Consider the following 57,671-nt stretch of genomic DNA (forward strand, 5'->3'; position numbering starts at 1 on the left):
CATTCAAAAATTTTATCAAGGCCCAATGGCTCAGTTGGTTAGAGCGCCGCCCTGTCACGGCGGAGGTCGAGGGTTCAAGTCCCTCTTGGGTCGTTATGGGATCTTAGCTCAGCTGGGAGAGCATCTGCCTTACAAGCAGGGGGTCACAGGTTCGAGCCCTGTAGGTCCCATTTAGTCGAAAGACTACAAATGCCGGCGTGGCGGAACTGGCAGACGCGCAGGACTTAAAATCCTGTTGTGGCGACACAGTACCGGTTCGATTCCGGTCGCCGGCATTTAACTATTTTTAGTTATAATTTGATATGTGTGTGTAGCTCAGCTGGATAGAGCACTTGGCTACGGACCAAGGTGTCGGGAGTTCGAATCTTCTCACGCACGTACTTAGAGAGACCTTAGGGTCTCTTTTTTTGCTTGTTATTTAAATAAAAATATAATATACTATTTTATGACATATGTTAGGTGTTATAAATATTGGAAGGAATGTAATATATGAATTCATATAATAATATTGATATAAATAGGTTGTATTCATCTAAAGAAATGGCGCGCTTAGTATGTAAAGAGTGCGAAGGATGTGGTCAGTGTTGTGAACAAATGGGAGATACGGTTAAAATTGATCCTTATGATTTTTTTGTGTTATCTTTTTATTTGAATCAAAGTTTTGATGAATTATTCGATAAGAAAATTCAAGTTCATAGAGAGGAAAATGGTTTAATACTTCCTCATATTAAACAAGATAATCAGAATAAATGCGTGTTCATGGACAATGATAGAAGATGTTCAATTCACCAATATAGACCAGGCATATGCAGGCTATTTCCTTTAGGACGCAATTATGAAAATGGAACTTTTAAATATTTTGTAGTAGATGGTGCATGCAATAAAGGCAACAGAAGCAAAATTAGAATTTCTCAATGGTTAGGTATTGACAATATTAATCAATACGAGAGGTTTGTTTCTGATTGGCATTATTTTGTAAAAGAGATTGCAATAATATATAATTATGCATTGACTAATGGTTCTAAAAGCGATTTAGATTTATATTTGTTAAAAGTTTTTTATAGAATGCCATATAATGTAAGTGATATAAATGGTTTTTATGAAGAGTTTTATAAAAGAATGAATCATGTAAATGATTCATTAGAACCAATAAAAAAAATGGCTCCAATTAATGATTTAATAGATGAATGTTATAAGTAAATTCTACTGCAGTTTAAAAAATGATGGTGCATTAAAAATATAATGTTTAATTGTTATAGCGTTTAATACTTTATCTTAAAAGAAATTTTGCTGTATTGGGATAAATTGTTATATTAGAGAGTCATGGATACTATTGGGATTTTAATAAGTTTATTTTTGGAGGTTAAAAATGAAAAAAGATGAAATGTTTATTGTATGTTTAGATTTAGAGGGTGTTTTGGTACCTGAAATTTGGGTAGAGTTTGCCAAAGAGACAGGAATTAATGAATTGAAGAGGACAACAAGAGATGAACCGGATTATGATAAATTAATGAAGTATCGTTTGAATGTATTAAAAGAGAATTCTATGGGGTTAAAAGAAATACAAGATACCATCAGTAGAATTAATCCTATGGATGGAGCGAAAAATTTTTTGGATGAACTAAGAAGTTTTGCACAAGTGATAATAGTCAGCGACACATTTTATCAGTTTGCACAGCCTCTTATGAAAAAATTGGGCTATCCTACTATTTTTTGTAACAATTTAATTGTTGGAGACAATAATCAGATTGATGATTATCAAATGAGGGTTGAAAATACAAAGTATACGACAGTTAAGGCTTTACAGGCGGCAGGATTCCAAACAATTGCAAGCGGTGATAGTTATAATGATTTGCCAATGATTAAAGCAAGTAAGGCTGGATTTTTGTTTAGAAGCCCAGAGGAAATAAGACAAGCATATCCTGATATTAAAGCACTTGAAACTTATGAGGAATTACTTGAGGAAATAAAAAAAACTATGAATAATAAATAAAGTATATCTGATAAAAGGGCTAGAACAAAAGTAGAAAATATAGACGAAAACAAAGAAATTAAAAAAGTCTAGAACAAATATATAAAAAAGGCCAGAACAAATATATAAAATAAAGGCTAGAACAAATATATAAAAAAGTCTAGAACAAATATATAAAAAAAGGCTAGAACAAATATATAAAAAAGTCTAGAACAAATATATAAAATAAAGGCCAGAAAAAAAGCGTGATAAGCGATAAAACAAAAGGATAAAATTAACTAACATAAAGGTAAAAAAAGAGAGCTGTAGGTTATAATTTGAGAGTATATGAGATTTACATATAAATTGCAATTATAATACAGCTCTTTTTATTATTAAATTGGTGCGTAACTTATGCTTATTTTAATGTCTTGGGCATAGTTACCAAAATTTTTACCAAAGATGGTTAGTCCACCGATGTTTTCGGCGTCATCATCGACAGAAAATCTGAATTTCATATTACTGGTATTATCTAAATTAAAATCATTGATAGTAACGTCTGAAATCTTTAACCCATCAATATATGTTCCGAATTGGTTAATTACTATTAGTTTTAGCAATCCATATTGGTTCCAATTAGGAAACCACCAATCAGGTGTAAAAATTCCTTGAACATCTCCAAAGTCACCGGGAGATGTCCATTTTCCAATATGTTTTTCATTAAGAGAAAAACTGATATCAGATGGCCAATTATTGTTAACGCCTGGGGCTTCTGAACTTAATTCTGCTGAAATCATTATTTGTGTTATTTTTTGTCCTACAGGTATAAAGTTTGGTATATCATATTCTACAAATCCTTTTGTAAACCATAGTATATCGGCTTCATATCTTTCTGGATGAGAAAAATAACGGGTATCGTCAACCTCGCCAATAATAGCCTTTGAAGATGCTAAACCACAAGTTGGAAATACTTTATAATCTGAGTAATGACCAACTTTTAGTTCAGTGTTGTAAACATTTACATTTTCCTTTTCACTATCAATATCAATAAGAATTTTATCAACATGTACTGAACAAATTTTTTGATTACCATGTCCTAAGGATTCGTTAGAAATGGTAACTAGTCCACATGCTTCTAATTTTTTCATATGATTAGTGAGGGCACCATTTGTAATGTTAAGCTTTGATGCTAATTCGTTCATGTTCATACCTTTGTTAGTAAGCAGTTGCTTTATTATTTCAATACGAACATCTGAACCTAATGCTTTGAACAAATCTAATCCATCATCAAGGGATTCAATGTGAAGCATTTAAAATTCCTCCATTTATTGATATATTTGCGTAAAAAGATAGAACAAGCACGATATAGTTACGCTCGATATAGTGCTGTAATTAAAAACAAACTAAAATAAAATTATATTTTTTAAAAAAACTAAATATGAAAAACATCTTAAATTAGTATATAGTTAAATTTAATATTAGTCAATGAGAAAAAAATAAGTATTTTATATTTGCGTAAAATATTTTTTGGAAAAATAAATGATTTTTTGCTTTTGCTTTTATTTGAAAGTTTATGGATGAATATGTTTAAAATTAGTTTTTTCTAGATTAAAAGTGCACAATTATAGCGTTTAAATTTTTGATAGTATTCACAAAATCTTAAATTAATTCAAAAATAATTAAAATAAATATTGACTATTGTATTTTGATGGCCTACTATAATGTTAGGAAATGAAAAAAAGTTCCGTAAACTTTATGTAATTATAGGAGGGAGATTACAATGAATAAAAAGTTTCTAAGCACATTACTATGTACAACAATGGTGGCTAGTTCACTTTTCGGTTGTGGTACAAATACTGCGTCTAATAAGGCAAGTGCAAAAGACAAAAAGGAGGAGCCAGTAGTAACTAGTTTTGGTGATAAAAAAGGTACGAAGTTAGAGTTATGGACTTTCGTTGGACAGCATGCTGATTTTTATGGAAAGATGGTTGAAAAATGGAATGAAAAAAATCCAGATCGTACAATTAATATGAAAACAACAACTTATCCATTTTCAGATATGCATACAAAATTAACGATGACATTACAGTCTAAGAAAGGTGCACCTGATATATGTGATGTTGAAGCTGGTCAGTATCCAAATGTTGTTAAGGGTCAGGATGAATGGCTTTATCCATTAGATGAAGCGATTAAACCATATAAAGATACGATGGTTGAGTCTAGACTCGATATGTACAAGGGCCAAAATGGAAAACAGTATGGTGCGCCATTCCATATCGGTGCAACTGTAATGTATTACAATATGGAACAACTTGAAAAATATGGAATCACTCAGGCCGATGTTGATTCGGTTAAAACATGGGATGATTATGAAAAACTCGGAAAGAGATATGTTGAAGCTAGAGGTGAGAAAGGAAAATTCTTTACATCAGTCGATACAGCAGGAACAGATTGGCTTACAATTGCAATGGCGGAGTATGGCGAAGACTGGACAGGTGGAAACAAAAAGAATGCTAAACCAAATGTAAAATTAAAATCAGTAAATAAAATGTTGGAATATCAACAGAAATTGTTAAAAGAAAAAGTTGCTCAGGTTTCAACAGACGGTCAAGTTGACACGGATGGTGGTATTGCAGATATAGGAAATAATACAATTGTTTCATTCCCTAAAGCATTATGGTTTATGAGTCGTTTTAAAGATAAATTAGGTGCTGATTCGGGAAAAGATCAAACAGGAAAGTGGTATATTGCAAAATGTCCTGTTTTTGAAGAAGGTCAGAAATGTTCTGTTGGTATCGGTGGTACAGGTACAGTTGTTACAAAACAATCTAAGGCAAAAAAATTAGCAGCTGATTTCATTTGTTTTGCAAAAATGTCTGAAGATGGCGAAAAAATGATTTGGAATGATCTTGGATTTGATGTTTGTAACACAGCACTTTGGGATGAATGTAATACAGATCAGGATAATTTTTACAATAAATATTTCCGCAATAAACCTTATGAGGTGTTAAAACAGATAAAAGATGATATTGGTAAAGTATCTATAACAAAAAACACACCAGCAATTAATGATCAGATAAATTCTACTACATTAAATGATGTTTTAGAAAAAGGAAAAAATGTCAAAGAGGCACTTGAAGAGGCACAATCAACAATTGAATCTGATTCTGAGTAATTTGTGGATAGCAGCTTGTATCGCGTTTTATAGACGGTAGCTAATAAGATAGTTTATAGACGCAACTTATATGTTAAAAAAATCAAATTTTGAAGTGGAAAATGCCTAGGGTAGTTTACTTAGGCACTTCTACTTTAAAAAATGAGTATAGGCTATTAAGAAACACTTAGTTTGAGTTTTTTTCGAGAGAATTTATAGGATATTCGATATTTTATAGATTATAGTGGATTTATAGGATATTCGATATTTTACAGATTATCGTGGATTTTTAGGAGGTAGCATAGATGGTTGAGCATGCATCTTCGTATTCAAAAGACGGAGAAGATAAAATGAAAAAAGATAATATTTTTAAAAGATTTTTATATTCGCAAAAAACCGCTCCATATGTTTTTGTTTTACCATTTTTATTAAGTTTTTGTGTATTTTGGATTTATCCATTTAGCTCGACTATTGTGATGAGCTTTCAAGATATTCAACCAATGGGAAGCAAATGGATTGGATTGGGCAATTATAAAAAATTATTGGCAGATAAGGTATTTTTACAAGCGGTAGGAAATAGTGTTATGTATATGTTATTAACATTAGTTTTATTGATACCATTTCCACTATTGTTTGCATCGTTATTAGATAGTCGATTGGTAAAGGCTAAGGGCATATGGAAGGCACTTTTGTATATTCCTTCATTAACTTCTGTAGTAATTTCAGGTACTTTATTTAGAATGATGTTTTCCGAACGTGATGGAAGTCAGTTTAATCTTATTTTGAATTTCTTTGGACATGACAAAATTCAATGGTTGAAAATGTATCCAACAGCATATTTTGCATTATTATTAATTGCATGTTGGAGGTGGACAGGCGTAAATATGCTTTATTTTTTATCTGGTTTAAAAAGTATAGATACAGGTCTTTATGAATCAGCTGAAATTGATGGCGCAACAGGTTGGCAAAAATTTATTTATGTAACAATTCCAATGCTTCGCCCAACATTAATTTATGTTTTAACAATTTCGATTTATGCTGGATTGGCAATGTTCCTAGAAAGCTTTATGTTATGGGGAAATGGTTCACCTTATAATATTGGTACAACAATCGTTGGTTATTTATATAGACGTGGTATTGAAAAAAATCAGATGGGTTATGCTTCTGCAGTAGGCTTAGTTCTTTTAATTATTGCATTGGTAATTAATATGATTCAACTTATTTTAAGTGGAACATTCAAGAAGGAGGAAAGTTAAGATGGATAATACAATGACAAAAATAAAACCAAATAAAAGTAGTAAAATTGGTGGAAAAACTCGTAGCATCTTAACGGTTCTCTCAACTGGATTTTTTGCAATTCTTTCTATTCTAGTTGCGATGCCTTTGGTTATTGGCTTTACAGCATCGATGAGACCAGGATCAGAAATGATGGCACAAGGTTTACATTTGAATCTAAATTTTAAAGAATGGATGTTAGATAATTATGTGTATCTATTGAGTGGAAATGAAGATTCAATCAAGTTTTTTAATTGGTTTAAAAACAGTTTATTTTTAACTCTTATTTCAGTAATCGGAACTTTGATTTTATGTTATTTTATAGCATATGGTCTTTCAATGTATGATTTTAAATTAAAAAACACATTGTTTTTCATAGTAATTGCAACTATGATGGTTCCTTTCGAAATATTAATGTTACCTCTCTATCAGGAAATTATTAATTTTGGATTGATTGATACAACATGGGGTGTAGTTTTACCAGGACTTTGTGGTGCATCGACGATTTTCTTTTTTAAACAGTATATGAGTTCATTACCAAAGGAATTGTTAGATGCAGGACGAATCGATGGTGCTACAGAATATGGTATTTGTTTAAGAATAATGTTGCCAATAACAAAGCCAGCTTTTGCAGCGATGGCAATTTTGACATCTATGGGATCTTGGAACAATTTGTTATGGCCAATGTTAATTTACAAAGATGCATCAAAATTTACATTACCAATTGGCTTAAATACCCTACTTACACCATATGGTAATAATTACGATGTTTTAATTGCAGGCTCAATGTTTTCATTAATTCCAGTATTTATTATTTTTATAATTTTCCAAAAATATTTCGTGGAAGGTATGACAGCTGGTGCCGTTAAGGGTTAAAATAAAGAAAAATAATACAACATAGAATAACATTAAAAAACACAAATAAATTTTTAGGAGATGTAAGATGGACAAAGGTTTTAAATATAATGAACCGTGGATTCTTCAAAGAGCAGATCCATTTATTGTTAGACATGATGATGGAATATATTATTTTACGGCATCTGTTCCGGCATACGATGGTATTTGCCTGAGAAAGTCTACGACTTTAGAGGGATTGAAAGACGCAAAAGAAGTAGAAATTTGGCATAAACATAACGAGGGCCCAATGAGCATACACATTTGGGCTCCGGAAATGCATTACATTGAGGGAAAATGGTATATCTATTTTGCAGGAGGTGACAAGGATGATATATGGAATATAAGACCTTATGTGCTAGAATGCCAAGGTGATGATCCTATAAACGATTCTTGGAAGGAACTTGGCAAAATGCAAAGTGCAGATGAGGATGAATTTTCGTTTAAAGCATTTTCTTTAGATGCAACGGTTTTTAAAAATAATGGTAAATGGTACTACGTTTGGGCGGAAAAAGTTGGTGTAGGTAAACAAATTTCTAATCTTTATATTGCAGAGATGGAAAAACCTAATAAGTTAAAAACTGTACAAGTTTTATTGTCTACACCAGATTACGACTGGGAACGAGGCGATTTCTGGGTTGATGAAGGTCCAGCTGTAATAAAAAAAGGAAATAATATTTTTCTAACTTTTTCTGCGAGTGATACAGGTCCATCATATTGTATTGGTATGCTTAAAACAACAGTTGATGCGGATTTATTAGATCCACAGTCCTGGGTAAAAAGTAGATATCCTGTGGTTGAAACAGATGAAAAGAGAAATATTTATGGACCGGGCCATAATTCATTTACTGTTGATGAGGATGGAAATGATATTATGGTATATCATGCAAGGACAGAAAGTAAAATTGTAGGAGATCCGTTATACAATCCTAACAGACACACTCAATTGATGAAAATTAATTGGAGCAAAGACGGAATGCCCATTTTTTCGTTTATTTAGGTAAGAAATTTGTATGTATAAGGTAATAATTTGTGGTTATGGAGGAAGCTAAATGGCAAAATTAGTAATTAATGATTCTAAGGAATTAGGTAGAATCGAACCTGAAATATATGGTCATTTTTCAGAACATTTAGGCAGATGTATTTATGAAGGACTATTTGTTGGGGAAAATTCTGATATTCCAAATGTTAATGGAATGAGACAAGATGTAGTTAATGCATTAAAAGAAATTCAAATTCCAGTTTTAAGATGGCCTGGCGGCTGTTTCGCTGATGAGTATCATTGGAAGGATGGTATTGGTGAAAAGAGCAAAAGAAAGAAAATGATTAATACTCATTGGGGCGGTGTTGTTGAAGACAATAGTTTTGGAACACATGAGTTTTTTGAGTTATGTAAACAGTTAGGTTGTAAAACCTATATAAATGGTAATCTAGGAAGTGGCACAGTTCAAGAAATGTCAGAATGGGTTGAATATATGACATTTGATGGTGTTTCACCAATGGCTGAGTTACGAGAAAAAAATGGACATAAAAAGCCATGGAAAGTTGATTATTTTGGCGTTGGAAATGAAAATTGGGGTTGTGGAGGTAACATGACACCAGAATTCTATGCAAATATGTATAGAAGATATCAAACTTATGTTAGAGATTATGATTCAAAAAAACCAATAAAAAAAGTATGTTGTGGTGCTAATGTTGATGATTATTACTGGACTAAAGGTGTAATGGAGACATGTTATGATCATACACCTGAACATTTACATGGATTTATGGATTTTATTTCCCTCCATTATTATGTTCATCCTGAAGGATGGGAAATAAAAGGAAGTGCTACAGATTTTACAGAAGAAGTATGGTATAAAACTTTGAAAAAAGCCTTATTTATGGATACTCTTATTAAAAGACATAGTGATATTATTGATCAATATGATCCAGAAAAGAAGATCGGATTAAGTGTTGATGAATGGGGAACATGGTTTACTTGTGAACCAGGAACGAATCCTGGATTTTTGTATCAACAAAATACAGTTAGAGATGCTTTGGTTGTAGGAATTACGTTAAATATTTTTAACAAGCATTGTGATAGAGTAAAGATGGCTTGTATAGCTCAGATGGTTAACGTTCTTCAAGCTGTTATTTTGACAGAAGGAGAGAAGATGATTAAGACTCCAACATATCATGTTTTCCATATGTATAGACATCATCAAGGAGCAACACTATTAGATAGTGAATTATCTGGTGTAAATGAAGTAGGTGAAGGTGAATGGAAAGTTCCAGATATAACTGAATCTGTTTCTAAAAAAGATGGTATTATTACAATTACTTTAAATAATTTATCTGCAACAGAAAAAAGAGATTTAGAAATTTTATTTGCAACAGATAAGAATTATGAAGTAGTTGAAGCTAATATTGTGACTAATAAAGATATGCACGCATATAATACATTTGAAAACCCTGAAGTAGTTAAAGAGGAAGAATTCAATTTATATGAAATTGATAAAAATAAAATGACTGTTTCTCTTCCTGCTTGTAGTGTAGTTGAAATCAGGGTTAAATAAAATTTAGAATTAATTTTTTCCTATCATATATATTTTATCCAAGTTAATATTTATTACTCTGTATTGTAAAAAAATTGCACCATATAATAGCATTTTATTTAATGTTGTTGTATGGTGCAATTATATATAGAAACAATTTGGGGAATTACTTGAAATATATAGTGATTTAATGGTAAAATTTTAGTAGTTTTAGATAAAAGGAGAATAGGGGAATGAATAAAAATTTTTCATATGAAAGTAAATTTTCTCAAATTTTAATGAAAATTGTCGATTTTTTTTACGCAAGTATTTTATGGGTTGTTTTTTCAATACCAATTGTAACAATAGGAGCCTCTACAAAGGCATTGTTTCACGTTACTAGAAATGTATTAAACGGAGAAGGAGGATATGTTTCAAAGGTATTTTGGAGTGGATTTATTGAAAATATAAAAAGTTCATTATTAATGTGTATTATTCAGGAACTTTTATTAATTGTATTATCATTTGATAGTTATGTTTTGGCAAATTTAGCTAAGTCAAATTCAACTTTTGCCGTTTTATATTATATTAATTATTTTATGATTTTATATGTAATCGTTTGGATGATATACACAGCAGCTTATAATAATAGATTTAAAGAAAACACAAAAACAATGTTAAAAAATTCTGCAATTTTAGCAGTAGGATATTTACCATATTCAATAATGATAATTGTTGTATTTTTAGCAGCAGTTTTATTGTTTTATTATGTTAAAATAAGTATTTTTTTCTTGCCAGCTATTAATTCATTTTTTGTAGATAGTTTAATGGAAAAAATATATAGAAAGCATATGTCTGAGGAGGATTTGAAAAAAATCCAAAGGGACGAAGAAAAAAAATATAATCGTTAATATATAAAGCAGTATTTATTTTTTGATGCGGATATTTTTTGATATATAATATCGCAAGAAATAATGTACTGCTTTTTTGCACCGATAAAAATAGTAAATAATTTTATTAATAGAGTTGACAATGTGGCTTAGATAAAAGTATGATAGTAAAGGTGCAGTAAAGAAATTCGTGACAAAGAATATTAAGAAATAAGGAAGGAGTAGTAGATGCCCGATAGGTTTTCACGAGAACAGAGAAATCTTAGGCCGCACCCTAAAGAGTTTTTACCTAAAGAATATTATGGACAACGAGAGACTAATATAAAGTATATTAATGATGATTATAACAAATCTTATAAATTTTCTGGAAAAACAAATTTTATGCAACGAGATGGACTTGATAGTATGAATAGTATACTGAGAGACAGTGAAGTAAATTACATTTTTAGTATGAATGAAAATTTTGTACATGATAAGACATGTCCCGAAGTTTTAAAATTTAAAAAGTTTGAATTGCGTTATGTGAATGAGTATCCGTGTCATTTGCCACAATGTGCTAGATGTGCACAAAAAGCGTATATCAGGAATGGTGCAAGTGATATAAATAAATTTAATCTTTATATGACGTTTTTCGACACAATAAATATAACGGATTCGCTAATTAGACATATGTATATAGACTGTGGGATGAAGACTACACTTATTGAAGACGAGAATGCAATTCAAATATATTACAAAAATGATGTTTGGCGAATAATTTTGTTGAATAATCAGGGAAACATTAGGTTACTACATAATAATTATAGAGTAGAGAATGGCAGACGAATATTTTGCGCAGGTTTTCACATACAAAGTGAATATTGTAAAGAGACGAATGTACAGTTTGCATTAAGTGTCATAGAAAATTATTCTTGGGTAAAGCATGTAAGTAAAACAAGAGCAAGCTTTTTAGATTATAGGCCAATAAGAACAATTAGATATAGAAAAAAGGAGAATTTTTTTAACATGAATATGTGGAATGATGATAAGAAAAATATAAATAATGAAGAAATTTCAGAAAATGAATTTTTAAATGCGGACTTTGAGACAAATGATGATGAGAAAAAATCAAATGAAACTAGAAAAATTCCTGATTATGGTTTTGTAAAAGATGAAAGACCAGATCATGGTGATATGTATGGTTACTATGTTCCTAGAAAGAAAAATAATTATAAAAATAATTATGGATATTCTAACAGATATAATCAAAATAATGGAGGATATCAAAATAACGGTGGATATCAGAATAATGGCGGATACCAAAATAAAGGCGGATACCAGAATAACGGAGGATATCAAAATAATAGATATCAATTAAGAAATAATAGAGGATATTCAAATTCGGGCTATAATAATAACGGCTATAATAATTCTAATTACGGAAACTCAAATAATTCTGGCTATAATAATAGGGGATATAGTAGCAATTATTATAGAACAACTAATTCTTTTAATCCTAATTATGGATATAATAACACAAATAGATATTCACAAGAAAAAAGAACATATAATACAAATGATTTTGTAGGTAAAGAATTTGGAAAGAAATATGATAATGGCTATGGAATGCCTGAGTCAAATAGATATAGCGGAAGAAGCTTACGCGATAATAGAAGATATAATACTGGATTTGACAGAAGAAATGACTATACTAATCAGTCATTTACAAATAATGTAGATGATTTTGAAAAAGAATATACAAGAGAGGAACTTGATGCAATTGAATCAGTAAAATCAATGAAATTTTCTTTAGAGGTAAAGGACTTCAATTTAGTATACAAAGCGGGATATCCAACACATGGTAAAAAATGTGTTTATATTTGGGTTACTAAAGAGGGTAATTTTCAGTGGCAAATTGGAGAATATGATTTTTATAATAGACAATTTAGCATTTCATATCCAGGTGAGGATAATTTTGTGACAGATGAGAAAAAAGTTGTCGCTTGGCAGGTTTTATGGAATGGCAATATTATTGTTGATAAGAATGAAGAAAAAGAGGAAGAAGAAAAATAAAAAATGAAAAATGCCAAAGGAGATAGAATATTCCCATTCAAAAAGGGTGAAAAAATAAAAGGAGATATTCAAGGATTAGAAAATTATACATATTTTGAGATGAATAAGATATCGAGTAATGTTAATCTTTATGAAGAAGAATTTGCTAAAGCAAAGGATTTAATTAAAGAAGGATACGTTTCGATAAAAAAGGCTAATTTTGACTATTATTCTATTTGGGGCAAAAAACTAGTAGGACGGGTAACAGTTAGTATTTTTAAAGAACCTTTTACGGGAGAGGTTAGCGTAGATTTCGATAATGAGAAGATATTAACTATTTTTTATAAAGGACAGGCAAAAACTAGATCATATGACTCTTCAAATAGATACGGAAGTAAAGATATGCAAAAAGAAGAGATTGCCGCGCTTATTTTGATTGATGAATATTTAAAAAATAATAATCCAGGTGATGCGACTGATATTACAGCAAGTAAATTGATGGAAAATGTACGTAAAACTACAAGATTAATTCCGGAAAGAGTTGAAGATAATCAGCAATCATTTAGTTCGACAATTATTGATTTTATTCCTAAAATTGAATTAGAATATGGAACTAACAAATTTCCTGAGGTGTCTTTCAAAATTTGCATAAATAATAAAAAAAAGTATGTAATAAAAAATTTATTTTCACTATATAAAGAAATAGAAAAAAATGGAACGTATGCATTCGGAAAAAATTTTATTGTCGATTTTAAGTATGCACGCTTTACCCAAAAGGCATTACTTGTAAATAAGTTAATAAAAAAGTATGTTAAAGAAAATGATATTTTTAATGTAGATGGTTATCTTCAATCAAAAATCAGTTTAGCTAAGATAGAGCTAAGAGGTTCATATCTGGATGATTTTTTTGAGATATTTAATGGTGATAAAATTGAATTCAAGGAAAAATCATACGGATATGAAGATATTTTTGATAACGTTGAAAGAAGAAGCTATGATGTTGTAGTTCTTGAAGATTATGAGATGGAGGTTAAATTATTAATTGAGCCTGTTTTCTCTCAAAAAAGTGGACAAACTTCTGAAACTATGTCTTTCGAAGGCGTATCTGTAAAAGCTAAAGTTCCTAAATTGTTACAGGGAATAGATTATGCATACTATATTTATGATGGAAGATTTAGAAGAATTACAATTGAAAATTCAAAGAAAATATCTCCACTTGTAGATGTTTCAAGAGGAAATAGCGAAATTTCATTTAATGTAGGTAGACGTAATTTATCAGAATTTTTTAGAACTATTTTACCTACAATGGGTGTAAAGTATGAAATATCTGATGAGGTGGATGAATTAATCAATAATTATATGCCACCAGAAGCAATATTTAAGTTTTATGTTGATTCTGTAGATGGAAATATTGTATGTGATGCAAAAGTTTTTTATGGAGATCGAAGTTTTGATTTAGCTGATGCGAATAAGGATGATTTTAAATATGAAATTATTCGTGAAGTTAAAAAAGAAAAATATATAAACGATGAAGTGTTGAGAGTTTTCTCAGGTTTTAATGAAGAAACTAATCAGTATGATTGCTTTAATGATGAGGATAAAATCTATTCGTTTATGGAAAGTGGAATGAACTTTTTACTTACATTAGGTGAAGTTCATGTTACTGATAATTTACGTGCAATAAAGTTAAAACGTAGGGTTTCTTTGATGATGGGAGTGTCTGTTAAGGCTGACTTACTTAATATTGAGATTATTTCTGACGATGTAAGATATGATGAGCTATTAGATATCTTAAGTAGTTATAGACAAAAAAAGAAGTATTTTCGACTTAAAAATGGAAGCTATATTGACTTAAAAGATGATAATATCAAAGCATTAGATGAACTAATTGATACACTATCAATTTCTGATGAACAATTAAAAGAAAAAGCAATTAATGTTCCAATTTATCGTGCGTTATATTTAGATAGAGTTCTAGAGGAAAATGAAGGAATTTATACTAAGCGCGATCAAACATATAAAAAATTAATTAAAGAGTTTAAAGCTATAAAAGAATCTGATTTTGATTTACCTAATTCTTTGAATAAAATAATGAGAAATTATCAAAAGGTTGGGTATAAATGGCTTAGAACGATTGATTATTATGGCTTTGGTGGTATATTAGCTGATGATATGGGATTGGGAAAAACTATACAGGCAATATCTGTTTTATTGGCAGCTAAAGAAGAAAATAAAGAAGGATGTTCAATAGTTATTGCGCCTTCATCTTTGATTTATAATTGGAAAGAAGAAATAAATCATTTTGCACCTAGCCTTTTAGTAGAAATAATTACAGGAAATAAAATACAAAGAGAAGAGTTACTAGAAAAATGTTATAAAGAATGTGATGTTATAATTACATCGTATGATATTTTAAAAAGAGATATTGTTTTTTATCAGGATAAATCATTTAATTATCAATTTATCGATGAAGCGCAATATATTAAAAATCATACAACGGAAACAGCAAAGGCAGTAAAAGTTATTAATTCCAAAACACGTTATGCCTTAACTGGAACACCAATTGAAAATAGATTGAGTGAGTTGTGGAGTATTTTTGATTATTTGATGCCTGGTTTTTTGTACGACTATGATAAATTTAGAAATGACATAGAATATAGTATTACAAAGGATAATGATGAAGATTCATCGAATCGTTTAAGAAGGATGGTTAGTCCATTTATTCTGAGACGACTAAAGAAACAAGTTTTGAAAGATTTGCCTGAAAAAATTGAAGAAATAAGTTATACGTCATTTGAAAAGCAACAAAGACAAGTATATGATGGTCAGCTAGTTAAAATAAAAAATATGCTAGAAGGTGCTGATAATAATGCATATAACAAGAATAAAATAGCACTTTTGGCTGAACTTACCATAATGAGAGAAATTTGTTGTGATCCGAAGTTGGTTTTTGACGATTACAAAGGAGAGTCTGCTAAGAAGATTGCGTGTATGGAATTAGTAAATAATGCAATAGAAGGCGGACATAGATGTTTGATTTTTTCGCAGTTTACTTCGATGTTAGCTTTAATAGAAGAAGAATTGAATAAACAAAAAATTGAGTATTATAAAATTACAGGTAAGACACCAAAAGATAAAAGAATTGAATATGTTAAAGAATTTAATTCGAATCAAGTTCCTGTTTTCTTGATATCCTTGACAGCAGGTGGAACAGGTTTAAATTTAACCGGAGCGGATGTTGTTATTCATTATGATCCATGGTGGAATTTAGCTGTTCAAAATCAAGCAACAGATAGAGCATATAGAATAGGACAAAAGAAGGCTGTAACTGTTTATAAGTTAATTGTAAAAGGTTCCATAGAAGAAAAAATATTAAAACTTCAGGAAAAAAAGAAGGATCTATCAGATTCAATTTTATCTGGAGAAAATGGTACATTAGGTTCTCTTAGTAAAGACGAATTATTAGAGTTATTGAGGGATAGCTAGAGTATAATTTTTGGATATGTGAGGATGAGTTATGGCATCTAAAAACAAAAATAAAACTACAACTGAAACAATAACTAATTTTTTAGAAGCACATGATGGCAGAAGTGAAAAATATAGTGAACGAATTCCGTTTACAGCTTCTGTCGTTGTTGTACTTGTTATTGCTGTGTCTATGTTTATTTTCTGTAATATTCGAGTTGGAAACAGTAATGAATACAAAACGCTAGGTAATCTATCATCTAAAAAAGTATTATATTTATCTTCATATGACTACTCTTATGTAACTGTACCTGAACAGTTAAAAGGAATTAATAGTGTGTTTGAAAAGTATCAAATAAGAGTAGATTACGAATTTATGAATACAAAAAAATTCCCAAGTGATAAAACAATCGAAAATTTTTATATAGATTTTAAAGAAAAGATGAAAACAGTGGGTAAGTACGATGCTGTGCTTGCTGTTGACGATCCGGCTCTAAATTTTGTACTAGAGTATAGAGAAGATTTTTTTGAAAATGTACCAATTGTTTTTTTCGGAATAAATAATAAAACAACTGGTTTAAAAGCGGCTCATGATGATTTGATAACAGGTACTCTTGAGGAAACTTATGTTAGAGATACTGTAGGTTGTGCACTTTTAATTCATCCAAATAGAAAACGCATAGTGGCAATTTCCGATAACACTAGTACAGGACAAGGGGAATTGAGGGAATTTTACAATGCTTCTGAAGAATATAAAAATAAACAATTCGTGGATATTAATATATCACAGTGTAAAAAAGATGAAATAAAAAATAAATTAAATAATCTGACAAAAAATGATATTGTTATATTTTTAAATATGCAAATGGATGCAGAAGGAAATACGTATACCTTAAAAGAGGCGATGAAGTTTATTGCAAAAAATTCTAATAACGCTCCGGTTTATTCATCTTCTGTAATTGGTGTAAATACAGGTATTATTGGTGGGAAAAGTACAGATTTTAATTTGACAAGTAAAGATGCTGCAAAACGTGTGGTAAGATTGCTTAAGGGAAAAAATATAAAAAATATGGCAGTTGAATATGACATTGGTGAAACATTTTGGTTTGATGATGTGCAATTAAGACATTTCGGAATTAAGTATAGTAGTTTACCGGCAAAAAGAAAAATTTATAATTATAATAAGAGCTATTTTGAAATTAATAAGGAAACTATTATAGCAATAGAAATGTTTTTAGGTGCGGTTTGTATAGTTTTTATACTAATAACAATAGATAATAGACGAAAAAATGGATTAATTTTGCAATTAGAGTGTGCATATGAGGATTTGATAAAAAAAGATGAACAAATATCTTACATGGTAGATCATGATGAATTGACGAAGTTGTATAATAGGCGTGCCATGGAAAATGACATGAATAGAATAATCGAGGAGAAACATAATTTTACTATTATACATTTAGATCTAGATGATTTTAAATTTATAAATGATACGTACGGACATGCATGTGGAGATAAAGTACTTAGTGAAATTGGATCAAGATTTAAAAGTGTCGGTTTTAAATATAATTTTAGGACATATAGAATAGGTGGTGATGAATTTTTAATTATTATAAAGGATAAATTTGTTCAACAAAATACAATAATAATGGACGAAATTTTGAATGTAAAAAATGAGAAGATACATTTTAAAAATAAAGATATTTATGTTTCATTTAGTATGGGCATGGCATATCACAATGGAGAAAAAGAATCAGTTACAAATGTTATAATTAAGGCTGATTTGGCAATGTATGAAGCTAAGAATTATGGAAAAAATAATCTAGTGATATATTCAGAAAATTTAAAAGTTAATGAGACAAGAAAGCAATTGATTAAGCAGACAGTTAAGGAAGCGTGTAAAAAAAATGAAATATATATTGATTATCAGCCACAGTTTTCACTGAAAGAAAAGACAATTAACGCTTTTGAAGCATTAGTAAGATTGAATTCTAATTTATATCGTCCATCAGAATTTATCCCAATAATAGAAGAAAGTGATATTATAATTTCTCTTGGTCGGAGAGTATTAGAAAAAGTTATAGAAGAAATTTCGACATGTATTAAAGAAGGCATAGAAATGTTTCCTGTATCAATCAAATTTTCAATAAAGCAATTAAATGATGACACGTTTTTTGAGTATTTAGAATCATTGTTACGAAAATATAACGTTCCAACTAGTTTGATTGTAATTGAAATAACTGAAAATTTATTGATAAAGAACTCTAAATTGACAAAAAAATTTTTTGATAAAGTAACAGAGTTGAAAATATCTGTTGTTTTAGATGAATTTGGCGTTGGTTATGCTTCTATAAATTATTTATCAATATTACCAATAAAACGTATAAAAATTGATAAAAGTATATTAAATGAGCAATCAACAGAAAAAGTCAGTTTTTTAAAAAATATAATAAAACTTATTCATTCATTGAATTTGTATGTAATTGTTGAAGGAATAGAAACACCAGAAGAATATGAAAAAGTTATTGAATTTAACTGTGATTACGCGCAAGGATACTATTTGGCAAGACCAGCAAATATTAAGAAAATTATAGAGTTGCTAGAAAAAAATAGTAAAAATAATTAATAGACTATTAAATTTTTTATATGTATAAATAAAACAAAAAAATATTTCGATATTCAAATTAGAGTGAATGTTTGTAAAAATAGGTTAAATCAATTTAAGATTGTTTTTATAGAAGAGATTGATTTGGAAAAAGTTTTATAGACAGTGTTTATATTTTGTATTAGTTCAAGGAGGATTTTACATGAAAACATTTGTTGGAAGTGGTAGTGGTGCTACAAGTAAAGCTTTGCAAGAAGCTACATCTGGCCTACAAACACCAAAAATGATAATGTTTATTGCACCATATGAGCAATTGGCTGATACTGCTAAGCTTATAAAAGAAAAGTATCCGAATGCGATGTCATTTGGAACGTGTGGTTCAAGTCTGGCAAATGGCGCAGTATCAGATAATGCGACTGTAGTTGTCGGCTTTTTTGAGGATGCAGTTATAAAATGTGGTTTAATTCAGGAACTTTCTACGTGCCCATTAGCATATATAAGAAAAGTTCAAGAGAATCTTTCGGCGGTGTCACCAGGCAATGAAGATACGGTAGTGCTTGAGTTTTGTACAAACAATGAAGAAAAACTTGTTTCTACATTGTACACTTGTGTTGCTAAAAGAAATGTACCATTAGTCGGAGGAACTGTCTTTGGAGTACCAGCTGGAAAGACTTCGTATGTTGCATATGAAGGAAAAGTTTATTCAAATTCATGTGCGTATGCTGTAATAAAGAATACTACAGGAAAAATTAGAACATATAAAGAGAATATATATGAAAAAAATGATATAATTTCTCACTTTGCTACTAAAGTTGATACAGAAACTAGAACATTGATTGAGTTAGATGGTAGACCAGCAGCAGATGTTTATAGTGAAGCGTTAGATATTCCAAAGAACAAAATTATTGATAATGTTTTGAAAAATCCAATGGGACGTGTTGTAGAAGATAAAGTATATATTTCTTCAATGTTTGAACTTAAAGGGAATGGAGCACTAGTAAATTATAAACAGATTAATAAGAATGATTGTATCTATTTTTTGAAACTAGGTGATTATGATGAGATTGAAAAACAGCAGAGAGAAGAAATAAAGCAAGATGCTAAAAAGATTTCCTTTGTTTTTTCTATTGATTGTATATACAGATATATTTTGTATCAAAATGAAAACTATTTACAAACATATGCCAAAAATATGTCTATGCTAGGACCACATGTGGGAGTTATTGGTGGTGGAGAACAATATATTAATCAGCATTGTAATCAGACATTGGTATGTGCTGTATTTGAATAAAAAATAAGGAGGAAATTGGCAATGTTTGGATTCGGAAAGAAGAAAGATGAAAATGTAATAGAAGAACCTGAATTTTCTGCGGATAATAAAAAAACTATAGAAGACAGTTTGGCAGCTTTTTCTTTTATTAGTAAAGCTGTTATAGAAAAAAAAGATAGTTTGGCAGATGAAGAAGCTAATACAATAAAAGAGTTAGATAAAGTAAAAAAATCATATACACAGGCAATTGAAAATAATGATAAGATTAGTTCATCTATTGATAATATAGGACAAGAATTCTTAAAAGTTGGAGATTCATCTGATGAATTTAATACAGTTATGAAAGAAGTAATTGATATTTCTTCAGGTGCGATAAGTGATGTCCATAATTTGATTACAAGTTCAGAAAAGATGGAAGAGCAATTCAAAGAGATTGCCAAAATTTATGAGGAGTTCCAGACTGGATTTGAAGAGATTCAAGAAGCAACTCAAAGTATTATAGGTGTCGCAAACCAAACAAACTTGTTAGCATTAAATGCGTCTATTGAAGCTGCAAGAGCAGGCGAACATGGTAAAGGCTTTGCTGTCGTTGCAGATGAGGTTACTAAATTATCAATAGATATAAAAGAGCTAGTAGGTAATATAAATAAGAGTATGGATGGACTACAACATAGTTCAGAGTTATTAGCAAGCTCTATAGATGCAGCTAAAATTGCCCTTGAGGATTCTAAGAACCAAACAGATAGCACAGAGAAAGTATTTAATGATATAACAAATTCTGTTGCTAGAGTAGAGGGAGTTGGTAATGATATTAAGGCTGTAGTTGATAGCTGCGATAGTTTAGTTAGAAATATTCAAGATGATATGTCATCTTATGAAGAACAGTATAGTTACGTTTTAGATAATCTTGAAGATTTAAAGAGTATGTTGACTAAGAAGGGATTTTTATACGAAGATATTTCTAATATAATGGTTCAGGCTGATCCTCTTATTAGTAAAATTAAAAAGGCATCAGATATTTAAAAAAATAATAAAAGAGATATAAAAGCTGATAAACAGAGTGGAGATGTTTACTTTTATATTATAAAAAATGTCAAGGTGTTTTTCTGAAAAGAATTAACCTTGACATTTTGCGTTATAGGATATTTTTTCGTAGTCCTTTAGGGTAATGATTTTTCATGACTTTACCGGCCATCTTTCCCCATCCGAGAGAATACCCATTTACTGTGATTAAATACCATCCTTTTTCTTTGCTACAAGGAAAAGTTTCACCAGCAATAAATTTCTTGGCTTGATCATAGCTTATATCTACAGATTTTTTGACCATATCGTTTGATAAATATAGTGCAAGTGCATGTGATGGCTCAAATCTGTTTTTAAGTAAAGTTCCTAAATGCAAGCCACGACGTAACAAGCGAACTCCGCTGAGTGATGGTAGACCATTTGGAACAAGATATAATTGATCTTTAAATAACTCTAATTTACCATCTAGAGGTAATTCAGAAATAGTGTCATTGAAAAATTCATAATATAAATCTAGTTCTTTTGGTTTTTTGTTTTTGTTTTTTGAAGAAAAAATATTTCTTTTTTCGATTTTATTATTAGTCTGTTCAAGAACAGCTACAAAATGTCCTTCGCCTTTTAATAAATGAGGCCAAAGGCGAATAGTTTTTTTGAGTTCCTCCTTGTAAAAATCATAATCTAGTTCACTGTTAATAGTGTCTTTGAAGTCAGAATTATTGGTAGAGTCAACTATTTTTTTGTAGTAATCAAGGTTGCCGTCAGACATACCGTTATATTTGACGACGTCAACAATTTTAAAATCACTATGTCTTTTTAAGAAACGATAAATTGAACCTTCATTTTCTTCTGGAGCAAAAGTACAAGTAGAAAAAACGATTCTTCCACCAGGGGCTAACATCTTTGAAGCACAATCTAGAATCATATCTTGGCGTTGGCTACAAATTTCAACATTTTCAGTGGACCATTCATCAGTAGCATTTAAATTTTTCTTAAACATTCCCTCGCCAGAGCAAGGTGCGTCAACCATAATTTTATCGAAGAAACCAGGAAAAATTTTGGTGAGATTATCTGGGGGTTCGTTAGTAACTACTGCGTTTGAAATTCCCATTCGCTCAATGTTTTCAGATAAAATTTTACAACGTTTTGAGTTGATTTCATTTGATACAAGTAAACCTTGGTGATTCATAGTTGATGCAATTTGTGTACTTTTACCACCAGGAGCAGCACATAAATCCAATATATATTCGCCCGGTTTAGCATCAAGATATGCAGCAGGTGCCATAGCACTTGGCTCTTGAATATAGTAAACACCGGCTTCATGGTAAGGGCTTTTGCCAGGACGATTATCGTTCTCATAAAAATATCCATTGTTAACCCAATCAATAGGCGAAAACTGAATATTGTCAATATTTTTATCCTTGAAGGTATCGTAATTGGCTTTAAGTAAATTAAAGCGCAAACCGTGTTTTCTTTCTATTTCATAACTAGCAAGGAAATCATTATATTCCGCTGCTGAAAGTATTAATTTAATTCGATCTAAAAAAAGGTTAGGTAACATACAATTCTCCTAAATATATTTTTATATGAAAAAAGTTAAATAAAACCTTAAAGAGTATATCATATTTTTGTAGATTTTGCATTATTGAAAAGCGTATCTTTAAATGATATAATTTTGAAGATATTGAGAATTATTACTATTTATGGAGATATAAATGATTATAAAAAAGAGTAAACAAAGAGATGCAATTTATAATTTTTTAAAATTACGTGTAGATCATCCAACAGCAGAAATTGTATATCAGAATGTAAAGCAGGAATTTCCTAAGTTAAGTTTAGGTACGGTATATAGAAATTTAATGTTACTTACTGAATTGGGACAAATTCAGAGATTACAAGTAGGCGATGGAGTTGATCATTTTGATCCCAATGTTAAGCAACATAGCCATTTTGTTTGTGAAAAATGTGGATGTGTCAGCGATTTGCCATATAATGAAGAGGTAGAAAAAATAGATTCGAAAATGGATAGTATTTTTAGTGGTAGGATAAAAGGACACAGTCTTGTATTTTATGGTGAGTGTGAAGATTGTCTGAAAACTGAATAAAAAAATAAAAACCTTATAGCAAGCTTTTAAATTGAAATGTTACAAAAGAGTTGCTACAAGGTTTTTTTATTTATTTTTATTTATTTTTTAGTAATTAAATTATTATTTAAGTCAGACATATATTGTTCAAAAGCATTTCTAAGTTGAGGGTGAGTGAATAGGAAATGTATCGCAGGGAATTTGCTCTTTGATACGAGAACCCATTTACCACCTTGGCGTGAAATGAGAATGCTTTGCTGACGAGTTGTATCATTTGATTTAATGATATAATTTGGAACTTTATCAGCAAAACGTCTTGTCAATTCTAAGTGCTCTAAATATTCAAGATAAGAGTATGTAATTGTATCTTCATAGAACGCCTTAGAAAGAGATAAAGCAGGTGGATTTGCCTCAAATTCATCTTTCGATAAAATAGGAAATTCATCTATTAAGTATGAATGTTTGCAAGAATTCAATGCACATTCTTTACATATTTTGGTTGTTTTTATAATTTTTTCTCTATCTTCTAGCTTGATAGAATGTCGTTCAAGAATTCGCTCTAGCAAATTGTCTGATATTGTGTGTATAGGTAAAGTAGGTAAAATTTCATGTCTAGTACCTTTTTCCTTAGAGTTTTGAAGCATAAAATCAAAAAATTCATCATATCTGTTTTCTTTATAGATTTCCATTAAAGGTAAAGCTTCATTAAAAATAACATTCATCCTTTTTTTGTAAAAATTTAATTCATTTCTCATACGAGTAATGTAGAAATGAGCTACGTCACCTTTGGAAGTTGATGTTTCGCCAATAAAACTGATGTCTCGTGAATAAAATTCAAAATGGTTAAAAATTCCAGGACTAATATTATCAATATAATATGATTTGATTTGTCCAGTTAAATAGAATGGAATCCAAGTGCGCATTCCTTCAAGGATGTTTTCAATTGGTAAATTAATATTGTGAATAATATTAATTTGTACATTTCTTATAAGAAGTAAAGCAAAACAACTTATAAAAAGTTGTAAATATTCTTTATTATGAAAATAAGATGAAAGTGAAGAATCAGCATAAAAATATACTGGTTCGTTAATAGTATTAGAAAGCATATACTTAAATAAATCAGAAGTAAACTGCTCAGTTGATTTATTTGTGTAATATGACTTAGTCATAGGAAGTTGAGAAGACTCGGAGTGAATATGACTAGACATAAGTTTATATGCTTGTGTAAATTCATCAAGATTAAATTCATCAATCAAAGTAACAAATTCACTAATTATGTTATTATAATCTATTCGGTGAGAATGATTAACTTGATTTGAACACATCCATTTACTAATGATCTTAACAAAATCTTCTTCTTTTGTGATATCGATTACAGATTTTTGAATAACGTTAGAAAGTTGAAGTTTGTCAGAATCACGTCTGTAAGTGTTAAAAAGATAGTGACCCACATTTTCTGAGAATAGCTTAACATCAGCAGGGTGACGTTGTGCAGTTCTGATTCGTGAGATATAAGAAGGATCAAAATTCAAATATTTTGCAATTGATGAAATATTGATATTCATTGTTGATAAAATCATGCTAAATTTTTCTGAAAAAATTTCATAATCTATATTATTGTTAGAAAGTGTATCCACAAACGAAGACTCAATTTCATCTAGTGATCCAAGTTGTATTCCTTTTTCGGTGGCAATTGATTTTATACCAGTTGCTAATTTTTGAATTGTATCACTGTTTAAATTTGGAACTCGTAAACCATTTTTGTAACGGCTAATAACAGCTGCTGAAAGGTTTGTGGCAATAGAAAGTTCCTTTGCTGTACAATTTAATTTCTTTATATATATTTTTAGTTGTTCTTTAAATTCCATTTGCTGCCCCTTTTATGTAATCTTGTTGTACATTTTAACTATATTAACAATAGTATATTTGTAATGTTTTACTAAAATGATACTGTAAAGTAAAAATGCACATACAATAATAGTATAAAGTAATATCTAATATAATGCAATAGAATTAAAATTTAAATTTCCGTTTTTGACAATGACAAGAATGGTAAATCTATTGCATAAGTTTTATAAAAGTTATATTATAATTTGGTAAGTGATACTAAAGATTTTAGTTGATGTACAATTAAGGGGAGAGTATTGTATATAGAGTAAAGAAACCAAGTCGTCTAATGCAGCTAGATGATTTGGTTTCTTTTTTTTATTAATTTTTTGGGAAATAAAATTAAAATTTTAATACGCATTTCACAAAAAAATTTCCATTATTTTATAAAAAAATATTGTTTTATTAAAGCATTTAATAAAATAATAACAATATTTAAAATTCACAAAAACATACTTATTTTTTCGTGAAATTTTAGTATTGAAACGGGATTGAAAAATAAAGTAGAATAAAGTTGCGAAATATTACGAAAACAATTTTGCGGTTAAGGGGGAAAACTATGAAAAAGAGAAAGGTATTAACAGAATTATTGACAGGAGCATTAACTATAACGATGTTTGTTACGTCATTGTCTCCAGTCTATGCAAAAAATGATAGTGATTTTGTAAATCAAATTAAGGCAACTAATTTAAGGGAAGCAGATATTTCTCAAAGTGTACTTAATAAAATTTCTACTAACGTTAAGTCTTTAGTGCAAGTAGATGTAGATGGAAAATTTTATACGCTTAATTTATACCAAAATAATTTATATGAAGCGCAAATATATGTGGCTAAGGGAAATCATGTTTTGAATGTATACCTTGATGGAAAATTAGTAAAAAAAGATGTTGATTTAAAAGTTGTCAGTCAAGACGAAAAAATTATTGTTCGTTTAGAAAATGGTGAATTGAAATTATCTGATAGGGATGAAATCATTCATAAAGAAAGTATTGTTGGTAATTTTTATGGAATAGAATTTTTGAAGGAAAAAGAAAAGCTTGATACTAGATATGATATAGAAGCATGGAATCCAAGTGCTGACAATGCTGAGTTAGATTATGTTGGAGGCGGTATTTATAAGAAAACATTTTATTTTAAAAAATTAGATAAAGACGTTACTCTTTCAGATGGTGGATATAAGGTAGCACAAGATAAAAAATGGGATGTTTCTTATGGAGATAATGGACAAAATATTGGCTTGACTATTCCAAAAGGAGTTGATCATATTACTGTTCTTGTAGATACTTTAAATGGAAAAGTTTATGATTCTATAAGATGTGGTGATTTTGAATTACAACAAAATGAAAAAAATTTGAAAAAAAATTCCTTAGAAACAAATGTAGCAATAATTGGTTCGGTCAGGGAAGGTAATGAAAAAGATTGGGATATTTCTCAGGATGGATATGAGTTTCGACAAATATCAGATGATTTATATGTTTATAATAAGGTTTTAAAGAAGGGGCATTATGAATATAAAGCTGTATTTGATAAACAAAATTGGTATGAAAAAGAAAACCAAAATAAAAGTTTTGACATAAAATCAGAAAAAGAAAATGTTATAATTTTATATAATTGTAAAACGGGATTATTATATGACTCAGTAAATAATGAAAAAGAAGTTGCAGATTTATTAAAGATGGATACTTCGAAAGCAGAAACAAAAGTAATTCAAAATGCAAATGGAACTTATAATTTTATTTATCCTCAAGCAGAAGGAAAAAAAGTTAGTCTTTTTTACGGCGAAAAGAAACAAGATAATAAGTTATCGTTTAAAGAGGAAAAATTAAGTTATAAAGGTGGCAATAAGTATGTAACAAGTGATATTTTCTTTGGAGATAAAAAAGCAGAAATAGTGTATTATTACACCGTTGATGGAGAGAAAGTACTTCCAAAGGATGGAAAAACGGTAGTAGTTGATAATGAAGAATACGCTGAATTAGATAAAGAAGAGTTCGAGGGAAGAGATGTGTTTGTTCCGGGAACATTTCCAGGAAGAAATTGGGATCCTGCATCAAATCAGATGACTTATAAAGGAAATGGAATATATGAATTTACATTTAAAAATGTTCCACCAGCAAATTATCAATATAAAATTTCCGTTGATGGAAGCTGGAATGAAAATTATGGAGCAGATGGAATTAAGGATGGGGCAAATGTTGAAGTTCAACTTACTAGAACTCAAAATGTGAAGGTAATATACAACGATTTTAGTCATAAAATGGTTACAGATGTTGAATATATTTTTGCGGATATTTCATTATCGGGGAAAAATATATCTGAGGGAATAAAATTCAAAGATAATAAATTGACAGGAATTTATTCAGCAAAGATAAAATTACCAGCAGGAGTATATAATGATATAACTGCAACCTATAAAGGTGAAAAGTTTGTTTATTCTCAGTTTGAATTGCCACAAGAAAAAGAAGTTACATTTTATTTTGATCCAGCAACTCAGATTTATTATAATGATGCGTCTGGAGAAGAATTAGATACAAAAGATATTTACTATAACTCAAAAGACAAAAAATATAAAAGCGTCTTTGGTGCAGTTGCAACAAATGAAAAAGTTAAATTTTCAATAGATACAGGTAAGGATGCTAAAGAGGTTAAACTAGTTATTAAAGGCACAGAAAATAAAACGATTTCACTTAATAAAGAAAAAAATACTGATTCTAATAAATTAACATGGAGCGTAGTAGAATCATTTGATAAAATTGGAGAAAACTCATATTATTTTGTGATTTCTAATGGTTCATCAGTTAAGGTTTATGGGGATGATGACGGATATTATGGAACAGGAATAGTATCAGATTTATCACAAATAAAACCATATGATTTAGTTGTTTATAAAGATGGTTTCAAGACACCTAATTGGATGAAGAATGGAACAATTTATCAGATTTTTCCAGATAGATTCTACAATGGAGATAAATCAAATGATAAAGCACAAAAATTTGGAAGAGGAGCAAGCGGATATGAATTTGTAAGAGATTGGACACTTTTGCCAGAAAATCCAGAACAAAAGGAATTATTACCTAAAGAACAGTATGAGAAACATCATGCGTTATGGGGTGATGGTTTATGGAATAATGAAATATATGGTGGTGATTTGAAAGGAATTACAAAAAAGATTGACTATTTAAAGGGCTTAGGGGTTAGTGTGATTTATATTAATCCAGTATTTTCATCAATTTCAAGTCATAGATATGATACGAGTGATTACAAAAAAATTGATCCAATTTTAGGAACACAAGGTGATTTTGATGAATTAGTAAAAGTCGCAAAACGAAACAATATGCATATTGTTCTTGATGGAGTGTTTAACCATGTTTCTGATGATTCTGTTTATTTTGACAGATATTATAAATATTTGCACAAGGGAACCAAAAAGGTTGGTGCTTACCCATATTGGGCACATGTATATGATTTGATGCATGAAAAAAATATAAACAAGGAAACAGCTCAAAAAGAAACTGAAGAATTCTTTACGAAAAATTACAATATAACTGATTTTTCTTATACAAAATGGTTTGAAGTTTATGAAGATAAAACTTTAAAAGATGATAATGGAAATGACGTAAAAGACAGTATTGGAGATCGCAAAGACAAAGCTGTTTATGGATATGAAGGCTGGTGGGGATATGATAGCATGCCAGTAATCAAATCAACTAACGGTTCAGAATATCAAACTGGAAATTGGAGTAAGGAAATAATTGGTAATAGCAAGAAAGATTCAGTTACACAATATTGGTTAGAAAAAGGTTCCAATGGATGGCGACTTGATGTTGCAAATGAAATCTCTGATGAAACCTGGATTAATTTCAGAAAATCAGTTAAAGCTTTAAGTGAGGATAATGTTATAATAGGTGAAATATGGACAGATTCAACAAAGTATCTTTTAGGAAACATGTACGATTCAGTTATGAATTATTGTTTTAGAGATGCCGTAATTGCTTTTGCAAAAGGAAAAAGTTCAGAAAAAACCGTAAAAGATCTTGAAAAATTAAGAGAACGTTATCCTAAAGAGGCCTTTTATGCAATGATGAATTTAGTTGGTTCGCATGATACAGCAAGAATTCTTTCTGTGCTAGATGGTGTAGAAGATGATAGAAATCAAAAAGAAGAGGATAAAGCTTTTCCATCATATGAGACAACTTCTTCACTTGCTAAACAAAGACAATATTTAGTTTCGTTTATTCAATTTACCTATGCTGGTGCACCAACAATTTATTATGGAGATGAAATTGGAATGGTCGGAGCAGATGATCCAGATGATAGACGAGCATTTGAATGGGGAAAGGGCAATAAGGAACTTGTTACCTGGTATGCTAAATTATCGCAGATTAGAAAATCGTATAAAGCATTAAGAACAGGAGAACTTGTGCCATTTAAAACAAACGATAATATTATGTCATACGTACGAAAAGATGAAAATGATCAAATGATAGTATTTGCTAATAACAGTGAAATAACACAAAAAGTGACAATCAATATTAAGGAATTAGGTTTTAAAGATATAAATAAATTGTACGATGTTATTGATTCTAAGTTTATAAAAGTTGATAAAGATACAATAACGGTCGAAGTTAAAGCATTAAACGGTGTTATTTTAGCAACTAATAAAAAAGAAATAAAAATAGATCAAAAAGCACTTAAATCTGCGTATGATGAATCTTCTTCTGATGCTAAAGAAACAAAGCAGGAAGAAAAAGAAAGAAAGCAAAGAGAAAAGGAAGAAAGAACAAGAAAGCAACAGGAGGAAAAAGCGAGAAAGCAAAGAGAAAAGGAAGAAAGAACAAAAAAGCAACAGGAGGAAAAAGCAAGAAAACAAAGAGAAAAGGAAGAAAGAACAAGAAAGCAACAGGAGGAAAAAGCGAGAAAGCAAAGAGAAAAAGAAAGAAAACAAAAAGAAAACATACGAAAACATTAAAAATAATAGAAAATAAAATTCTGTTTAAAAAGTGATTAAATTCCCCTTAAGTAGGTAAGTTAAATAACTAGATCTAACTAAGGGGAATTTTTTGGGTTTAATTATTACCTATTAAATGTTACAATGGTCTAATAAAAAACATAACGATTTTACAGAAAGGATTTAAAAATGAGGTCTTTATTAGTTTATTTGAAAGAGTACAAGAAAGAATCCTACCTTGCACCAATATTTAAGATGTTAGAAGCTAGTTTTGAATTAATAGTACCACTTATTATGGCACAAGTTATTGATGTAGGTATAAAAGAGGCTAATTTGTCTTATATTATACGTATGTGTTTGCTATTGGTGGCGTTTGGAATATGCGGACTAATATCATCGATTACAGCACAATATTTTGCGGCTAAGGCTGCTACAGGTTTTGGAACTAAAGTGCGTCATGCATTATTTGCGAAGATTCAAAAATTTACATTTTCACAGCTTGATGCAATGGGAACAGATACATTAGTTACAAGAATGACAAGTGATATCAATCAGGTTCAATCGGGCGTAAACATGGCTTTACGTTTATTTCTTAGATCGCCATTTATAGTATTTGGTGCTATGATTATGGCATTTTCTGTGGATGCAAAATCAGCAATGATTTTTGTTGTGACAATTCCAGTTTTAGCGATTATTGTATTTGGAATAATGCTTATTACAATTCCGTTATATTCTAAAGTACAGTCAAATCTTGATAAAATAATGACAAGTACAAGGGAAAATTTATGCGGTGTTCGAGTTATCAGAGCATTTAATATAGAAGAAAAAGAAAAAATAAAATTTAAATCAAATAATGAAAAATTAAATCGTTCACAGCAATTTGTTGGAAAAATCTCAGCGTTAATGAATCCGCTAACATATGTAATTATAAATTTGTCTACAGTTTATTTGTTATACAAAGGAGCAATTAGAATTGATCGTGGGGTATTAACAAATGGTCAACTTATTGCACTTCTTAATTATATGTCACAAATACTAGTAGAACTTATTAAATTGGCAAATTTAATTATTTTACTTACTAAAGCTGTTGCGTGTGGTAATAGAATTGAAAGTATTTTAAGTGAAAAAATAAATATGGAAGATGGAACCAATAAAAATATAGATTCCGATAATGAAGAGATTGCAGTTGAATTTGAAAATGTTTCTCTTAAATATGAAAAAGATGCAGGTTTTGCACTTGAGAATATTTCTTTTGTGGCAAAAAAAGGAGAAACTATCGGAATCATTGGCGGAACAGGTAGTGGAAAATCTTCATTAGTTAATTTGATTCCAAGATTTTATGATGCAAGCGAAGGCAGTGTTAAGGTTTTTGGAAATGACGTAAAAGTCTATAAGAACTTTAAGTTACGTGAAAAAATCGGTATAGTTCTTCAAAAAGCTGAATTATTTACTGGAACAATTGAAGAAAATTTACGCTGGGGAAAAGCAGACGCATCGCTTGAAGATATAGATAAAGTCCTAGAAATATCTCAGGCTAAGGAATATGTACAAGCCAAAAAAAATAATATAAAATATTTTGTTGAGCAAAATGGTAGAAATCTTTCTGGAGGTCAAAAACAAAGATTGACAATAGCAAGAGCGTTAATGAAAAATCCAGAGATTCTGATATTAGATGATAGTGCATCTGCACTTGATTTTGCAACTGATGCAAAGTTAAGAATGGCAATAAAAAAATTAAAAAATAATTTAACAACATTTATAGTGTCACAAAGAGCTGCTTCAGTACAGTATGCAGATTTGATATTAGTTCTCGATGATGGAAAAATTGTCGGACAGGGAAAACATGAAGAATTGATAAAAACAAATGAAATTTATCAAGAAATTTATTATTCACAGTTTCCAAAGGAGGACGTCGATGACTAATCTAGTAAATTTAAAACAAAATCAAAAAGAAACATTAAAAAAAGTTTTAAAATATATAAAAAAATATAGAATCTATTTGATAATGTCATTAATTTTAGCATTTGTCACAGTAGTTTTAACTTTGTATATTCCTAAAATAACAGGTCAAACATTAGATTATATGATGGGGAAAAATCATGTTGATTTTAAAAATGTTATTTCAAAATTAATACAGATAATAATATTTGTTTTGATAACTGGCCTTGCACAGTGGTTTATGAATTTGTGCAATAATAAAATGACATACTGTGTGGTACGTGATATAAGAAATGATGCTTTTAAAAAAATAGAAAAATTACCATTAAAATTTATTGATTCACATTCGTATGGAGAAATAGAAAGTCGAGTTATTGCCGATGCAGATCAGTTTGCAGATGGGTTGTTGATGGGATTTACTCAATTATTTACAGGTGTAATTACTATATTAGGAACATTAATGTTTATGTTTAGTATAAATATAATAATTACAATAGTAGTAGTGTTAGTAACTCCGTTATCGTTTTTCGTTGCAGGATTTATTTCGAAGCGTACATTTCATATGTTTAAAAAGCAGTCAGAAATCAGAGGTATGCAGACAGCATTTGTAAATGAGATGATTGAGGGGCAAAAAGTAATAAAAGCTTTTAATAGACAAGAAATTACACTAAAAAAATTTGATGAAATTAATGATAAGCTTAATGAATGTTCATTAAAAGCAACATTTTTTTCATCTTTAACTAATCCAAGTACGAGATTCGTTAATAGTTTAGTTTATACTGGAGTTGGTATTGCAGGAGCAATTTCTGCGATTAATGGAATAGTTACGGTGGGGCAACTTAGCGCTTTTTTAAGTTATTCAAATCAGTATACCAAACCATTTAATGAAATTTCAGGTGTAGTGACTGAATTGCAAAATGCGATAGCGTGTGCTGCTAGATTGTTTGAATTAATTGAAGAACAAGAAGAGATACAAGAAGCAGAGAATGCATTAGATTTATGCGATGTTGAAGGTAATATAGAAATAAAAGATATGAGTTTTTCATATGTGTCAGATCAACATTTGATAGAAAACTTTGATTTATCAGTTAAACCAGGACAAAAAGTTGCAATAGTTGGTCCAACAGGTTGTGGAAAAACGACACTTATAAATCTTTTAATGAGATTTTACGATGTGACATCTGGCAAAATATTAGTCGATAATAATGAAATTTCGGAAGTTACTAGAAGTTCATTAAGAAATAGTTATGGAATGGTTTTGCAAGAAACATGGCTAAAAAGTGGCACTATACGTGAAAATATAACAATGGGTAATCCTTCTATTTCAGAGAAGGAAATGGTAAAAGTTGCAAAAATATGTCATATTCATCATTTTATAAACAGATTACCAAAAAAATATGATACAATTATAACGGAAAATGGCGGAGAGTTTTCGCAGGGGCAAAAGCAATTGCTATGTATAGCGCGCGTTATGATGAGTAAACCAGCTATGTTAATTCTAGATGAAGCAACTTCTTCAATTGATACGAGAACAGAAATTAAAATACAAGAAGCTTTTGAAAAATTAATGGATGGTCGAACAACATTTATAGTTGCGCATCGTTTAGCAACAATAAGAAGCGCAGACATTATATTAGTAATGAAAAATGGTTCAATAATAGAAAAAGGAAATCATAAAGATTTAATGAAAAAAAGAGGATTTTATTATAATCTTTATCAAAGCCAATTCCTAGGAAAAGAAATATAGTGTTTGGAGGTAAGGTAGTATGGTTAAATTAGTAGCAACCGATATGGATGGAACATTATTAGATAGTTCGAAAAATTTGCCAAAAGATTTTAAAGAGTGGGTGCTTAAAAATTCTGATATTAAAACTGTAATTGCAAGTGGAAGACAATATTTTACTCTAGAAAAAGATTTTATTGATATCAAAGATAATCTTATTTTTATAGCAGAAAATGGAGGGCTTGTTTTTGCCAAAAATAAAATAATCTATAAAAATGTAATCAATATAGAAGATATTGCAAAAAGTTTGAAATTTATAGAAAGTTTTACTAATGCACATCCAATAATATGTGGAGCAAAGAGTGCATATATGCATGAAAGCGTTGAAGAGGACGTAGTAAAAAATGCAACAATGTACTATGAAAAATTAGACTATGTTAGTGATTTATTAGAAGCTGCTCAAAAAGATGATATAGTCAAAATAGCAGTATTTTTTGAAAATAAAGAAGCTGAAAAATATTATAATCAGTTTAGTGCATTGCCTAATACATTAAATGCTGTTCTATCAGGTGTAAGTTGGATAGATATTGCTAAAAAAAATGTGAATAAAGGTGTTGCAATTAAAGCAATTCAGGATAATTTTAACATAACTCAGGAAGAAAGCATGGCATTTGGAGATTATCTAAATGACTACGAAATGTTACAAAATTGCAAATATAGTTATGCAATGTCTAATGCACATGATAAAATAAAAGAAGTTGCAAATAATATAACAAAGAGTAACGATGAAGACGGAGTTATGTGTGTGCTAAGAAATTTATAGTTAATTTTGAAAGGAAATAAATTGTGAAAAAAATAAGAAAAGCCATCATAATGGTATTAGTAGCAGTAAGTGTATGTTGTAGCGTAATTGCTTGTGGACGTACAAAATTGTCAGATTCTGAAATTGATAAATTATCAGAAAAAGGATATTGCTTAACAAAATACAAGGATGATACATATTGTTATACAGAAGATAATATACAATATTATTATAAATATTCTATGGGACGTTTTACTTTTACTAAATATAAAATTAGTAATTTATATAACAAATATAATCCGGATATAACAAATGAAGAAAATGCTTACATTGTTGTAAGTAAAGAAAAATTATTTAAATATAAAGTTATGTTGTATAAAGTTATAAAAGATTCCCAAGAAGATAAAAGTGAAGTTGATAATTCAAATTGGTTTATGTGTAAGAAAGACGTTGATAAAAAATATTTAAATGGATGGAATGATCCACTGGCAAAAGAAAGGGATAGTTACACTACAATAATGAATTATACGTCAAAAAACAAGTTAAGAAAAACGTTAATAAAAGCAAATAAAATCAGCAAAAAAATGAATAAAATAGTATAAATAATACTTGATTTTGAAGTAAAAAAGCAGTCAGTGATGGCTGCTTTTTTGCTAAAATAGTTTGATTTTAAATAGAATTTTTTGCTTTCATCTTTATTATAGTAACTGCTATGAGATAAAATACCAAGGCATAAATTAGCTCTATTGAGATATAGTGAAAAGTTTCTATAAAGCTTCCGCTGTTGTAATTCTCTGCAAATTCACATCCTCGAATATACCAGTATGAAGGAAGAAAGTGAGCAATTTTTAGTACAGTATCACTAAGATAATTTAGAGGAATAAATATTCCACCTAAAAAGCTAAAGCAAAGAGCAACAATATTAGTAATTCCTGATACATACACATCTTTTTTCACAAGCTGACCAAAAAGGTATACAAGAGAAAGAACCATAATAATATAACCAAAGGCATTTAGGAATAGTAATGCGCCATTTATAGTGAGTACATCTTTCTTTAAAATTATAAAAGAAAGTATTGTAAAAATTATAAAAACAATTAAACCTAGAGTCGCAATTCCTAAGAAAATTTCAAAATTTTTCTTTGAAAAACGATATGAGGAGCATTGAATTCGTGCATCTATTTTTTTTGAATTTAGCACTTTTAATATTGGAATACCACTTACAAAGCAGGTGCAAATAAGTATATAGCCCAAATATGAGAAAAAGTAGTAACGCATTGTAAAAGTTGTAGTTTTTTTGCTAACAAGTTTTATATTTCCGTGAATTTTAGCATTTTTTTCGGCTTTAATTAAGCTTTCACTAGAACTATACCCTTGTTTATGATAAGACAAAGCTGTCGATAAGTATTTATTAACAAGATTTTTTGTTAGGTTAGCTGTCATAGTGTTAGGAAGTGTATATGTGTTTATGCTGCTAGTTATATTATTTGAATTAAAAGATTTAGAAAACCCTTTAGGAATAATTATTACAGCATCTACATTTCTAAAAAACAAATCATCTTGAATAGTTTCTTTATCAAGTGCAGAAATTTCATATTTTTTTGTATTTCGGCTAATATAGTTACGTAAAAGTTTGCTTTCTAGTGAGTTATCTTTATCATTAATTGATACAACTAATTTTTGAGCTTTATAGTCATTTGAAGGAGAATTTGATGTTTTGCTTAAAAAAAGCATTGTAATTCCTAAAAAAATGACTATATACATAACGATTTGGCCGATTTTTGATTTAAATATTTTTAAAAAGAGATTATAAACTTGCATAACGATTCCTCCTTGTAAGTATATAGCTTATTACACAAAGTATAATTGCAATAATGCTAAGATAGGTCAGGTTTGTATAATATCGAGTTTTGGTTTCGTATACATTTAATGAATATAATGCATCAGATATTAATGTTGCTGGATTTATTCGATTTAAAATTGGGTAATTGCGTTCAATCATTATTCGAATTGATGGTGCACAAAGATCATCAGCAACGGATAAAATCATAGAAATCCCAGTTGCTAATCCAGCTTTTCCACCTTCTGTTCTTGGAAATTTGAGACATCCAACTAAAATGCCAAGTGCTATTCCACAAGCGTTTCCAAGAATAAGTACTGGAAAAATTTCTAAAATTCTTTCCCCAAAATTGAGTTTTAATATATTTTTCATATAAAAAAATCCTATTGAAGTTATTATAAATTGCAAAAATAATGCAGTTATGAATTCAGAAAAAATAATAATTGATTTTGGAACAGGTGCCAAGCTTCGTCTTGCTCCTAGTGCAGATAAATTTCCTTGTAAAGTGTAAATTTGATTTAAACCAGTAAATACAGAAAACAAGCAAGTCATGGCAAGTATTGCATAAAAGTTTGAAATTATATTATCTTGTGAACCGTGAGATTTTAGTTGTTCTTTACAAGCATATACTGTTGAAAAGTTCATTGAATCACGGCGTTGTAAATATTCATCAAGAAAAGTGCTAAGTACAGTTTCTTTTAAATTATTTCCTTTTACTGAAAGTGATATTGTATCATCTACATAAAATATTCCAATGATTTTTCCAGAGTTTAAAGCTTTAGTAGCATTGTTTATAGAAAAATTTTTTACAGTAATGATTTTTTTATCACCTTTTGATATACTCTCGATTGCCTTGTCAAAAAATTCATCTTTTTGATTGTGAATAACAGCAACAGGGATAGGTTTAGCTAATTCAGTAGTTTCGTTAATTTTGCCAAACCCTGCATACATAAAAGTTGATAATGCGATTGGAAATAATAAAGTCCAAAATATGATTTCTTTTTTTCTAAGAGAAGTAATAAAACAATATTTTATATAGTGTAGAAACATGGTAAAACCTCCTATGCATAATCTCTTAATTCTGTTCCGGTTATTTCTAAGAAAACATCATTTAATGTAGGATGCTCAGAGTAAATTCGTCCTAAGTGACCAGAGTGATCAGATAAGACATTCATAACATGAGCTAAATTATTTCGTCCACCCTTAAATGAAACATTTAATACATTATTTTTATAAGTTGCGTTTTCAAAATATTTGAGAGATTTGATTTCTTCTAGAAGATTGGTTTCTAAATCAAATACTTCAATTTGAATTTTTTCAGTTTTGTGAATCATAGCTTTTAATTCTTCTTTAGTACCGGCTGCTATGCTCTTTCCTTTGTCCATAATTATAATTCGTGAACAAAGTTGCTCAATTTCCTCCATGTAATGTGAAGTGTAAATTATAGTTGCACCTTTTTTATTTAAATCTTTTATGCCATCAAGAATTTTATTACGGCTTTGAGGATCAACTGCAACCGTTGGCTCGTCAAAGAAAATAAGTTTTGGTTTATGAGCAATTCCGCAAGCAATATTTAAACGTCTAAGTAAACCGCCTGAGAGTTTTTTTGGTTTAAATTTTCGAAAATCTGATAATTCTACGAAATCAATAGTTTCTTCAACGTATTGTTTGCGAAGACTTTTATCTTTAATATAAAGTCCACAGAAGTAATCGATGTTTTCATATACTGTAAGTTCATCAAAAACGGCTACATCTTGCATTACAACTCCAATATCCTTTTTTAAATCATATGAATTAGGTTTCATTTCTTGCCCAAATACTTTGATTGAACCCTTATCATATGTAAGAAGTGATAAAATACAGTTGATAGTAGTAGTTTTTCCGGAACCATTTGGGCCAAGGAGTCCAAGTATTTCGCCTTCTTCAACTGTAAGATTAAAGTGATCTAAAGCAAGTAAATCATTGTATCGTTTTACGAGATTATTAATTTCTATTACATGAGACATATTCATTCCTCCTAAAAAGTATATTGATTGATATATGTTAATTTACACATTTATTTTTTTATGATTTAATTATATAAAAAGAGACAAAATCATAGAAGTGAAGGATGTCAGAAAATTTATGTGACAAATGTCATTTGTTTTGGAGGAAGATATGAAAAATGAGTTGATTGACAAAGCATTATTATTTTTATGTGGATTGTTTTTTGTAATTGTTCTTGGTGAAAATGAAGATATTGTGGTTGCAAGTTTAATATCAATTGTGATTGTATTAGTTCCCAATTTACAATTTGGAATAAATTATAAACAGGAAATATTTGGTGCATTTTATATTTTAGCAGGAATAAAGTGGATAGTGTGTCTCCCTTTTTATCCTGTGATTTGTTATGATTTTTTTAAGAAAAAAAGATATAAATTAGTAATATGTTGCGTATTAGTATTAGGATATTATTTTTTTGTAAAACAAAATATTTATGAAACAGTATCAAGTATTAAAGAGCAAAGATATATTTGTGTTGTAGTATTATTAGTTTTGCTTATAAGTGGCCGGATGGCAGTTGTTTCTAGTAAAGGTCAAATCTTAGAAGAAAAGCTTAAAAAAATACGAGATGACGGAAAAGAAAAAGAGAATTTACTAAAAGAAAGAAATCTTATTTTGTTAGAACAGCAAAATGTTGAGATAAATATGGCAACTTTAAAAGAAAGAAATCGAATTGCAAGAGAAATACATGATAATGTTGGTCATATGCTTACTAGAGCAATTTTGCAGACAGGAGCTCTAAAGGTACTTGAAAAGGATGAAAATTTAAAGGCGCAATTAAATGTTTTGCAAGAAACTTTGAATACAGCAATGAATAATATTCGACAAAGTGTTCATGATTTGCATGATGAATCAATTAATTTTGAAAAAGCGGTTAATGAATTAATAGAAGCTTTTCCTAAATTAGATATAACTTTTGTATATGAAGTTGATGGTAAACTCGATAAGTCAATAAAATATGGATTTTTAGCAATTATAAAAGAATCTTTAACTAATACAATAAAACATAGTAATGGAGAGAAGGTTAAGCTTATAATCAAAGAAAATCCAGGCTTTTATCAATTGTTTATAGAGGATAATGGTACGAATATAAGTGAAAATTTTGTTGGCGGAATGGGACTTTGTGGAATTAAGGAAAGAGTTGAAAAATTAAATGGAATGCTTAGAATTTCAACAGAAAATGGTTTTGGCATTACAGTAACTATCTTAAAGTAGGAGGATAAAATGAAAAAGAAAGTGATTTTAGTAGATGACGATCAATTAGTTATGATGTCATTAAAAACAATATTAGAATGTAGTGGAAATATTGAGGTTCTTGAAACTGGAACAGATGGAGAGGATGCTATTAAGTTATACAAAAAGCATAAACCGGATGTGGTTTTAATGGATATTCAAATGAAAAATAAAAGTGGTTTATCAGCTGCAGAAGAAATAATAAAAGAGGATAGTTCGGCAAAAATTCTTCTTTTAACAACATTTCAGGATGATGAATATATAGTAAAGGCATTAAATATTGGTGCAAAAGGGTATATTTTGAAACAGGATTTTGAATCAATTGAGCCTGCATTGCTTGCTGTGGCTGGAGGACAAACTGTTTTTGGAGGCCAGGTTATGAGTCGTATTCCTGAATTAATTGAAAAAAAGGGAGAAAAACAAGGCGAAATATATAATAAAAATGGAATAAATGATAAAGAGATGGAAATCATAGAACAAGTCGCACAAGGAAAGAATAACAAGGAAATATCAGATACCTTATGTTTATCAGAGGGAACTATTCGTAACTACTTAAGCATTATTCTAGAAAAATTAGAATTAAGAGATAGAACTCAGCTTGCAATTTTTTATTGGAAAAATATGTAAACTAGATTAAGTGTTATCCACAATGATACGAAATACACTATGGATTTATTTTAAAAATTTCATGTTTCTAAAGTTTGTAATAATTTGTTCTAGTGAAATGTAAAAAATATTTAGTGATTAGTATCTGGGAGGATTCCATATGAAAAAAAGAGGATCGTTGAAAGTGACGATAATAATGGTTGTGGTATTAAGTGTTCTAATAACAGCCGTCGTTATTGATGTTTTTTCTATTAATAAGATTATTGCAACTAACAAGCGACAAACAGCTTCATATAGAGAAAGATTAATGGATGACCAAAAAATCAGTTTAAAGGATGAAGTTCAAATTGTTATAAGTTATATTGAACAGGTCTATAAGAAACAGCAGGAAGGCAAAATTACGGAAGAACAAGCTAAAAAACAATGTGCTGATTATGTTAGAAATATGAAATATTCAGATGGTGAAGGATATTTTTGGATCGATACAGCAGAGGGTGTAAATATTGTTTTACAAGGTCGTGATATGGAAGGAAAAGATCGTAGTGGTTTAGTTGATCCAAATGGTGTGAAATATGTTCAAGAAATTTTGAATGCTGGTAAAAAAGAAGGCGGTGGCTATGCATATTATAGTTTTGCAAAAAAAGATGATGGAGAGCCACTACCAAAAATGAGTTATTCAGTTGAGTTTAAGCCTTATAATTGGGTGATTGGCACAGGTGTTTGGATTGATCATATTGATGAATTAGAAAAAGCCTATGTTGAAGAAGCTGGTAAATCGTTAAAAAATAATTTGATACAATCTGGTTTGATTTTATTAATTTTAATTATTTTAGGTTCGGTATTTGCAGTTTATTTTGGAAAACGATTGATAGATCCAATAATTATGATTACACATCAAATGTTGTTGATGTCTAATAGCGACTTTAGAAAAAATGAAGAACTTGAGAAAATAGAGAAAATTAAGAAACATAATAATGAAGTAGGACAAATAGCAGATGCCTTAGATATAATGCATGGTAATATAAGAAATCTTATGATTAAGATTTCAGAAACAACAGATTATTTAGCATCAACAGCTCAGCATTTATCAGCAAATGCAATTCAGTCAGCGGAAGCTAGTGATATGGTTGCTGAGTCGTGTACAAGTGTGGCAGATTCATGCACTAATCAAATCACTTCTGTTACAGATACTGGCAGTCAGACCCAACAGCTGGTTGAAAATATGCATTCCTTTGAAGAAGCAATAGTAAATACAGCTAATTTGGTAAAGAATACAAATGAATCGGCTGCAAAAGGTGCTAACGATATGAATAATGCAACAGATATGATGAAAACAATTAAGGAATCAGTTGAATCTACCTCAGTTGTAGTTGAAGGTTTAGGGGAAAAATTAAAAAATATTGATACTTTTGTAGATACAATTGCAGGTATTGCAACACAGACGAATCTACTTTCACTTAATGCTAGTATAGAAGCAGCAAGAGCTGGAGAAATGGGTAAAGGTTTTGCAGTTGTTGCAAGTGAGATTAGCCAATTAGCAGAGCAGTCAAATCAAGCGGCAAGTAGTATTACAGAATTAATAAACGATATCATGAAACAGTCAGAAGAGGCAGTCGACTCGATGAAAAATGGTGCTAAAAATGTAATGGAAGGAAGCGAAGTAGTTGATGAAGCTGGTGCAACTTTCAACAATATTCATGACATGGTGCTTTCTATTTCCGAACAGTCAGATAAGATGAGTCAGATTGTTGTTGAAATTAGTAATAGTACAGATTCTATTGAAGATAATATTAAAAAGATAGAAGAAATGAGTAAAAATATTTCTGATGAAACTCATACAGTTTCCGCAGCTTCAGAAGAACAGGCTGCATCTACTCACGAAGTTGCAGGTGCTTCAGAAAAATTGGCATCTAATGCACAAGAATTGCAAGATTTTGTCTCAAAATTCGATTTTTAGGAAAAAAGTTTATTGAATTTATCTTAAAATAAAATGATAACCATGGTGAAAAAGTCAAAATTCACCATGGTTATTTTTGAATCATATTAAAATATTTTAATAAAATATTTAAAAGTTAAATTAAAATTAAATTATTTCAAACGTAAGTAAAAAAGTAAAAAAATACTGAGTATTGCAACTTTTTGCTATAAATGTTAGACTAATTGCTGGATTAATCCTTGAGCAAAAATAATTCAAACGTTTGTAATTAAAGCAAAAACAATTTAAAAAACGCAATTTCGAAAATAATTGCTGCAAATTTAACTATTTTCGAAACACGTTTGGAGGAAGGTTTATGAGAAAAAAAATAAGCACATTACTATGTTTTTGCATGGTAATAACAGCTGTTTTATTTGGAGCTAATCCAGTTAAAGCAGCATCAATCCCTAATAATGCAAATTTATTAAACACATATGGTAACGTATTTGACCATGTGGGAACAGCAATTGAAGCACACGAGATTTTGAACCCTAACAAATTAAACTATGCTTCAAAAGAATACAATAGTATTACTGTTGGTAATGAAATGAAACCAGATTATATTTTAGGCTGGCAGTCAAATACTATGTCTGTACAACAAGCTAAACAGATGGGATATTATGTTCCAGATAACTACAAAGAAAAAACAGTGCCTAAACTTGATTTTTCTACAGTAGATAAAATGTTAAAAGCTTGCTACGACAAAGGGTTAAAAATGAGAGGTCACACTTTTGTATGGCATAGCCAGACACCAGATTGGTTCTTTAGACAGGGCTATACAAAATATGGCAACTATGTAAGTCAAGCTGAAATGGACGCTAGAATGGAGTTTTATATCAAAACTTACATGAACCACGTTTGCCAAAGTAAATATGGTAGCATTATTTACGCTTGGGACGTCGTTAATGAATATTTACATGCAAATTCTAACCCATCAGGCTGGCAGAAGATTTACGGTGGTAACCTTGGACCAAGAGCACCATTTGTAAAGAAAGCATTTGAATATGCATATCAGTGCCTTGAATATTACAAATTAACTAATAAAGTTCACCTTTTCTACAATGATTACAATACATACATGGAAGTAAAAGATGTTATTTCTTTAGTTGATTATGTAAATAGTGGAAAGAAAATTTGTGCGGGTGTTGGAATGCAGTCACATTTAAGTTCTAACTTCCCATCAGTTGACTACTATAAACAAGCTTTAAAAGCATTCTGTAACAAAGGATACGAAGTACAAGTTACAGAGTTAGATGCAGCAGGTAAAAATGATACAGATCAAGCAAATTACTACTACGGAATTATGAAAGCAATCCTAGATTGCAAAAAAGCAGGTGGAAACATTTCTGCAGTAGTATGGTGGGGTCTAGCAGACGATACATCATGGAGAAGAAATGAAAGACCATTATTATACTCAAGAGATGGTGTAAAAAAACCAGCATATAATGCAGTTTTACAAGCATTCTTTGATGCAGGTTATACTATGGGTGGAAATAATAGACCAAGTAATCCACAACCAAGTAATCCAAAACCAAGCAATCCACAGCCAAGTACACCACAAACAGGTGAAACAAAAGGCAACGTAAGACTACAGGATGGTTGGTACTACATCAAGAATGTAAATTCACAGAAATATTTACAAGTAGCTGGTAACAGAGGTGTTGCAAGTGCTAACGTTGAAATTGGACACGGAACAGGTGTACAAGGACAAAAATGGTATTTACAAAACACATCAGATGGATATATCACATTAAAGAGTGGTTTAGGAAACTTTATGTTGGATATCGCATATGGTAAAAATGAAGATGGTGCTAATCTTCAAATTTACAATGCACTTTCACATGATGCACAAAAATTCTATTTACAAAAAGTAAACGGAAGCAATGCTGTTACAATTGCAACAAAAGTAAGTAACGGTTCAAAGAGCATAGACGTTTACAATCATGGTAAAGCAGATGGAACTAACGTATGTCAGTGGAAAACATATGGTAATCCAAATCAGCAATTTGTTTTCGAGCCTGTAAGATAGTAAAAATTAATTAATAATATAGGCAAAAAAATGGAAGGACTGCCAGAATTTTTTCTGGCAGTTTTTTTAGGAGGAAAGTAGAGAATGAAAAATAAAAAAATAGGAATGTCACTTTTGACTTTTTCATTGGTTGCGGGCTTAACTACTAGCGGATTTGTTGTACCAGACAAATTTTCAACAAGAGTTGAAGTTAAAGCAGCAAATGAAGCATCTGAATTTAATGGTATTCGTTTGGCACGAAGTTTAAAAGAAGGAAACAATCCTTGTATAACGCAAAAATATAGTGCAGATCCATGTTCTATGGAATATAATGGTCGAGTTTATATTTATTCAACAAATGATGGAACAGTAAATCCAAATGGTGGTTCGGTTAAAAAGAATACATATGAGCAAATCAATCAGTTAAATGTAATGTCATCAAGTGATATGGTTAACTGGACAGATCATGGAACAATTGATGTAGCAGGAAGAAATGGTGCAGCAAAATGGGCAACAAATTCATGGGCACCTTGTGCAGCACATAAGAAAATAAATGGAAAAGAAAAATTCTTTTTATATTTTGCAAATAATGCAGGAGGAATAGGTGTATTAACAAGTGATTCTCCTACAGGACCATGGACTGATCCAATCAAACGCCCATTAATTACAAAACAAACTCCAAATTGTGGAAATGTAACATGGTTATTCGATCCAGCAGTATTAGTTGATTCTGATGGAACAGGATATTTATATTTCGGAGGTGGTGTACCATCTAGAAAAGACGCAAATCCTAAGACAGCTAGAGTTGTAAAATTAGGAAGTGATATGACAAGTTTAGCTGGTGTTCCTCAAGAAATTGATGCACCTTGGATTTTAGAAGATTCAGGAATTAACAAAGTAGGTAATACTTATTATTATTCATATTGTACTAACTGGGCTAATGGACCATTAGGTAATGCTAAAATTGCATATATGACAAGTAATAGTCCAATGGGACCATTCAAATATCAAGGTATATGTTTGGATAATCCAGGTTCATTTTTTGGAACAGCAGGAAATAACCATCATTCAATTGTACAATTTAAAAACAAATCATATATTGTATATCATACAGAATGGTTAAACAAGAAAATCTACGGTTCACAGCAAGGATATAGAACAGCACATGTAGATGAAATTACATTCCAAAATGGTAAGATTTTACCAGCAAGAGGTACTTTAAAAGGTGTAAGTCAAGTATCATCTGTTAATCCTTATGTTGTAAATCAGGCAGAAAATATGTCAGATCAGGCTGGAATATCAGTTTATGGATTAGGTGATACTGCAGTATCATACAATAGAGGCGAATGGACTAAAGTTTCAAATGTTTCTTTTGGTAATGGTGCAAAAAATATAACAATTACTGCAGGTGCAAAAAATGGTGCAGTAATTAAAATTGTGGAAGGTTCACTTAACGGAAGAACAATTGGTTATGTTAGAATTCCAGCAACAAATAATTCATTCTCGTACAAAAATATTACAGCAAATGTAAATGTAAGTGGTACAAAGGATATTTATTTTGTTGCCTCAAACGATGTTGTCATTGATAAATGGCAATTTAGTGGAACAAATTCACAGCCAAGCAACCCACAGCCAAGCAACCCACAACCAAGCAACCCACAGCCAAGTAACCCACAGCCAAGCGACCCACAACCAAGTACTACAAAAGGTAATGTAAAACTTCAGGATGGTTGGTACTACATCAAGAATGTAAATTCTCAGAAATATTTACAAGTAGCTGGCAACAGAGGTGTTGCAAGTGCTAACGTTGAAATTGGACATGGAACAGGTGTGCAAGGACAAAAATGGTACTTACAAAACACATCAGATGGATATATCACATTAAAGAGTGGTTTAGGAAACTTTATGTTAGATATCGCATATGGTAAAAATGAAGATGGTGCTAATCTTCAAATTTACAATGCACTTTCACATGATGCACAAAAATTCTATTTACAAAAAGTAAACGGAAGCAATGCTGTTACAATTGCAACAAAAGTAAGTAACGGTTCAAAGAGCATAGACGTTTACAATCATGGTAAAGCAGATGGAACTAACGTATGTCAGTGGAAAACATATGGTAATCCAAATCAACAATTTATTTTCGAAAAGGCAAATTAATAATGTTAATTGGATGAAAGATATTAATTAGTTTAAAGATGTTAATTAGACGAAAGATATTAATTAGACGAAAGACATTAATTAGACGAAAGACATTAATTAGATTAATGAGATCAAATTAGGCTAGAGAGGATTGCAGATTTACTCAGCAAATCTAAAAGAATACCGTATTCATACGGTTTCTAGGTGACAAAATTATAAGAACAATATTCTTCGATGCCCCCGTTCGCGGGGCATCGAAAACTATCTATTTTTTAACATTTTTCATATTTTTTCAAATCTCCACAAATTACTCAAAATGATTCCCAATTTAATCCGCCATTTGATATAGTTAAAATCTATAACAAGTAAAAAAAAATAAATATTATACTCAAAAATTATCCTGTGTTAAAATAATTTTCGTAAAGTAAGACTATGCAAATTAATTTTATATACAGGAGGCAGTTTATGAATAATGTTTTAATAAAACCAAAGTATGATTTTGTCGGTAGTTTTCTGAGACCACAGATTTTAAAGGAGTCAAAAGTAAAATTACAAGAAGGTGTAATTACTAGAGAAGAGTATAATGGTATTGTAGACGAAGAAATTGTAAAATTAGTAAATAAACAAAAGGAACTTGGATATAATGTAATTACAGATGGTGAATTCAGACGCAGTTATTGGCATCTTGATTTTATGTGGGGATTTGAAGGAGTTGAGCACCAAAAAGGTGGAAAGGGAGTTCAATTTAACGGCGAAATGGCGGCATTAGATGATACATTTTTAAATGGCAGAATTAGAGCCAAAGCTCATCCATTTGTTGAATATTATAAATTTTTAAAGCAATTTGAAGATGAAAATACAGTGGCAAAATATACAATCCCGGCACCGGCACAAATGTATCAGCAAATGATAGTTCCTCAATATTATGAAATTACAAAAAAATATTACAAAAATAATGATGAACTTATAAATGATATAGCTGTTGCATATCAAGACGTAATTCAACAATTTTATGATGCCGGATGTAGAATCCTTCAATTAGATGATTGTACTTGGGGAGCTATAGTTGGAGATGCTGCAAAACAAAGATACAAATCATTAGGCGTTGATATTGAAGAGGTAAAAAAACAGCTTCTTAAAGTAAATAATTTAGCACTTGCTAATAGGCCAGATGATATGATAATTAATACTCATATTTGTAGAGGAAATTATCACTCTACATTCTTTACTAGTGGAGCTTATGATTCAGTGGCAGATTATGTTTTTGCGCAAGAAAATGTAGATGGTTTATTTTTAGAATATGATGATGAAAGATCAGGTGGATTTAAGCCATTAGAAAAGGTTTCTGAGGAAAAGAATGTTGTGTTAGGTTTAATAACAACAAAAAAAGCAGATTTAGAGGATAAGGAATATATCAAAAAAAGAATATATAAAGCGGCGCAATATATAGATTTAGACAGACTTTCATTAAGTCCACAATGTGGATTTGCTTCATGTGAAATAGGTAATAAATTGACAGAAGAGCAGCAGTGGGCAAAATTAAAACTTGTAAAAGAAATTGCTGACGAAGTTTGGGGTAATTAAGAAAATAGAATGTGCAAACCTAATTACAAAAAGTGTAATTAGGTTTGTTTTTTTTGGAAAATATCTGTTTTTATAATATTTTATAGTCAGAAAAACTAAAAAGCTATTGACATATTCTAAATATCGTAGTATTATAGTTAAAGTCAATATGACTAATAAAAAGAAGGTAGATATTATGAACACACAACAAACAGAAAAAGAATTTTTAAAGACTTATAATCCAAATAAATATGAAAGACCATCTGTAACAGCAGATATTCTTGTTTTTACAACTTTTAAGGATGAATTATATCTTTTAATGATTCAAAGAAAATCACATCCTTACAAAGATAGATGGGCTATTCCAGGTGGATTTGTATCTATTGATGAGACTGCTAAAGAGGCTGCTATACGTGAATTATATGAAGAGACAAGTGTAAAAGATGTATGCTTAGAGCAGCTATATACATTTTCGAAAGTAGATAGAGATCCAAGAATGAGAGTTATTTCTATAGCATATATAGTGATGGTACCATTCGAAAAGTTGAAATTTAAATCAGGAGACGATGCAAAGAATGCTAAATTGTTTTTGGTTAATGCTATGCCTGATGCAGAATTTGAATTGATTTCTAAAAATGAGGATGAAAGTACTTCGATTTTACAAGAAAAGGACTTAGCGTTTGATCATTATGAAATAATAAAAATGGCTATTAAAAGATTGCGTGGCAAAATTAAATATTCTAATATTGCTTTTTCATTTTTGAAGGATTTAGATGATTTTACATTGACAGAACTTAGAAATATTTATGATGCAATAAATTCTCAAAAAGCGGACGTTGGCAATTTTAGAAGATTTATTAAAAGAGAATATGAACAAAATGGATTTATAGTTCAAACAGATTTAAAAAGAATAGAAAGGGGAAGACCAGCCACGACATATAAATGGGCGAAGGAAAGGAGTTTGATATTTGATGAATAAAGTATTAGTTGTAGTAGATATGCAAAATGATTTTATAGATGGTTCTTTAGGGACTAAAGAAGCATGTGCAATAGTAGACAATGTGGTTAATAAAATCACTCAATTTGATGGTGATATAATTGCAACGTTTGATACACATCAAGCTAATTATTTAGAAACATCAGAAGGTAAAAATTTACCGGTTGAGCATTGTATAGAAGACACAGACGGTTGGAAATTAAATGATAAAATTCAAACAGCTTTAGATGAGAAGTCTAGTACAAATGAAGTTACCTACATTAAAAAACCTACATTTGGCTCAATAGAACTTGGAAATTTATTAGTTTCTAAAAAACCAAGTGAAATAGAACTTGTGGGACTTTGTACAGATATTTGTATTGTGTCAAACGCATTAATTATTAAAGCAAACTTGCCGGAAACACCAATTTCAGTTGATGCTTCATGTTGCGCAGGTGTAACAGTAGAGAAACATAATGCGGCAATTGAGACAATGTCAAGTTGCCAGATTAAAATAAATAATGTTTAGCAAAAGCTAAAAGGAGATAAAAATGGATATTAAAAGAAATAATATATATTGCAAAAGAAATATTGGAATGATGATGGATTTATATGAGCTTACAATGGCGAATGGATATTTTAAGCAGGAAAATGCTCAAAAGAAAGTGGCATTTGATGTGTTTTTTAGAAAAAATCCAGATCAGGGTGGATTTTCAGTTTTTGCAGGATTAGAACAAATTGTTGAATATATTGAAGGACTTCATTTTAGTGATGCTGATATAGAATATTTAAGAGGCTTACATCTTTTTACAGAGGATTTTCTTGAGTATTTAAGAAACTTTAAATTTACAGGTGATGTATATGCATTTAGAGAAGGTACTATTATGTATCCCAATGAGCCAATTATTACAGTTGTAGCAGATTTAATACAAGCTCAAATTGTCGAAACTGAAATTTTAGCACAGATTAATCATCAAAGTTTAATTGCAACAAAGGCTAGAAGAATTGTAAAAGCTGCAAATGGTAGACCAGTATCTGATTTCGGTGCAAGACGTGCGCATAATAATGATGCAGCAATTTATGGAGCTAGAGCAGCATTTATTGGTGGTGCAAACGGAACAGCAACAGTATCTGCAGGTCAATATTTTGATATTCCAATTGGTGGAACAATGGCACATAGTTGGGTAATGTATTATGAAGATGAACTTACAGCATTCCGTAAATTTGCTGAGGTTTATCCAGATAATTGTATTTTGCTAGTTGACACATATGATGTTGTAAAATCTGGTATTCCAAATGCTATTAAAGTTTTCGATGAAATGAAAGCTAATAATATTGAATCAAAGAATTTCGGAATTCGTATCGACAGTGGTGATCTTGCATACCTTACTAAGATAGCAAGAAAAATGTTAGATAAAGCTGGATATAAAGATGCTAAAATTGTAATTTCAAATAGTTTAGATGAATATACAATTACGTCAATCTTAAGCCAAGGTGGACAAGTGGATTCATTTGGTGTAGGTGAGCGTATGATTACATCAAAATCTGAGCCAGTATTTGGTGCTGTTTATAAATTATGTGCAGTAGAAAATGAAGGCAAAATGGAACCTAGAATCAAAATCTCTGAAGCAATTGAAAAGATTACTAATCCAGGTTTAAAAGAAGTTTACAGAATCTACAATGAAGATGGACAGGCAATTGCAGATTTATTAGCTCATAAGGATGAAGAAGTCAATATGGAAGATGTATACAGATTTATAGATCCTGAAAAACCATGGAAAAAGAGAGAATTTGTAAATTGTACAGCTAAAAAACTCCAAAGATTAGTAATTAAAGAAGGTAAACGTGTAAGAGATCCTGAAAAAGTAACAGATATTGCGAACTTTGTTAAAGAACAGCTTTCTACAGAGATTTGGGAAGAGGAGCAGCGTTTTGAAAATCCACATAAACATTATTTAGATATGACAAAATCATATTATGAAATGAAGATGAATATGTTGGATAAATAATATAAAAAGAGCAAAATTGGCCAAATAATGAATAAATAAAAAAATATAAACAATAGGATATGCATTATAACCAAAAAGCCGTTGCAAAAGTTGTAAAGTTTGTACGAATAGCCTATTAAGTGTTGACTTGTTATGTTTTGTATGATATATTATACACATGCAAAGGAAATAAAGATCAAACAGATTGTGACTTTGAGTAGGCAAGACTGTATTGCAGAACTTAATAATCATATTATTTGATTATTAAGAGCAATATGGTCTTTTTTTGGTTTGTATTATTAAAATACATAATAAGCCAACAAGTTTTTGTTATAATTTGTTTTATCAAAATCAATAAGATTAAGGTGCCCTTATATGATAATAGCAAAAGTAATAAATAATAATGTAGTGAGTTCGCATGATGATAAAGGAATTGAAGTTATCGTCATGGGAAAAGGAATTGTTTTTGAAAATGCATTACTATGGGAGATAAAAAGATATTATAAAGATGAATTTAATGCTGGATTAAAAGCGATTGAAGTAGTTAGAAAAAGAACTGGTATAGTTTTACCAGAAGATGAAGCTGCATCAGTTGCAATGTTAACGCACCTTAAATTCTTTGTTCAAAGAGCAATTTCAAGAAAATATTATGAAACTGATGACCAAGTAGAATTGCTTAATGAAATAAAAAAACCTGTAATGAGGAGTATCAATGTGCACTAAAAATCAAACATTTTATGGAAAAGAAAACAAACTATATTGTTTCTGATGAAGAAATACTATATTTAACAATGCATATTAATAGAATTAAATTAAGAAGCAATAATATATAATTTAATTCGTTAATAGATAGATTTTTAATTGATATCATAAGATATTAATTTATATATACGGACGCGTATAAAAATATAATTACTTGATCAAGTTCTTAAAAAATATAAGATTAATGAAGAGAATTTGGAGGAAAAAGGTATGGCAAGTAAATATGATGGCTTGGCTAGAATTATCATTCAAAATGTCGGAGGACAATATCAAGTAGTAATTGGTAATCATGTGCCAGATGTATATGATGTTGTTTGTGAACATGCACATATTCAAGGAAATGTTTCTAGTTGGGTGGACTTGGATTATTTGGATTACCAAGTTATATAAATCCAAAAACAGGTGATATTTCAAGCTTAATTTGGGTATCAGTTGCAACACTTGCAGCAGCAGTATTAGGTTTTGTTTTAACATTCTTTACATACTCTGATGAAGAAAAAGTTTCAAAAACAACAAAAAATGTAAAAGCTAACGTACAAAATTTTGAAGGAACAAAACCAGTATTAACACCAGAAACAATTGTAGCTCCAGTTAAAGGTGACAGAGTTAAAAAAGGACAATTATTATTAGAGTTTGATATTAATAAAATTAAAGAAGCTGGTTTAGATGTAACTACTCCAATTATTGTTACAAACACATTTGATTATGAAGATGTTGTTTATACTGATACAAATGATATTAATTTAGAGGATGAAATTTTATACTTAGTATAAAGCTAGAAAGGAGACTATATCTTGTAATCCAACAGATATTTTAATGGCTCAAAGACAGATGCAGATGAAAAACTTCTTCTGTTCAGATATTCAGGTTAGAGGTTATTATCCATCATATGCAGATAGATTTTTTGAGGAAAACAATATTATTATAAAAAAAGAAGCTGGAGATGATGAAATCCTTAAAGAAGGAACTGTTGATTTCTATACATTTAGTTACTACATGAGCAATTGTGTTGGTAATGTAAATGAAGGTGAAAAAACTGGTGGAAATTTAGGCTTTGGTCTTAAAAATCCATATTTAAAAGCATCAGATTGGGGTTGGCAGATTGATCCACAAGGTTTAAGATACACATTAAATGAAATCTATGACAGATATCAGATTCCAGTAATGGTAGTAGAAAATGGATTAGGTGCAAAAGATACATTAGAAGAAGATGGATCAATTCATGATACATACAGAATTGATTACTTAAGAAGTCATATTCAGCAAATGATTGAAGCTGTTAAAGATGGTGTAGATCTTATGGGGTACACTCCTTGGGGATGCATTGATCTAGTTAGTGCTTCTACTGGAGAAATGGCAAAACGATATGGATTCATCTATGTAGATAAATACGATGATGGAACAGGCGATTTATCTAGAAGAAGAAAAGATTCTTTTGCTTGGTACAAAAAAGTAATAGAAACAAATGGTAGAGATTTAGATTAAAAAATTATTAAAGTAATTTCATGGGCTGGGGAATATACCCCAGCCTTTTTAAATAAAACAAAAAAACGTTCACTTTTTAAAAACAAAAAAATATGATATTCTTTAGAGTGGTGTTTTTTAAAAAATATTAAAGAAAGAGGAAAGAAAATGAATAATACAAAAAAAATAATATTTTTTGATATAGATGGAACACTATCAGATTTTTCGGGAAATATCCCTAAAAGTACAATTGATGCAATAAAAAAGGTTAGAGAAAATGGTCATTTAGCATTTATATGTACTGGAAGAAGTTTGGCACAAATAGAAAAAAAGATTATAAATATTGGATTTGATGGAATTGTTGCAGCAGCAGGTGCATATATTGAATTTAAAGGAAAAGAAATATATCATAGTGTCTTTGGAGAAGAAAAAATTAAATTTTTAGCTGAATTTATGATGAAAAATAATATTTCATTTATTATTCAAACTAAAAACGGATGTTATTTGTCAAAAAAGAGCGGAAATGATTTTAAAAAAGTTTTTGCTAGACGACTAAAAAATGATTTAGGAATTGAAGTATCTAATGTAGATGATTTTAGTACGATAGAAGAAATAGTAGGAAAAATAAAAATTGACAATGAAGTAGATAAATATCACTTGAAATATCCAGACACAGAAAGTATGATATACTGCGATTCTTGTTTTTCGGTAGAAGAAACAAGAAATTATTTTATGGGAAAGAATTTAAAAGTTACTCCTAGTAGCTTTAAAAAACCCGATAACTATTCGGGAGAGATAACAAAAGAGACTGATAATAAAGCAAGCGGAATTGAAAAAGTTATCGAGTATTTAGGAATGTCAATAGATGACACGATTGCATTTGGAGATGGACCTAATGATATAGAGATGATAGAGTATGTAAAATATGGAATTGCGATGGGTAATGCAGTAGATGATACAAAAAGTGTATCTAACTATATTACAGATGACGTCGAAAATGAAGGAATTTATAAAGCATTAAAAAAATTTGAATTAATATAGTTTGAATTAAAATTTTATACAATATAAAAAGTTGTATTAATATAGTTCCTAGTAATAAAAATTTATGTATTCTACTTATATTACTTACATTAAATCTTAATGTAAAACATATTTTGGAGGAATCAATGAGAATCATCGTAATTGGATGTGGCAAAGTTGGTAGAAAAATAGTTGAAGAACTTTGCAATGAGAATCATGAAGTAACAGTCATTGACTTGAAAAAAAAGGTTGTATCAGATGTGACAGGAAATTTTGATGCAATGGGTATAGTGGGCAATGGTACAAGCCATGTTGTTTTAAAAGAGGCTGGAATTGAAAATACAGATGTATTAATCGCAGTCACACAATCAGATGAATTAAATTTATTGTGTTGTCTAATTGCAAAAAAAGCAGGTAATTGCAGTACTATAGCAAGGGTACGAAATCCTATGTATAATAATGAAATTTCCTACATTAAGGAAGAATTAGGATTAACAATGACTATTAATCCAGAAGAAGCGGCAGCAACTGAGATAGCAAGAATTTTGCGCTTTCCATCAGCTAATAAGGTTGAGACCTTTGCAAAAGGAAAAGTTGAATTAATGAAGTTTACGGTTGCTTCAAATTCTAAAATGATTGATAGAACTCTTGAGGATATAGCGAGTAGAATTCAGTCAAGAGCGTTAATATGTGCAATTGAGCGTGGAGAAAACGTATTTATTCCTAATGGACAATTTGTTTTTAAGGAAAATGATATAGTTACGGTTGTATGTCCACCAAAAGATGCTAAAGTTTTTTTTGAAAAAGTTGGAATTAAAACCCATTCTGTAAAAAATGCCTTTTTAGTAGGTGGTGGTAAAATTGCGTATTATCTTGCAAAACAACTACTATCTATGGGAATTAAGGTGAAAATATTTGAGAGTGATATTGTAAGATGTGAAGAATTAAGCGAATTATTACCTGAAGCTGTTATTATAAATGCTGATGCAACAGATAAACAGATTTTAAAAGAAGAAGGATTAGAAAATAGTGCAGAAAGTTTTGTTGCATTAACAGGTATTGATGAATCTAACATTTTTTTATCACTTTATGCAAAAAAGAAATCTAAAGCAAAAGTTATAACTAAGATTAACAGAATAGAAGACAATGACATTGTAAACGATTTTAATTTAGGAAGTGTTATTTCGCCAAAATTAATTACGGCCGAGTATATTATAAGATATGTTCGAGCTATGCAAAATACAATTGGAAGCAATGTAGAAACTTTATATAGAATTATCGAAAATAAGGCTGAGGCCCTAGAGTTTCATATTTGTGAAGGTGCACCTGTAATAGGAATTCCACTAGAAAAACTTCGTTTAAAGAACAATCTAATTATAGCTAGCGTTAACCATAAGGGTAAAATTATCACACCAAATGGTAAAACAGAGATAAGTGTTGGTGATACAGTAATAGTTGTTACTACTCATCAAAATTTAAATGATATTAAAGATATTTTAATGTAAATATAATTGGATAATTTTATATGCAAAGTAAGTTTATAGTTGGAGGCAAAAATGAATTTTGGAATAATCAGGTATATACTAGGATTAGTAGTAGACTTAGAAGGTGTTTTATTATTATTTCCGGGATTAGTAGCGTATTTGTATCATGAAAAAGAAGGATATTCTTTTTTACTAGTTTCAATAGTCTGCTTGATTTTAGGTACGATTTCTATTATAAAAAAGCCAAAAGATAGAGAATTTTATTCTAAGGAAGGTTTTGTTGTTGTTGCACTTAGTTGGGTTGTGCTAAGTATTTTTGGTGCGTTACCAATGTATTTATGTGGTGATATAGAACAATATATAGATGCATTGTTTGAAACAGTATCAGGATTTACAACGACTGGTGCTAGTATTGCAGATAATGTTGAGATATTTTCTCATGCAACTAATTTTTGGAGATGTTTCACGCATTGGATAGGTGGAATGGGAGTATTAGTATTTATCCTTGCAATAATAACTCCTTCAAATGGCGGATATAGTATGCACCTTATGAAAGCAGAAAGTCCAGGACCATCAGTGAGTAAAATTGTACCAAGGATAAAAGATACAGCCAAAATATTGTATAAAATATATTTTTTTATGACTTTAGCTCAGATGGTATGTTTATTAATAGCGGGAATGCCACTATTTGATGCAATTTGTACTGCAGTGGGAACAGCAGGAACCGGTGGATTTGGAATTAAAGCTGATAGTATGGCAAGTTATAATGCAGCTATTCAAATAATAGTTACAGTATTTATGATTTTGTTTGGCGTTAATTTTAATGCTTATTATATTTTGCTTAAGGCAAAAGAAAAGAAAGCAGCTTTTGAAATAGAAGAAGTAAGAGTTTATTTTTTGATTATTTTTATGTCAATTGCGCTTATAACAATAAATATTTGTAACGATGTAAAAAATATCGGTTATACCATTAGACATACAGCTTTTCAGGTAGGATCGATTATAACAACTACAGGATTTGCAACAAAAGATTTTAATACATGGCCACAATTGTCGAGAGCAATTTTGGTATTAATAATGTTTGTCGGAGCATGTGCCGGTAGTACAGGCGGCGGAATGAAAGTATCTCGTTTGATAATTTTAATTAAATCAGCGAAGAGAGAAATTTCGTATTTTATTCATCCACGTTGTATAAAAACTATAAAAATGGATGGAAAAACTGTAGAAAAAGAACAGGTAAGAGATGTGCATGCATTTTTTGTTACATATGTAATGATATTTGTTGGATCTGTATTGATAGTAAGTTTAGATAATTTTGACGCGGTTACTAATTTTACATCGGTAGCAGCAACGTTTAATAATATAGGACCAGGTCTTAATGTGGTAGGTCCAACTGGCAATTTTGCACAATTTTCTGTTTTGTCCAAAATAGTCTTAATGCTTGATATGTTAGCGGGAAGATTGGAAATTTATCCAATGTTATTGTTATTTATGCCTAAAGCATGGACACGTAACTAAAAACAAAAGACATACAATTTGCCTAATTTCAAATTATTTTATAAAAAATCTTATCAAATTTATAAAAATGTGATATAATAAAAAAAGATAATCTCGTAATAAACTGTAGGACTGTGCTTAAAGTATTGAACATATAATCGTCCAAGCTTCGTAGATTTTCTATATTTTTGTAGGATGGGGAGATTATTTTGAAAGGAAGAAGAATATGTTTGAAATTGGAGAATTTGTAGTAAGCGCTAATAATGGAATTTGTAGAGTAGAAGATGTTGTTAATCTTGATATGACATCACCTCAGAAAAAGTATTATCTTTTGATTCCAGTAGAAGAAAAAACAGCTAAAGTTTACATTCCAGTAGATAACGAAAATCACAAGATTCGTGAAGTAATGGATAGAGAACAGGCTTGGGAAGTAATTGAGAAGATTCCTGAGGTTGAGAAACTTGAAATTACTAGTGAAAAGCAAAGAGAACAGAAATACAAAGAAGCTATTCAAAGTTGTAATCCAGAGAAGTTGATTGCAATGATTAAGAATGTTTCAGAGCGAAACAAAAAGAGAAGTGCTCAGGGAAAGAAAGTAACTGCTATTGATGAGCGTT

The 57,671-nt window shown here is 30.0% G+C and carries 42 protein-coding genes, 4 tRNA genes and 1 pseudogene (1 of these 47 running past the window's edge); 41 read left to right on the forward strand and 6 right to left on the reverse strand.

Annotation, left to right across the window (positions count from 1 at the left end; translation table 11 throughout):
* Window positions 1-19: 19 nt before the first annotated feature.
* The 6 genes from BMY79_RS07535 to thrH all read left to right on the forward strand — a co-directional run bounded on the left by BMY79_RS07535 (window position 20) and on the right by thrH (window position 1,993).
* Window positions 20-93 (forward strand) — tRNA-Asp (locus tag BMY79_RS07535).
* A 4-nt stretch (window positions 94-97) separates the two neighbouring features.
* Window positions 98-170 (forward strand) — tRNA-Val (locus BMY79_RS07540).
* A 21-nt stretch (window positions 171-191) separates the two neighbouring features.
* A tRNA-Leu gene (locus BMY79_RS07545) sits at window positions 192-275 on the forward strand.
* Between the two features lie 29 nt (window positions 276-304).
* Window positions 305-378: transfer RNA gene (locus BMY79_RS07550), tRNA-Arg, on the forward strand.
* 111 nt (window positions 379-489) lie between these two features.
* Window positions 490-1,200, forward strand: a complete 711-nt coding sequence (locus BMY79_RS07555; protein ID WP_022749763.1) for a YkgJ family cysteine cluster protein — start codon at window positions 490-492, stop codon at window positions 1,198-1,200.
* A gap of 184 nt (window positions 1,201-1,384) precedes the next feature.
* Entirely contained in the window at window positions 1,385-1,993 is a 609-nt protein-coding gene (gene thrH / locus BMY79_RS07560; protein WP_027422520.1) for a bifunctional phosphoserine phosphatase/homoserine phosphotransferase ThrH, read from the forward strand.
* Between the two features lie 353 nt (window positions 1,994-2,346).
* Here the strand turns inward: thrH and BMY79_RS07565 are convergent, their stop codons facing one another.
* Window positions 2,347-3,261, reverse strand: a complete 915-nt coding sequence (locus BMY79_RS07565) for an ArsR/SmtB family transcription factor (protein WP_027422521.1) — start codon at window positions 3,259-3,261, stop codon at window positions 2,347-2,349.
* A 470-nt stretch (window positions 3,262-3,731) separates the two neighbouring features.
* On the opposite strand from BMY79_RS07565, the gene BMY79_RS07570 reads away from it, so the two are divergent.
* The 11 genes from BMY79_RS07570 (at window position 3,732) to BMY79_RS07620 (ending at window position 21,074) form a co-directional block, all read left to right on the forward strand.
* Complete coding sequence (locus tag BMY79_RS07570; protein WP_022749761.1) at window positions 3,732-5,126, forward strand: ABC transporter substrate-binding protein; 1,395 nt, start codon at window positions 3,732-3,734, stop codon at window positions 5,124-5,126.
* A 284-nt stretch (window positions 5,127-5,410) separates the two neighbouring features.
* On the forward strand, window positions 5,411-6,361 hold the full coding sequence (locus BMY79_RS07575) for a carbohydrate ABC transporter permease (protein WP_022749760.1): 951 nt from the start codon (window positions 5,411-5,413) through the stop codon (window positions 6,359-6,361).
* A 1-nt stretch (window position 6,362) separates the two neighbouring features.
* Window positions 6,363-7,256: a carbohydrate ABC transporter permease gene (locus BMY79_RS07580; RefSeq protein ID WP_083383510.1), complete on the forward strand. Its 894-nt coding sequence runs from the start codon at window positions 6,363-6,365 to the stop codon at window positions 7,254-7,256.
* A gap of 67 nt (window positions 7,257-7,323) precedes the next feature.
* Entirely contained in the window at window positions 7,324-8,274 is a 951-nt protein-coding gene (locus tag BMY79_RS07585) for a glycoside hydrolase family 43 protein (protein ID WP_029067293.1), read from the forward strand.
* Between the two features lie 52 nt (window positions 8,275-8,326).
* Entirely contained in the window at window positions 8,327-9,832 is a 1,506-nt protein-coding gene (locus BMY79_RS07590) for an alpha-N-arabinofuranosidase (protein WP_074730702.1), read from the forward strand.
* A gap of 212 nt (window positions 9,833-10,044) precedes the next feature.
* Window positions 10,045-10,701, forward strand: a complete 657-nt coding sequence (locus BMY79_RS07595) for a YesL family protein (RefSeq protein WP_022749754.1) — start codon at window positions 10,045-10,047, stop codon at window positions 10,699-10,701.
* A gap of 207 nt (window positions 10,702-10,908) precedes the next feature.
* Window positions 10,909-12,732 carry a hypothetical protein gene (locus tag BMY79_RS07600; protein WP_074730703.1) on the forward strand — a complete coding sequence of 608 codons (1,824 nt, stop codon included), beginning with the start codon at window positions 10,909-10,911 and terminating at the stop codon, window positions 12,730-12,732.
* A 3-nt stretch (window positions 12,733-12,735) separates the two neighbouring features.
* A complete protein-coding gene (locus tag BMY79_RS07605; protein WP_074730704.1) occupies window positions 12,736-16,197 on the forward strand; it encodes a DEAD/DEAH box helicase in 3,462 nt (1,153 codons plus the stop codon).
* 31 nt (window positions 16,198-16,228) lie between these two features.
* Window positions 16,229-18,802 carry an EAL domain-containing protein gene (locus tag BMY79_RS07610; RefSeq protein WP_074730705.1) on the forward strand — a complete coding sequence of 858 codons (2,574 nt, stop codon included), beginning with the start codon at window positions 16,229-16,231 and terminating at the stop codon, window positions 18,800-18,802.
* A gap of 181 nt (window positions 18,803-18,983) precedes the next feature.
* The gene (locus BMY79_RS07615) at window positions 18,984-20,072 is read left to right on the forward strand and encodes an FIST signal transduction protein (protein ID WP_074730706.1); all 1,089 of its coding nucleotides are present in this window, start codon (window positions 18,984-18,986) and stop codon (window positions 20,070-20,072) included.
* A gap of 21 nt (window positions 20,073-20,093) precedes the next feature.
* Entirely contained in the window at window positions 20,094-21,074 is a 981-nt protein-coding gene (locus tag BMY79_RS07620; RefSeq protein ID WP_022749748.1) for a methyl-accepting chemotaxis protein, read from the forward strand.
* Between the two features lie 112 nt (window positions 21,075-21,186).
* Here BMY79_RS07620 and BMY79_RS07625 read toward each other — a convergent pair whose 3' ends face one another.
* The gene (locus tag BMY79_RS07625; RefSeq protein ID WP_074730707.1) at window positions 21,187-22,632 is read right to left on the reverse strand and encodes an RsmF rRNA methyltransferase first C-terminal domain-containing protein; all 1,446 of its coding nucleotides are present in this window, start codon (window positions 22,630-22,632) and stop codon (window positions 21,187-21,189) included.
* Window positions 22,633-22,786: 154 nt separating this feature from the next.
* Between BMY79_RS07625 and BMY79_RS07630 the strand changes: the two genes are divergently transcribed.
* Window positions 22,787-23,176: a Fur family transcriptional regulator gene (locus BMY79_RS07630; RefSeq protein WP_081777999.1), complete on the forward strand. Its 390-nt coding sequence runs from the start codon at window positions 22,787-22,789 to the stop codon at window positions 23,174-23,176.
* A gap of 80 nt (window positions 23,177-23,256) precedes the next feature.
* Here BMY79_RS07630 and BMY79_RS07635 read toward each other — a convergent pair whose 3' ends face one another.
* Window positions 23,257-25,023 (reverse strand): helix-turn-helix domain-containing protein, encoded by a 1,767-nt coding sequence (locus BMY79_RS07635; RefSeq protein ID WP_029067296.1) that lies wholly within the window; start codon window positions 25,021-25,023, stop codon window positions 23,257-23,259.
* A gap of 578 nt (window positions 25,024-25,601) precedes the next feature.
* Between BMY79_RS07635 and BMY79_RS07640 the strand changes: the two genes are divergently transcribed.
* The 5 genes from BMY79_RS07640 (at window position 25,602) to BMY79_RS07660 (ending at window position 35,055) form a co-directional block, all read left to right on the forward strand.
* Complete coding sequence (locus BMY79_RS07640; protein WP_074730708.1) at window positions 25,602-30,011, forward strand: alpha-amylase family glycosyl hydrolase; 4,410 nt, start codon at window positions 25,602-25,604, stop codon at window positions 30,009-30,011.
* Window positions 30,012-30,179: 168 nt separating this feature from the next.
* Entirely contained in the window at window positions 30,180-31,913 is a 1,734-nt protein-coding gene (locus tag BMY79_RS07645) for an ABC transporter ATP-binding protein (protein ID WP_074730709.1), read from the forward strand.
* The gene (locus tag BMY79_RS07650) at window positions 31,906-33,675 is read left to right on the forward strand and encodes an ABC transporter ATP-binding protein (protein WP_074730710.1); all 1,770 of its coding nucleotides are present in this window, start codon (window positions 31,906-31,908) and stop codon (window positions 33,673-33,675) included. Before BMY79_RS07645 ends, BMY79_RS07650 begins: the two co-directional genes overlap by 8 nt.
* A gap of 19 nt (window positions 33,676-33,694) precedes the next feature.
* On the forward strand, window positions 33,695-34,474 hold the full coding sequence (locus BMY79_RS07655) for a Cof-type HAD-IIB family hydrolase (protein ID WP_074730711.1): 780 nt from the start codon (window positions 33,695-33,697) through the stop codon (window positions 34,472-34,474).
* A gap of 23 nt (window positions 34,475-34,497) precedes the next feature.
* Window positions 34,498-35,055: a hypothetical protein gene (locus tag BMY79_RS07660; RefSeq protein WP_022750127.1), complete on the forward strand. Its 558-nt coding sequence runs from the start codon at window positions 34,498-34,500 to the stop codon at window positions 35,053-35,055.
* A 67-nt stretch (window positions 35,056-35,122) separates the two neighbouring features.
* On the opposite strand, the gene BMY79_RS07665 is transcribed toward BMY79_RS07660, so the two are convergent.
* Genes BMY79_RS07665 through BMY79_RS07675 form a run of 3 tightly spaced genes read right to left on the reverse strand, consistent with a single transcriptional unit; the run spans window position 35,123 to window position 38,299 of the window.
* Window positions 35,123-36,274 carry an ABC transporter permease gene (locus tag BMY79_RS07665; RefSeq protein ID WP_022750129.1) on the reverse strand — a complete coding sequence of 384 codons (1,152 nt, stop codon included), beginning with the start codon at window positions 36,272-36,274 and terminating at the stop codon, window positions 35,123-35,125.
* Window positions 36,261-37,343 (reverse strand): ABC transporter permease, encoded by a 1,083-nt coding sequence (locus BMY79_RS07670; RefSeq protein ID WP_074730712.1) that lies wholly within the window; start codon window positions 37,341-37,343, stop codon window positions 36,261-36,263. The genes BMY79_RS07665 and BMY79_RS07670 overlap by 14 nt, the downstream gene beginning before the upstream one ends.
* Window positions 37,344-37,354: 11 nt before the next feature.
* Window positions 37,355-38,299, reverse strand: coding sequence for an ABC transporter ATP-binding protein (locus BMY79_RS07675; RefSeq protein ID WP_022750131.1), 945 nt, complete (start codon window positions 38,297-38,299; stop codon window positions 37,355-37,357).
* A gap of 151 nt (window positions 38,300-38,450) precedes the next feature.
* Here BMY79_RS07675 and BMY79_RS07680 point away from each other — a divergent pair, with 151 nt between their 5' ends.
* The 18 genes and pseudogenes from BMY79_RS07680 to BMY79_RS07765 form a co-directional block, all read left to right on the forward strand.
* On the forward strand, window positions 38,451-39,551 hold the full coding sequence (locus tag BMY79_RS07680) for a sensor histidine kinase (protein WP_051532884.1): 1,101 nt from the start codon (window positions 38,451-38,453) through the stop codon (window positions 39,549-39,551).
* Window positions 39,552-39,560: 9 nt separating this feature from the next.
* Window positions 39,561-40,196, forward strand: a complete 636-nt coding sequence (locus BMY79_RS07685) for a response regulator transcription factor (protein ID WP_074730713.1) — start codon at window positions 39,561-39,563, stop codon at window positions 40,194-40,196.
* A 139-nt stretch (window positions 40,197-40,335) separates the two neighbouring features.
* Window positions 40,336-42,132 (forward strand): methyl-accepting chemotaxis protein, encoded by a 1,797-nt coding sequence (locus BMY79_RS07690; RefSeq protein WP_027422538.1) that lies wholly within the window; start codon window positions 40,336-40,338, stop codon window positions 42,130-42,132.
* 334 nt (window positions 42,133-42,466) lie between these two features.
* Window positions 42,467-44,179: an endo-1,4-beta-xylanase gene (locus BMY79_RS07695; RefSeq protein ID WP_074730714.1), complete on the forward strand. Its 1,713-nt coding sequence runs from the start codon at window positions 42,467-42,469 to the stop codon at window positions 44,177-44,179.
* Window positions 44,180-44,263: 84 nt separating this feature from the next.
* Window positions 44,264-46,318 (forward strand): family 43 glycosylhydrolase, encoded by a 2,055-nt coding sequence (locus tag BMY79_RS07700; RefSeq protein ID WP_242941487.1) that lies wholly within the window; start codon window positions 44,264-44,266, stop codon window positions 46,316-46,318.
* A gap of 447 nt (window positions 46,319-46,765) precedes the next feature.
* Complete coding sequence (locus BMY79_RS07705) at window positions 46,766-47,884, forward strand: 5-methyltetrahydropteroyltriglutamate--homocysteine S-methyltransferase (RefSeq protein WP_074730715.1); 1,119 nt, start codon at window positions 46,766-46,768, stop codon at window positions 47,882-47,884.
* 175 nt (window positions 47,885-48,059) lie between these two features.
* Window positions 48,060-48,842: an NUDIX hydrolase gene (locus BMY79_RS07710; protein ID WP_051604895.1), complete on the forward strand. Its 783-nt coding sequence runs from the start codon at window positions 48,060-48,062 to the stop codon at window positions 48,840-48,842.
* Entirely contained in the window at window positions 48,835-49,368 is a 534-nt protein-coding gene (locus tag BMY79_RS07715) for a cysteine hydrolase family protein (protein WP_074730716.1), read from the forward strand. Before BMY79_RS07710 ends, BMY79_RS07715 begins: the two co-directional genes overlap by 8 nt.
* 22 nt (window positions 49,369-49,390) lie before the next feature.
* The gene (locus BMY79_RS07720) at window positions 49,391-50,848 is read left to right on the forward strand and encodes a nicotinate phosphoribosyltransferase (RefSeq protein WP_022750050.1); all 1,458 of its coding nucleotides are present in this window, start codon (window positions 49,391-49,393) and stop codon (window positions 50,846-50,848) included.
* A gap of 354 nt (window positions 50,849-51,202) precedes the next feature.
* Window positions 51,203-51,550 carry a PRD domain-containing protein gene (locus BMY79_RS07725; protein WP_074730717.1) on the forward strand — a complete coding sequence of 116 codons (348 nt, stop codon included), beginning with the start codon at window positions 51,203-51,205 and terminating at the stop codon, window positions 51,548-51,550.
* Window positions 51,551-51,564: 14 nt separating this feature from the next.
* Window positions 51,565-51,660 carry a PRD domain-containing protein gene (locus BMY79_RS12635; protein ID WP_242838556.1) on the forward strand — a complete coding sequence of 32 codons (96 nt, stop codon included), beginning with the start codon at window positions 51,565-51,567 and terminating at the stop codon, window positions 51,658-51,660.
* Between the two features lie 139 nt (window positions 51,661-51,799).
* A complete protein-coding gene (locus BMY79_RS07735) occupies window positions 51,800-51,979 on the forward strand; it encodes a hypothetical protein (RefSeq protein WP_022750053.1) in 180 nt (59 codons plus the stop codon).
* The gene (locus tag BMY79_RS12460; protein ID WP_074730718.1) at window positions 51,940-52,362 is read left to right on the forward strand and encodes a PTS glucose transporter subunit IIA; all 423 of its coding nucleotides are present in this window, start codon (window positions 51,940-51,942) and stop codon (window positions 52,360-52,362) included. Before BMY79_RS07735 ends, BMY79_RS12460 begins: the two co-directional genes overlap by 40 nt.
* A 16-nt stretch (window positions 52,363-52,378) precedes the next feature.
* A pseudogene (locus tag BMY79_RS07745) lies at window positions 52,379-53,074 on the forward strand (family 1 glycosylhydrolase); the annotation flags it as partial.
* Between the two features lie 147 nt (window positions 53,075-53,221).
* The gene (locus BMY79_RS07750; RefSeq protein WP_027422554.1) at window positions 53,222-54,094 is read left to right on the forward strand and encodes a Cof-type HAD-IIB family hydrolase; all 873 of its coding nucleotides are present in this window, start codon (window positions 53,222-53,224) and stop codon (window positions 54,092-54,094) included.
* A 125-nt stretch (window positions 54,095-54,219) separates the two neighbouring features.
* A complete protein-coding gene (trkA, locus tag BMY79_RS07755) occupies window positions 54,220-55,578 on the forward strand; it encodes a Trk system potassium transporter TrkA (RefSeq protein ID WP_022750058.1) in 1,359 nt (452 codons plus the stop codon).
* A gap of 51 nt (window positions 55,579-55,629) precedes the next feature.
* Window positions 55,630-57,075 carry a TrkH family potassium uptake protein gene (locus tag BMY79_RS07760; RefSeq protein ID WP_074730719.1) on the forward strand — a complete coding sequence of 482 codons (1,446 nt, stop codon included), beginning with the start codon at window positions 55,630-55,632 and terminating at the stop codon, window positions 57,073-57,075.
* A gap of 205 nt (window positions 57,076-57,280) precedes the next feature.
* A protein-coding gene (locus tag BMY79_RS07765) for a CarD family transcriptional regulator (protein ID WP_022750061.1) crosses the window boundary here: on the forward strand, window positions 57,281-57,671 show its 5' portion. Its footprint extends 113 nt past the window's final position; 391 of the gene's 504 nt are visible here — the first part of the coding sequence; the start codon lies at window positions 57,281-57,283; its stop codon lies beyond the right edge, outside the window.

The organism is Lachnobacterium bovis, assembly GCF_900111325.1.
Taxonomy (GTDB): domain Bacteria; phylum Bacillota; class Clostridia; order Lachnospirales; family Lachnospiraceae; genus Roseburia; species Roseburia bovis_A.

Excerpts from the sequence above, each read along its gene's own strand:
- BMY79_RS07555 (WP_022749763.1), top strand. The coding sequence starts at position 490 with ATGAATTCATATAATAATATTGATATAAATAGGTTGTATTCATCTAAA.
- thrH (WP_027422520.1), top strand. The coding sequence starts at position 1,385 with ATGTTTATTGTATGTTTAGATTTAGAGGGTGTTTTGGTACCTGAAATT.
- BMY79_RS07565 (WP_027422521.1), bottom strand. The coding sequence starts at position 3,261 with ATGCTTCACATTGAATCCCTTGATGATGGATTAGATTTGTTCAAAGCA.
- BMY79_RS07570 (WP_022749761.1), top strand. The coding sequence starts at position 3,732 with ATGAATAAAAAGTTTCTAAGCACATTACTATGTACAACAATGGTGGCT.
- BMY79_RS07575 (WP_022749760.1), top strand. The coding sequence starts at position 5,411 with ATGGTTGAGCATGCATCTTCGTATTCAAAAGACGGAGAAGATAAAATG.
- BMY79_RS07580 (WP_083383510.1), top strand. The coding sequence starts at position 6,363 with ATGGATAATACAATGACAAAAATAAAACCAAATAAAAGTAGTAAAATT.
- BMY79_RS07585 (WP_029067293.1), top strand. The coding sequence starts at position 7,324 with ATGGACAAAGGTTTTAAATATAATGAACCGTGGATTCTTCAAAGAGCA.
- BMY79_RS07590 (WP_074730702.1), top strand. The coding sequence starts at position 8,327 with ATGGCAAAATTAGTAATTAATGATTCTAAGGAATTAGGTAGAATCGAA.
- BMY79_RS07595 (WP_022749754.1), top strand. The coding sequence starts at position 10,045 with ATGAATAAAAATTTTTCATATGAAAGTAAATTTTCTCAAATTTTAATG.
- BMY79_RS07600 (WP_074730703.1), top strand. The coding sequence starts at position 10,909 with ATGCCCGATAGGTTTTCACGAGAACAGAGAAATCTTAGGCCGCACCCT.
- BMY79_RS07605 (WP_074730704.1), top strand. The coding sequence starts at position 12,736 with ATGAAAAATGCCAAAGGAGATAGAATATTCCCATTCAAAAAGGGTGAA.
- BMY79_RS07610 (WP_074730705.1), top strand. The coding sequence starts at position 16,229 with ATGGCATCTAAAAACAAAAATAAAACTACAACTGAAACAATAACTAAT.
- BMY79_RS07615 (WP_074730706.1), top strand. The coding sequence starts at position 18,984 with ATGAAAACATTTGTTGGAAGTGGTAGTGGTGCTACAAGTAAAGCTTTG.
- BMY79_RS07620 (WP_022749748.1), top strand. The coding sequence starts at position 20,094 with ATGTTTGGATTCGGAAAGAAGAAAGATGAAAATGTAATAGAAGAACCT.
- BMY79_RS07625 (WP_074730707.1), bottom strand. The coding sequence starts at position 22,632 with ATGTTACCTAACCTTTTTTTAGATCGAATTAAATTAATACTTTCAGCA.
- BMY79_RS07630 (WP_081777999.1), top strand. The coding sequence starts at position 22,787 with ATGATTATAAAAAAGAGTAAACAAAGAGATGCAATTTATAATTTTTTA.
- BMY79_RS07635 (WP_029067296.1), bottom strand. The coding sequence starts at position 25,023 with ATGGAATTTAAAGAACAACTAAAAATATATATAAAGAAATTAAATTGT.
- BMY79_RS07640 (WP_074730708.1), top strand. The coding sequence starts at position 25,602 with ATGAAAAAGAGAAAGGTATTAACAGAATTATTGACAGGAGCATTAACT.
- BMY79_RS07645 (WP_074730709.1), top strand. The coding sequence starts at position 30,180 with ATGAGGTCTTTATTAGTTTATTTGAAAGAGTACAAGAAAGAATCCTAC.
- BMY79_RS07650 (WP_074730710.1), top strand. The coding sequence starts at position 31,906 with ATGACTAATCTAGTAAATTTAAAACAAAATCAAAAAGAAACATTAAAA.
- BMY79_RS07655 (WP_074730711.1), top strand. The coding sequence starts at position 33,695 with ATGGTTAAATTAGTAGCAACCGATATGGATGGAACATTATTAGATAGT.
- BMY79_RS07665 (WP_022750129.1), bottom strand. The coding sequence starts at position 36,274 with ATGCAAGTTTATAATCTCTTTTTAAAAATATTTAAATCAAAAATCGGC.
- BMY79_RS07670 (WP_074730712.1), bottom strand. The coding sequence starts at position 37,343 with ATGTTTCTACACTATATAAAATATTGTTTTATTACTTCTCTTAGAAAA.
- BMY79_RS07675 (WP_022750131.1), bottom strand. The coding sequence starts at position 38,299 with ATGTCTCATGTAATAGAAATTAATAATCTCGTAAAACGATACAATGAT.
- BMY79_RS07680 (WP_051532884.1), top strand. The coding sequence starts at position 38,451 with ATGAAAAATGAGTTGATTGACAAAGCATTATTATTTTTATGTGGATTG.
- BMY79_RS07685 (WP_074730713.1), top strand. The coding sequence starts at position 39,561 with ATGAAAAAGAAAGTGATTTTAGTAGATGACGATCAATTAGTTATGATG.
- BMY79_RS07690 (WP_027422538.1), top strand. The coding sequence starts at position 40,336 with ATGAAAAAAAGAGGATCGTTGAAAGTGACGATAATAATGGTTGTGGTA.
- BMY79_RS07695 (WP_074730714.1), top strand. The coding sequence starts at position 42,467 with ATGAGAAAAAAAATAAGCACATTACTATGTTTTTGCATGGTAATAACA.
- BMY79_RS07700 (WP_242941487.1), top strand. The coding sequence starts at position 44,264 with ATGAAAAATAAAAAAATAGGAATGTCACTTTTGACTTTTTCATTGGTT.
- BMY79_RS07705 (WP_074730715.1), top strand. The coding sequence starts at position 46,766 with ATGAATAATGTTTTAATAAAACCAAAGTATGATTTTGTCGGTAGTTTT.
- BMY79_RS07710 (WP_051604895.1), top strand. The coding sequence starts at position 48,060 with ATGAACACACAACAAACAGAAAAAGAATTTTTAAAGACTTATAATCCA.
- BMY79_RS07715 (WP_074730716.1), top strand. The coding sequence starts at position 48,835 with ATGAATAAAGTATTAGTTGTAGTAGATATGCAAAATGATTTTATAGAT.
- BMY79_RS07720 (WP_022750050.1), top strand. The coding sequence starts at position 49,391 with ATGGATATTAAAAGAAATAATATATATTGCAAAAGAAATATTGGAATG.
- BMY79_RS07725 (WP_074730717.1), top strand. The coding sequence starts at position 51,203 with ATGATAATAGCAAAAGTAATAAATAATAATGTAGTGAGTTCGCATGAT.
- BMY79_RS12635 (WP_242838556.1), top strand. The coding sequence starts at position 51,565 with ATGGAAAAGAAAACAAACTATATTGTTTCTGATGAAGAAATACTATAT.
- BMY79_RS07735 (WP_022750053.1), top strand. The coding sequence starts at position 51,800 with ATGGCAAGTAAATATGATGGCTTGGCTAGAATTATCATTCAAAATGTC.
- BMY79_RS07750 (WP_027422554.1), top strand. The coding sequence starts at position 53,222 with ATGAATAATACAAAAAAAATAATATTTTTTGATATAGATGGAACACTA.
- trkA (WP_022750058.1), top strand. The coding sequence starts at position 54,220 with ATGAGAATCATCGTAATTGGATGTGGCAAAGTTGGTAGAAAAATAGTT.
- BMY79_RS07760 (WP_074730719.1), top strand. The coding sequence starts at position 55,630 with ATGAATTTTGGAATAATCAGGTATATACTAGGATTAGTAGTAGACTTA.